This window comes from Citrobacter sp. RHBSTW-00887, from assembly GCF_013728095.1.
In the GTDB taxonomy this organism is placed as follows: Bacteria; Pseudomonadota; Gammaproteobacteria; order Enterobacterales; family Enterobacteriaceae; genus Citrobacter; species Citrobacter braakii.
Map to the genome: position 1 here is coordinate 230,003 of NZ_CP056267.1, position 57,671 is coordinate 287,673.

The 57,671-nt window shown below is 52.1% G+C and carries 47 protein-coding genes and 1 tRNA gene (2 of these 48 running past the window's edge); 29 read left to right on the forward strand and 19 right to left on the reverse strand.

Annotated features, from left to right (window positions below; translation table 11 throughout):
• From eptB to HV314_RS01095, 9 genes are all read left to right on the forward strand, one after another.
• A protein-coding gene (gene eptB / locus HV314_RS01055) for a kdo(2)-lipid A phosphoethanolamine 7''-transferase (RefSeq protein ID WP_016157716.1) crosses the window boundary here: on the forward strand, nucleotides 1–70 show its 3' portion. The gene continues 1,625 nt to the left of window position 1, outside the view; only the last 70 of its 1,695 coding nucleotides appear in the window; its start codon lies off the left edge, out of view; it ends in the stop codon at nucleotides 68–70.
• A 91-nt stretch (nucleotides 71–161) separates the two neighbouring features.
• Nucleotides 162–238: transfer RNA gene (locus HV314_RS01060), tRNA-Pro, on the forward strand.
• A 487-nt stretch (nucleotides 239–725) separates the two neighbouring features.
• Nucleotides 726–962 (forward strand): hypothetical protein, encoded by a 237-nt coding sequence (locus tag HV314_RS01065; RefSeq protein WP_137398959.1) that lies wholly within the window; start codon nucleotides 726–728, stop codon nucleotides 960–962.
• Nucleotides 877–2,484 (forward strand): dipeptide ABC transporter periplasmic-binding protein DppA, encoded by a 1,608-nt coding sequence (dppA, locus tag HV314_RS01070; RefSeq protein ID WP_016154904.1) that lies wholly within the window; start codon nucleotides 877–879, stop codon nucleotides 2,482–2,484. The genes HV314_RS01065 and dppA overlap by 86 nt, the downstream gene beginning before the upstream one ends.
• A 161-nt stretch (nucleotides 2,485–2,645) precedes the next feature.
• Nucleotides 2,646–3,665, forward strand: a complete 1,020-nt coding sequence (gene dppB / locus HV314_RS01075) for a dipeptide ABC transporter permease DppB (protein ID WP_016154903.1) — start codon at nucleotides 2,646–2,648, stop codon at nucleotides 3,663–3,665.
• A 9-nt stretch (nucleotides 3,666–3,674) separates the two neighbouring features.
• Complete coding sequence (dppC, locus tag HV314_RS01080; RefSeq protein ID WP_016154902.1) at nucleotides 3,675–4,577, forward strand: dipeptide ABC transporter permease DppC; 903 nt, start codon at nucleotides 3,675–3,677, stop codon at nucleotides 4,575–4,577.
• 10 nt (nucleotides 4,578–4,587) lie between these two features.
• Entirely contained in the window at nucleotides 4,588–5,571 is a 984-nt protein-coding gene (gene dppD, locus HV314_RS01085) for a dipeptide ABC transporter ATP-binding protein (protein ID WP_016154901.1), read from the forward strand.
• Nucleotides 5,568–6,572, forward strand: coding sequence for a dipeptide ABC transporter ATP-binding subunit DppF (gene dppF / locus HV314_RS01090; RefSeq protein WP_181547125.1), 1,005 nt, complete (start codon nucleotides 5,568–5,570; stop codon nucleotides 6,570–6,572). The genes dppD and dppF overlap by 4 nt, the downstream gene beginning before the upstream one ends.
• 176 nt (nucleotides 6,573–6,748) lie before the next feature.
• Complete coding sequence (locus HV314_RS01095; protein ID WP_181547127.1) at nucleotides 6,749–7,951, forward strand: sigma-54 interaction domain-containing protein; 1,203 nt, start codon at nucleotides 6,749–6,751, stop codon at nucleotides 7,949–7,951.
• Between the two features lie 33 nt (nucleotides 7,952–7,984).
• On the opposite strand, the gene HV314_RS01100 is transcribed toward HV314_RS01095, so the two are convergent.
• Together HV314_RS01100 and megL are read right to left on the reverse strand one after the other, a co-directional pair.
• Nucleotides 7,985–9,283, reverse strand: coding sequence for an amino acid permease (locus HV314_RS01100; RefSeq protein ID WP_181547129.1), 1,299 nt, complete (start codon nucleotides 9,281–9,283; stop codon nucleotides 7,985–7,987).
• Nucleotides 9,284–9,400: 117 nt separating this feature from the next.
• Nucleotides 9,401–10,597, reverse strand: a complete 1,197-nt coding sequence (megL, locus tag HV314_RS01105; RefSeq protein WP_003023295.1) for a methionine gamma-lyase — start codon at nucleotides 10,595–10,597, stop codon at nucleotides 9,401–9,403.
• Nucleotides 10,598–11,022: 425 nt separating this feature from the next.
• Between megL and HV314_RS01110 the strand changes: the two genes are divergently transcribed.
• The 4 genes from HV314_RS01110 to HV314_RS01125 all read left to right on the forward strand — a co-directional run bounded on the left by HV314_RS01110 (nucleotide 11,023) and on the right by HV314_RS01125 (nucleotide 16,525).
• Nucleotides 11,023–11,130: a type I toxin-antitoxin system toxin Ldr family protein gene (locus HV314_RS01110; protein ID WP_016154898.1), complete on the forward strand. Its 108-nt coding sequence runs from the start codon at nucleotides 11,023–11,025 to the stop codon at nucleotides 11,128–11,130.
• Between the two features lie 228 nt (nucleotides 11,131–11,358).
• Nucleotides 11,359–13,365 carry a biofilm formation regulator HmsP gene (hmsP, locus tag HV314_RS01115; protein ID WP_181547132.1) on the forward strand — a complete coding sequence of 669 codons (2,007 nt, stop codon included), beginning with the start codon at nucleotides 11,359–11,361 and terminating at the stop codon, nucleotides 13,363–13,365.
• A 157-nt stretch (nucleotides 13,366–13,522) separates the two neighbouring features.
• Nucleotides 13,523–14,809 (forward strand): C4-dicarboxylate transporter DctC, encoded by a 1,287-nt coding sequence (dctA, locus tag HV314_RS01120; RefSeq protein ID WP_003023301.1) that lies wholly within the window; start codon nucleotides 13,523–13,525, stop codon nucleotides 14,807–14,809.
• A gap of 222 nt (nucleotides 14,810–15,031) precedes the next feature.
• Complete coding sequence (locus tag HV314_RS01125; RefSeq protein ID WP_016157710.1) at nucleotides 15,032–16,525, forward strand: M16 family metallopeptidase; 1,494 nt, start codon at nucleotides 15,032–15,034, stop codon at nucleotides 16,523–16,525.
• Between the two features lie 64 nt (nucleotides 16,526–16,589).
• Here HV314_RS01125 and HV314_RS01130 read toward each other — a convergent pair whose 3' ends face one another.
• Nucleotides 16,590–17,519 (reverse strand): sugar kinase, encoded by a 930-nt coding sequence (locus HV314_RS01130; protein ID WP_181547134.1) that lies wholly within the window; start codon nucleotides 17,517–17,519, stop codon nucleotides 16,590–16,592.
• A gap of 230 nt (nucleotides 17,520–17,749) precedes the next feature.
• On the opposite strand from HV314_RS01130, the gene pdeH reads away from it, so the two are divergent.
• A complete protein-coding gene (gene pdeH, locus HV314_RS01135) occupies nucleotides 17,750–18,517 on the forward strand; it encodes a cyclic-guanylate-specific phosphodiesterase (RefSeq protein WP_016157708.1) in 768 nt (255 codons plus the stop codon).
• A gap of 77 nt (nucleotides 18,518–18,594) precedes the next feature.
• Complete coding sequence (locus tag HV314_RS01140) at nucleotides 18,595–20,655, forward strand: AsmA family protein (RefSeq protein ID WP_019078089.1); 2,061 nt, start codon at nucleotides 18,595–18,597, stop codon at nucleotides 20,653–20,655.
• 92 nt (nucleotides 20,656–20,747) lie between these two features.
• Here the strand turns inward: HV314_RS01140 and HV314_RS01145 are convergent, their stop codons facing one another.
• The 3 genes from HV314_RS01145 to HV314_RS01155 all read right to left on the reverse strand — a co-directional run bounded on the left by HV314_RS01145 (nucleotide 20,748) and on the right by HV314_RS01155 (nucleotide 24,340).
• Nucleotides 20,748–22,070, reverse strand: a complete 1,323-nt coding sequence (locus HV314_RS01145; protein ID WP_003023312.1) for an MFS transporter — start codon at nucleotides 22,068–22,070, stop codon at nucleotides 20,748–20,750.
• A gap of 294 nt (nucleotides 22,071–22,364) precedes the next feature.
• Complete coding sequence (gene yhjD, locus HV314_RS01150; RefSeq protein ID WP_019078090.1) at nucleotides 22,365–23,393, reverse strand: inner membrane protein YhjD; 1,029 nt, start codon at nucleotides 23,391–23,393, stop codon at nucleotides 22,365–22,367.
• Between the two features lie 47 nt (nucleotides 23,394–23,440).
• Nucleotides 23,441–24,340, reverse strand: a complete 900-nt coding sequence (locus tag HV314_RS01155; protein WP_016157706.1) for a LysR family transcriptional regulator — start codon at nucleotides 24,338–24,340, stop codon at nucleotides 23,441–23,443.
• A gap of 119 nt (nucleotides 24,341–24,459) precedes the next feature.
• On the opposite strand from HV314_RS01155, the gene HV314_RS01160 reads away from it, so the two are divergent.
• Nucleotides 24,460–25,218 (forward strand): SDR family NAD(P)-dependent oxidoreductase, encoded by a 759-nt coding sequence (locus tag HV314_RS01160; protein WP_016157705.1) that lies wholly within the window; start codon nucleotides 24,460–24,462, stop codon nucleotides 25,216–25,218.
• Nucleotides 25,219–25,754: 536 nt separating this feature from the next.
• Nucleotides 25,755–26,357, forward strand: coding sequence for a helix-turn-helix transcriptional regulator (locus HV314_RS01165; protein WP_181547136.1), 603 nt, complete (start codon nucleotides 25,755–25,757; stop codon nucleotides 26,355–26,357).
• An 18-nt stretch (nucleotides 26,358–26,375) separates the two neighbouring features.
• On the opposite strand, the gene HV314_RS01170 is transcribed toward HV314_RS01165, so the two are convergent.
• Together HV314_RS01170 and HV314_RS01175 are read right to left on the reverse strand one after the other, a co-directional pair.
• Nucleotides 26,376–26,726, reverse strand: a complete 351-nt coding sequence (locus HV314_RS01170; protein WP_181547138.1) for a glycoside hydrolase family protein — start codon at nucleotides 26,724–26,726, stop codon at nucleotides 26,376–26,378.
• 71 nt (nucleotides 26,727–26,797) lie between these two features.
• Nucleotides 26,798–27,352, reverse strand: coding sequence for a GNAT family N-acetyltransferase (locus HV314_RS01175; protein ID WP_181547140.1), 555 nt, complete (start codon nucleotides 27,350–27,352; stop codon nucleotides 26,798–26,800).
• Nucleotides 27,353–27,519: 167 nt separating this feature from the next.
• Here HV314_RS01175 and HV314_RS01180 point away from each other — a divergent pair, with 167 nt between their 5' ends.
• Nucleotides 27,520–29,109, forward strand: a complete 1,590-nt coding sequence (locus HV314_RS01180; protein ID WP_181547142.1) for an STY4199 family HEPN domain-containing protein — start codon at nucleotides 27,520–27,522, stop codon at nucleotides 29,107–29,109.
• Between the two features lie 27 nt (nucleotides 29,110–29,136).
• Here HV314_RS01180 and HV314_RS01185 read toward each other — a convergent pair whose 3' ends face one another.
• Nucleotides 29,137–30,786, reverse strand: a complete 1,650-nt coding sequence (locus HV314_RS01185) for an alpha,alpha-trehalase (protein WP_181547144.1) — start codon at nucleotides 30,784–30,786, stop codon at nucleotides 29,137–29,139.
• A gap of 425 nt (nucleotides 30,787–31,211) precedes the next feature.
• On the opposite strand from HV314_RS01185, the gene HV314_RS01190 reads away from it, so the two are divergent.
• Complete coding sequence (locus HV314_RS01190) at nucleotides 31,212–32,606, forward strand: cytochrome-c peroxidase (RefSeq protein WP_181547145.1); 1,395 nt, start codon at nucleotides 31,212–31,214, stop codon at nucleotides 32,604–32,606.
• Between the two features lie 41 nt (nucleotides 32,607–32,647).
• Here the strand turns inward: HV314_RS01190 and gorA are convergent, their stop codons facing one another.
• Nucleotides 32,648–34,000, reverse strand: coding sequence for a glutathione-disulfide reductase (gorA, locus tag HV314_RS01195; protein ID WP_047358193.1), 1,353 nt, complete (start codon nucleotides 33,998–34,000; stop codon nucleotides 32,648–32,650).
• A 104-nt stretch (nucleotides 34,001–34,104) separates the two neighbouring features.
• Nucleotides 34,105–34,947, reverse strand: a complete 843-nt coding sequence (locus HV314_RS01200) for a 23S rRNA (adenine(2030)-N(6))-methyltransferase RlmJ (RefSeq protein WP_016154881.1) — start codon at nucleotides 34,945–34,947, stop codon at nucleotides 34,105–34,107.
• A gap of 214 nt (nucleotides 34,948–35,161) precedes the next feature.
• Between HV314_RS01200 and prlC the strand changes: the two genes are divergently transcribed.
• Together prlC and rsmJ are read left to right on the forward strand one after the other, a co-directional pair.
• Entirely contained in the window at nucleotides 35,162–37,204 is a 2,043-nt protein-coding gene (prlC, locus tag HV314_RS01205) for an oligopeptidase A (protein ID WP_181547147.1), read from the forward strand.
• 8 nt (nucleotides 37,205–37,212) lie between these two features.
• Nucleotides 37,213–37,962: a 16S rRNA (guanine(1516)-N(2))-methyltransferase RsmJ gene (rsmJ, locus tag HV314_RS01210; protein ID WP_047358192.1), complete on the forward strand. Its 750-nt coding sequence runs from the start codon at nucleotides 37,213–37,215 to the stop codon at nucleotides 37,960–37,962.
• A 44-nt stretch (nucleotides 37,963–38,006) separates the two neighbouring features.
• Here the strand turns inward: rsmJ and HV314_RS01215 are convergent, their stop codons facing one another.
• Nucleotides 38,007–39,206 carry an NAD(P)/FAD-dependent oxidoreductase gene (locus HV314_RS01215; protein WP_181547149.1) on the reverse strand — a complete coding sequence of 400 codons (1,200 nt, stop codon included), beginning with the start codon at nucleotides 39,204–39,206 and terminating at the stop codon, nucleotides 38,007–38,009.
• Between the two features lie 231 nt (nucleotides 39,207–39,437).
• Between HV314_RS01215 and HV314_RS01220 the strand changes: the two genes are divergently transcribed.
• Entirely contained in the window at nucleotides 39,438–39,941 is a 504-nt protein-coding gene (locus HV314_RS01220; protein ID WP_016154877.1) for an RrF2 family transcriptional regulator, read from the forward strand.
• A gap of 199 nt (nucleotides 39,942–40,140) precedes the next feature.
• Here HV314_RS01220 and dtpB read toward each other — a convergent pair whose 3' ends face one another.
• Nucleotides 40,141–41,613, reverse strand: a complete 1,473-nt coding sequence (dtpB, locus tag HV314_RS01225; protein ID WP_019078104.1) for a dipeptide/tripeptide permease DtpB — start codon at nucleotides 41,611–41,613, stop codon at nucleotides 40,141–40,143.
• 281 nt (nucleotides 41,614–41,894) lie between these two features.
• Nucleotides 41,895–42,332, reverse strand: a complete 438-nt coding sequence (uspA, locus tag HV314_RS01230) for a universal stress protein UspA (RefSeq protein ID WP_003023368.1) — start codon at nucleotides 42,330–42,332, stop codon at nucleotides 41,895–41,897.
• A 393-nt stretch (nucleotides 42,333–42,725) separates the two neighbouring features.
• Here uspA and uspB point away from each other — a divergent pair, with 393 nt between their 5' ends.
• On the forward strand, nucleotides 42,726–43,061 hold the full coding sequence (gene uspB / locus HV314_RS01235) for a universal stress protein UspB (protein WP_003023371.1): 336 nt from the start codon (nucleotides 42,726–42,728) through the stop codon (nucleotides 43,059–43,061).
• 64 nt (nucleotides 43,062–43,125) lie between these two features.
• On the opposite strand, the gene pitA is transcribed toward uspB, so the two are convergent.
• A complete protein-coding gene (pitA, locus tag HV314_RS01240; protein ID WP_181547151.1) occupies nucleotides 43,126–44,625 on the reverse strand; it encodes an inorganic phosphate transporter PitA in 1,500 nt (499 codons plus the stop codon).
• Between the two features lie 229 nt (nucleotides 44,626–44,854).
• Between pitA and HV314_RS01245 the strand changes: the two genes are divergently transcribed.
• The gene (locus HV314_RS01245) at nucleotides 44,855–46,051 is read left to right on the forward strand and encodes an NAD(P)/FAD-dependent oxidoreductase (protein WP_115190079.1); all 1,197 of its coding nucleotides are present in this window, start codon (nucleotides 44,855–44,857) and stop codon (nucleotides 46,049–46,051) included.
• 102 nt (nucleotides 46,052–46,153) lie between these two features.
• Nucleotides 46,154–46,831 carry a FadR/GntR family transcriptional regulator gene (locus tag HV314_RS01250; RefSeq protein WP_371745387.1) on the forward strand — a complete coding sequence of 226 codons (678 nt, stop codon included), beginning with the start codon at nucleotides 46,154–46,156 and terminating at the stop codon, nucleotides 46,829–46,831.
• An 8-nt stretch (nucleotides 46,832–46,839) separates the two neighbouring features.
• Here the strand turns inward: HV314_RS01250 and HV314_RS01255 are convergent, their stop codons facing one another.
• The 4 genes from HV314_RS01255 to HV314_RS01270 all read right to left on the reverse strand — a co-directional run bounded on the left by HV314_RS01255 (nucleotide 46,840) and on the right by HV314_RS01270 (nucleotide 51,908).
• A complete protein-coding gene (locus HV314_RS01255; RefSeq protein WP_080859308.1) occupies nucleotides 46,840–48,312 on the reverse strand; it encodes a fructuronate reductase in 1,473 nt (490 codons plus the stop codon).
• A gap of 104 nt (nucleotides 48,313–48,416) precedes the next feature.
• On the reverse strand, nucleotides 48,417–49,601 hold the full coding sequence (gene uxuA / locus HV314_RS01260) for a mannonate dehydratase (RefSeq protein WP_151222240.1): 1,185 nt from the start codon (nucleotides 49,599–49,601) through the stop codon (nucleotides 48,417–48,419).
• A 20-nt stretch (nucleotides 49,602–49,621) separates the two neighbouring features.
• Entirely contained in the window at nucleotides 49,622–50,647 is a 1,026-nt protein-coding gene (locus HV314_RS01265; protein WP_103766969.1) for a zinc-binding dehydrogenase, read from the reverse strand.
• Nucleotides 50,619–51,908, reverse strand: a complete 1,290-nt coding sequence (locus tag HV314_RS01270; RefSeq protein WP_080859311.1) for an MFS transporter — start codon at nucleotides 51,906–51,908, stop codon at nucleotides 50,619–50,621. Before HV314_RS01270 ends, HV314_RS01265 begins: the two co-directional genes overlap by 29 nt.
• 739 nt (nucleotides 51,909–52,647) lie before the next feature.
• Here HV314_RS01270 and HV314_RS01275 point away from each other — a divergent pair.
• The 4 genes in view from HV314_RS01275 to HV314_RS01290 are tightly spaced (each overlapping or abutting the next) and all read left to right on the forward strand, a layout consistent with a single transcriptional unit that may run on beyond the window.
• A complete protein-coding gene (locus HV314_RS01275) occupies nucleotides 52,648–53,946 on the forward strand; it encodes an MFS transporter (protein ID WP_239006844.1) in 1,299 nt (432 codons plus the stop codon).
• The gene (locus HV314_RS01280; RefSeq protein ID WP_080859313.1) at nucleotides 53,943–55,487 is read left to right on the forward strand and encodes an FGGY family carbohydrate kinase; all 1,545 of its coding nucleotides are present in this window, start codon (nucleotides 53,943–53,945) and stop codon (nucleotides 55,485–55,487) included. Before HV314_RS01275 ends, HV314_RS01280 begins: the two co-directional genes overlap by 4 nt.
• Nucleotides 55,484–57,163 carry a glycerol-3-phosphate dehydrogenase/oxidase gene (locus HV314_RS01285; RefSeq protein WP_080859314.1) on the forward strand — a complete coding sequence of 560 codons (1,680 nt, stop codon included), beginning with the start codon at nucleotides 55,484–55,486 and terminating at the stop codon, nucleotides 57,161–57,163. Before HV314_RS01280 ends, HV314_RS01285 begins: the two co-directional genes overlap by 4 nt.
• On the forward strand, nucleotides 57,160–57,671 hold the beginning of the coding sequence (locus HV314_RS01290; protein WP_181547153.1) for an FAD-binding oxidoreductase. Its footprint extends 1,048 nt past the window's final position; 512 of the gene's 1,560 nt are visible here — the first part of the coding sequence; its start codon is at nucleotides 57,160–57,162; its stop codon lies beyond the right edge, outside the window. The genes HV314_RS01285 and HV314_RS01290 overlap by 4 nt, the downstream gene beginning before the upstream one ends.

Genomic DNA, 57,671 nt, shown 5'->3' on the forward strand with positions numbered 1-57,671 from the left:
AAATGGCGGTATTAACGAGAATAACAACTGGTGCCGTATCCCGGACGCGAAGAAGGTTACGGCTCAGTAATTGGGCTGCTGACTTTCTCGCCGATCAAATGGCATTTTGATACTAAGGGATTGACGGGGGCGCGGCTGAGCAGTAAGATGCGCCCCGCATTCGGTGATTGGCGCAGCCTGGTAGCGCACTTCGTTCGGGACGAAGGGGTCGGAGGTTCGAATCCTCTATCACCGACCAAATTCAAAACCCTGCTCAACGAGCAGGGTTTTTTGCATTAGTGGCGAGTAATCCTCTCTCTCCGACCAAAATTGACCTTCCTTTTATCTGCAAAAATTGTGCACCACTTCCCACTGACTGTTAACGATTCTGTGACATATTCCATTGCCTTTTTTTATATTTGCTTGAAACTTTTTTTGCGCTACTTATGGCTGAACCTGGCATTTTCCGCTGTGCGCTTTAGCGTTCATGGCATTAATCGCTCAGATATGCAGCATTAATTTAGAAAGTTTTAATAATTTGCATAAATGTTAATCACCAAATGTTGCGAAATATGAAGATGTTTATTCTGGCATAGTGCGCGTAGCACAAATTTCCCTGCTGAAAATGTCCTTCTGCACTTTTTTTAATCTTTGTTTGCGAATTCTCACCGTTGGTGTAAATCACGGTTACCTGTATTGACGTTTTCACATTCTGTTGACAGATTGTAGGGCATGAGGGGCATTTCATGGAGAATCCGCACTGCAACTCAGTCGCTTATGTGAACGGAATCCCTATCCTCTTAACGCCGACCCGGCCGGGTAAAAAACAAAAAAGGCCAGGCGGTGCAAACCCACTGCAAAGGGTAAAACAACAAACATCACATTTGGAGCAGAAGAATGAGTATTTCCTTGAAGAAGTCAGGGATGCTGAAGCTTGGTCTGAGCCTGGTGGCTATGACCTGCGCCGCAAGCGTACAGGCTAAAACTCTGGTTTATTGTTCAGAAGGATCTCCTGAAGGCTTTAACCCACAGCTTTTCACCTCTGGCACGACCTATGATGCCAGCTCCGTACCGATCTATAACCGCCTGGTCGAGTTCAAAACCGGTACAACTGAAGTGATCCCGGGCCTTGCTGAGAAGTGGGAAATCAGCGAAGACGGTAAAACCTATACCTTCCACCTGCGCCAGGGCGTGAAGTGGCAGGACAACAAAGATTTCAAACCGACGCGCGATTTAAACGCCGATGACGTGGTGTTCTCTTTCGATCGTCAGAAAAATGCCCAGAACCCGTACCACAAAGTCTCTGGCGGTAGCTATGAATACTTCGAAGGGATGGGTCTGCCAGATCTGATCTCCGAAGTGAAAAAAGTGGACGATAAAACCGTTCAGTTCGTGCTGACTCGCCCGGAGGCGCCTTTCCTGGCTGACCTGGCGATGGACTTCGCTTCTATTCTTTCCAAAGAATATGCAGACAACATGCTGAAAGCCGGTTCCCCGGAGAAAGTGGATCTGAACCCAATTGGGACCGGTCCGTTCCAGCTGCAGCAGTACCAGAAAGACTCCCGTATTCTGTATAAAGCATTCGAAGGTTACTGGGGCACCAAGCCACAGATTGACCGTCTGGTCTTCTCCATTACGCCTGACGCTTCCGTGCGTTACGCCAAACTGCAGAAGAACGAGTGCCAGGTGATGCCGTACCCGAACCCGGCAGATATCGCGCGCATGAAGCAGGATAAAAACATTAACCTGATGGAGCAGGCCGGTCTGAACGTTGGCTACCTCTCTTTCAACACCGAGAAGAAACCGTTTGATGACGTGAAAGTCCGTCAGGCGCTGACCTACGCGGTGAACAAAGAAGCCATCATTAAAGCGGTATATCAGGGCGCTGGCGTTGCCGCGAAAAACCTGATCCCACCGACCATGTGGGGCTATAACGACGACGTTAAAGACTACACCTACGATCCTGAAAAGGCTAAAGCGCTGCTGAAGGAAGCGGGTCAGGATAAAGGCTTTACCGTTGAGCTTTGGGCCATGCCGGTACAGCGTCCTTACAACCCGAACGCCCGCCGTATGGCGGAAATGGTTCAGGCTGACTGGGCGAAAATTGGCGTTCAGGCCAAGATTGTGACCTACGAGTGGGGCGAATATCTGAAACGCGCCAAAGCGGGTGAGCATCAGGCGGTGATGATGGGTTGGACCGGTGACAACGGGGATCCGGACAACTTCTTCGCCACCCTGTTCAGCTGTGCGGCAGCGAAAGACGGTTCCAACTACTCTCGCTGGTGCTACAAGCCGTTTGAAGATCTGATCCAGCCGGCGCGTGCGACCGACGATCACAACAAACGTATTGAACTGTACAAGCAAGCTCAGGTTGTTATGCACGATCAGGCCCCGGCTCTGATTGTTGCTCACTCCACCGTGTATGAACCAGTGCGTAAAGAAGTGAAAGGCTATGTGGTTGATCCATTAGGCAAACATCACTTCGAAAACGTCTCTGTCGAATAATTAAAAGCAAGCCAGGCAGCGCTACGGACCGTTAAGTCGGGTCACCGTAGCGCCACCTGACAGTAATGCTTTATCTCCCTCTCGCTGGAGGGGGAGATAAGATTTGTGAGCAATACAGATTCACGGTTCCAGGCCGTGCGTCATTAGAGAGAATCCGGGTTATGTTGCAGTTCATTCTCCGACGTTTGGGACTCGTCATCCCCACGTTTATCGGTATCACTCTTCTCACCTTTGCTTTCGTTCATATGATCCCCGGCGATCCGGTAATGATCATGGCGGGTGAGCGTGGAATTTCCCCTGAGCGTCATGCTCAACTGTTGGCTGAACTCGGTCTGGATAAACCGATGTGGCAGCAGTACCTCCATTACATCTGGGGGGTTATGCATGGTGATTTAGGTATCTCGCTGAAAAGCCGATTACCGGTGTGGGAAGAGTTCGTTCCTCGCTTTAAAGCAACGCTGGAACTTGGCGTCTGCGCGATGATTTTCGCCGTTGCGGTGGGTATTCCGGTAGGTGTACTTGCTGCCGTTAAGCGCGGCTCCATTTTCGATCACACTGCCGTTGGCCTGGCGCTGACGGGTTACTCCATGCCGATTTTCTGGTGGGGCATGATGCTGATCATGCTGGTTTCCGTGCAGTGGAACCTGACGCCGGTTTCCGGTCGGGTGAGCGACATGGTGTTCCTTGATGATTCCAATCCCCTGACCGGTTTTATGCTGATTGACACCGCCATTTGGGGTGAAGAGGGCAACTTTATCGATGCGCTGGCGCATATGATCCTGCCGGCAATGGTGCTTGGCACCATTCCTCTGGCGGTAATTGTGCGTATGACTCGTTCATCAATGCTGGAAGTACTGGGTGAAGATTACATTCGTACCGCACGCGCCAAAGGCCTGACCCGTATGCGCGTCATCATCATTCACGCTCTGCGTAACGCGATGCTGCCCGTTGTGACCGTTATCGGCCTGCAGGTCGGTACGTTATTGGCTGGGGCGATCCTGACCGAGACTATTTTCTCGTGGCCGGGACTGGGACGCTGGTTGATCGATGCGCTACAACGCCGTGATTATCCAGTGGTACAGGGCGGGGTACTGCTGGTCGCGACGATGATTATCCTCGTCAACCTGCTGGTAGACCTGCTGTACGGCGTGGTGAACCCGCGTATTCGGCATAGGAAGTAAGGGGCCATCATGTCACAGGTTACTGAAAATAAAGTTATTGCTGCACCGGTGCCCATGACCCCGCTGCAGGAGTTCTGGCACTATTTTAAACGCAACAAAGGTGCGGTTGTTGGGCTGGTGTACGTTGTCGTGATGATCCTGATTGCGGTCTTTGCCAACGTCCTCGCGCCGTACAACCCGGCAGAGCAGTTCCGCGATACGCTGCTGGCTCCTCCTGCGTGGCAGGAAGGCGGTACCATGGCGCATCTGTTTGGTACTGATGATGTGGGCCGCGATGTGCTGTCCCGCCTGATGTACGGTGCGCGTCTGTCTCTGTTGGTCGGCTGTCTGGTGGTGGTACTCTCCCTGCTGATGGGCGTGATTCTCGGGCTGATTGCCGGTTACTTTGGCGGGATTGTCGATAACGTCATCATGCGTGTGGTCGATATCATGCTGGCACTGCCGAGCCTGTTACTGGCGCTGGTGCTGGTGGCGGTATTTGGGCCCTCGATTGGCAACGCCGCGCTGGCGCTGACGTTCGTGGCATTGCCGCACTATGTGCGTCTGACGCGCGCCGCCGTCCTGGTGGAGGTTAACCGCGACTACGTTACCGCATCCCGCGTGGCCGGAGCCGGTGCAATGCGCCAGATGTTCGTCAATATTCTTCCTAACTGTCTTGCGCCGCTGATTGTTCAGGCGTCGCTTGGCTTCTCTAACGCCATTCTCGATATGGCTGCCCTCGGCTTCCTGGGGATGGGCGCACAGCCGCCTACGCCGGAATGGGGCACCATGCTCTCTGACGTGTTGCAATTTGCTCAAAGTGCCTGGTGGGTCGTGACCTTCCCGGGGCTGGCAATCCTGCTGACGGTGCTGGCATTTAACCTGATGGGTGACGGTCTGCGTGACGCGCTCGATCCCAAACTGAAGCAGTAAGAGGTTCGAGATGGCGTTATTAAATGTAGATAAATTATCGGTGCACTTCGGCGATGTGGGGTCCGAATTCCGTGCCGTAGACCGCATTAGTTACAGCGTGAACCAGGGTGAAGTGGTTGGCATTGTAGGGGAGTCCGGCTCTGGTAAGTCCGTCAGCTCGCTGGCGATCATGGGATTGATTGACTACCCAGGCCGCGTTATGGCCGAAAATCTGGAGTTTAATGGTCGTGACCTGAAGCGCATCTCTGAGAAAGAGCGTCGCCAGTTAGTGGGCGCGGAAGTGGCGATGATCTTCCAGGACCCGATGACCAGCCTTAACCCGTGCTACACCGTCGGCTACCAGATTATGGAAGCCATTAAGGTGCACCAGGGCGGCAACAAAAAAACGCGTATTCAGCGGGCGATTGACCTGCTGACGCTGGTGGGGATCCCCGATCCGGCCTCGCGTCTGGATGTCTATCCGCACCAGTTGTCTGGTGGGATGAGCCAGCGCGTGATGATCGCGATGGCGATTGCCTGTCGTCCAAAGCTGTTGATTGCCGACGAACCGACAACGGCGCTGGATGTGACCATTCAGGCGCAGATCATCGAGCTACTGCTGGAATTGCAGCAAAAAGAGAACATGGCGCTGGTCCTAATCACGCACGACCTGGCGCTGGTGGCCGAAGCGGCGCACAAGATCATTGTGATGTACGCCGGGCAGGTAGTGGAAGCCGGGGCCGCGCAGGATATTTTTCGCGCGCCGCGTCATCCGTATACCCAGGCGTTGCTGCGCGCGTTGCCGGAGTTCGCTCAGGATAAAGCGCGTCTGGCTTCGTTGCCGGGCGTGGTGCCAGGTAAATATGACCGCCCGACCGGTTGTTTACTGAACCCGCGCTGCCCCTATGCGACTGACAAATGCCGCGCTGAAGAACCTGAACTGAACCTGCTGGAAGGCGGTCGTCAGTCGAAATGCCACTACCCACTTGATGATGCCGGGAGGCCTGGGCTATGAGTACGCAAAAGGCCGCTTTGCCACAGCCGCTGTTGCAGGCAATTGACCTGAAAAAACACTACCCGGTGAAGAAGGGGATGTTCGCCCCGGAACGCCTGGTGAAAGCGCTGGACGGCGTCACCTTTACGCTGGAACGCGGCAAAACGCTGGCGGTGGTAGGCGAGTCGGGCTGTGGGAAATCCACCCTTGGTCGCCTGCTGACGATGATTGAAGTCCCGACCGGCGGCGAGCTGTATTACCAGGGGCAGGATCTGCTTAAGCACGACCCGCAGGCGCAGAAGCTGCGCCGGCAGAAAATCCAGATTGTGTTCCAGAACCCTTACGGTTCCCTGAACCCGCGCAAGAAAGTAGGGCAGATTCTGGAAGAGCCGCTACTGATCAACTCCACGCTAAGTAAAGAGGAGCGTCGTGAAAAAGCGCTGGCGATGATGGCGAAAGTGGGGCTGAAAACCGAGCACTACGACCGCTATCCGCACATGTTCTCCGGCGGTCAGCGTCAGCGTATTGCCATCGCTCGCGGGCTGATGCTTGATCCAGATGTGGTGATTGCCGACGAACCGGTCTCGGCGCTGGACGTTTCTGTTCGTGCGCAGGTGCTGAATCTGATGATGGACTTGCAGCAGGAACTGGGGCTGTCATACGTCTTTATCTCGCATGACCTGTCGGTGGTAGAGCACATTGCCGATGAGGTGATGGTGATGTATTTAGGCCGTTGCGTGGAAAAAGGAACGAAGGATCAGATCTTCAATAATCCGCGTCATCCGTATACGCAGGCGCTGCTCTCTGCGACGCCGCGCCTGAACCCGGACGATCGCCGCGAGCGTATCAAGCTGACCGGTGAGCTGCCAAGCCCGCTGAATCCACCGCCGGGCTGTGCGTTCAATGCCCGCTGCCGTCGGCGTTTTGGTCCGTGTACCCAGCTTCAGCCGCAGCTGAAGGATTACGGTGGACAACTCGTGGCCTGTTTCGCTGTTGACCAGGATGAAAATCCACAGCAATAAACGTGGGTTATGACCTGATAACCGGAGCCTTGTGCTCCGGTTTTTTTATATTTTGTTTTTACGTCCACAATGTGAGTCCTCTGGCAGAACATTATTCCACAGCGTCTAAAATGTAGTCAGATTTCCTCTCGTCACAGAAATATCTATTTCGCAGTTGCTAACTGTCAGGAGCAAATGTGGTCACGATACGCTGGGATATTAAAACAATTGATCGTCTGTCGATGGTTGAGGATGTCCTGAAGGAATTTTCCTGCTGCGATATCAATATCATCTCTATGAAAGTCACGCCTGGACGGATCCTGATTAAATCCTGGTGCCGCCAGTTACAGGATATTTCCTGCGTGCAATCCTGTTTAGGCCGGCGCGCCGATATTATTAACGTCGCTTACCTGTGTGAAGAGATAAGCGAACTGTCGACGCCTGAGCCGGAACGCCCGCGCTATTTCTCTGACATTATTTGTAGCAGCCAGAGCATGCACTCGCTTATCGAAAAGGCGATAAAAATTGCCGACAGCAAATATACCGTTTTGATCCGCGGCGATACGGGTACTGGCAAAGAACTTCTGGCCCGGGCTATCCATAATTCCGGGCAGCGACGTTTTTATCCGTTTATTCCGGTCAACTGCTCTGCGCTACCTGAGTCGTTGATGGAGAGTGAATTCTTTGGCTATGAGAAAGGGGCTTTTAGCGGTGCAGATTGTAAAGGCAAAAAAGGGCTGTTTGAAATGGCCGATAAAGGCACCCTTTTTCTCGATGAATTTGGTGAAATGTCGCTTAGCTTACAGGCTAAATTACTGCGCGTACTTCAGGATGGCGGGATCCGTCGCGTTGGCGGGGCGCAAATTATTCCGGTCAATGTGCGCATTATTGTGGCAACCAACGCCAATCTGGAAGAGATGGTGGAACAACGTCTGCTGCGCGCCGATCTCTATTACCGCATCAATGTACTTTCACTGACAATTCCGCCCCTGCGGGAGCGCCCGCAGGATATCAGCCTATTGATTCGCCACTTTGTGCAGAAATACGCGAAGGAATTCCAGCGACGGATCATTCTGGATAAGGCCTGCTTTGATGCCCTGCATCATCACACCTGGCCGGGAAACGTTCGCGAACTGGAAAATACCATCATTCGCCTGATGCTGATGGCGGAGTCCGATGTCATTACGCGGGAAGAATTAGGGATGGTGAATTTGCCTGCTGTTGAGCTGACGCCGACAGAGCGTCCTTTTAAAGAACAGGTTTTGTGTGCTGAACGCCAGCTAATTGAACAGATGGTGGAAGAGAATGTGTCGTCGCGGCATATCGCTAAAGCGCTGGGGGTGTCACATACCACGGTACTGAATAAAATTCGCAGCTATCAACTGGTGAGTGTGAGTTAAGCGCCGTCAGTGACTGACGGCGCTGTAAACGGATTATTCAATCAGCTTCAATAGTGGCGACAGGCACAGCAGGATCCCGTACAACAGGATTAGCCAGGTTTTCAGCCCGCGTAGTTTTTCCAGTTGCGTTACTTTATAGATCAGGAAAAACGGAATAATACACGACACAATCCCGTAAAGTGGGCTACCCAACTGGAAGAACACCAGTACCGATACACGAAATGACACCCAGATCACCAGGGTGATAACAATAAAGGTGCAAATACCCAGCGTAAGCACCAGGGGATTAATTTTCTCCACATCAATAATACGGCTCAGAACATTAAGGATAATACCCTTAATCGCCTCATGGAACCCCAGATAAATACCAAAGAATGCGGTTAATACGGCGAAGATATTTAACACCGTTGAGGTGATATGAATAATTTGCCCAGGAATGACTTGCGCTGCCAGCGCCAGTGCGGAAATATTTTGTTCGAAGGCTGAAACGGCCTCTTCATGACTAATAGAAAAGGTAAAAGAGAATGAGAAAAACAGAATGACCGCAATCAGCGTAATGTAACTGATGCGATGCGTGCGTATTGCCATGCGGGTGGCCAGAACCCGGTCCGCTACCCGCTTGCGGTAGGCGATGTTCATTGGGTTCAACACCTGAATAAACACCGCCGAGAAGAAGCAGAACGGGATGGTCAGCAGCACGTCGCGAAAGAAGACCGATGCTTCAGGGAATGCGCTGATATTAGAGAAGTTCCAGTGCGGAACCATCGCAAAACCAAACACGATGATGATCCCCACTTTGACTACCACCATCGGGCCGGAGATTTTAAACAGCAGCTTTTCTCCCCCGGAAGCAATGGCCACCAGCACGGCAAAAATGGCCACTTTATAGATTATCGATTGTGAAAGATCGGCATCGGTTAAACCGAAGGTTTTGATATATGAGGCACTGTCAAAAACCACGGATAAGGAATAGATAAATATGCCGTGAATAATCATCAAAAAATAGATGACGCCAAGAAATACACCCCAGTTTTTTCCCAGGTAATGACTGATAATATCGGTATAGTCATTACAAGTTTCACTTTCTGATAATGTTTTTAAATAAATATCCTGCACAATATAGGTTGCTGGATAGGCAATAATAAAGGCAACGATAAATACCCAAATGCCTGTTAAGCCTATTTGTACCGGCATCAGTACCGTTCCGGCACCAATTGCCATACCGATACACAGTAATACCCAGCCAAAGTCATATTTCGTAAACGGTATTTTCTTTGAGAATGGTACGGTGGTTGCTGTATTGTTGCTTAGTTGTAATGTATCGTCCTGCATAGAACCCCCTGCCCAAAATACGCGCGCTCCCCGAAACAGGATTGCGCGTATTACCAGACTGTTTTGCCTTGATTCTCAACAACCTGAACCGATCGGCGTCGGTTCAGGTCATAATGGTCAGAATGTTGCCTTTCTGATGGCGTGTTCAAGGTCGTTAATAATATCTTCTGGATCTTCAAGACCTACAGAAAGACGGATAAGCCCGTCGGTAATACCTGCTTTAAGCCGTTCCTCTGGCGCAACGGGCGAATGTGTCATAGACGCTGGGTGCTGAATGAGGGTTTCGGTATCACCGAGACTGACCGCGAGGAGGCACAATTCTACAGAATTGATCATCCGTCTGCCAGCCTCGAGGCCGCCGGCGATTTCGAAGCTGATAATTCCTCCAGGCAGGCTCATCTGTCGCTGGCCCAGCTCATACTGCGGGTGTGAAGACAAGCCAGGATAATAAACGCGGGTAATGGACGGATGCCCTTCGAGGAAGCGGGCGATTTTCAATGCGTTTTCACAGTGGCGTTCCATACGAATCCCCAGTGTTTTAACGCCGCGTAGCGTCAACCACGCGTTGAAAGGACTCATGCAGCCGCCGGTGATATCTTTCAGACCAACAAACCGCGCCTGGTCAATAAACTCCTGCTTACCAACAATGATGCCGCCAATCACGTCTCCGTGACCGTTGATATATTTAGTGACGCTGTGTACCACAATATCCGCGCCTAGCTGTAAAGGCTGCTGGCAGTACGGTGACATAAAGGTGTTATCCACCACCAGCAATGCGCCTTGTTGATGGGCGATACCGGCTACTGTTTCAATGTCGACCAGCGACAGCGTCGGGTTAGCGGGCGTTTCGATATACACTACTTTGGTTTCCGGGCGCATGGCGGCGCGGATTTCTTCAGGCTTTGCCGCATCGACGAAGCTGACGTTAATCCCAAACTTCGGCATGCTGTGCGACAAAAACGCGTGGGTGCAGCCGTAAATCGCGCTGGCGGAAACGATATGGTCGCCCTGCTGGCACAACGTCAGCAGCGTGGTGGTGATGGCAGAAATACCGGATGCGGTTGCCAGCCCGGCTTCACCTCTTTCCAGTACCGCCAGCTTTTTCTCCAGCGCATCGGTGGTGGGGTTACCCAAACGGGTGTAAATGTACCCGGACTCCTCGAGCGCAAAGCGGGCGGCACCTTGTTCGGCGCTGTCAAAAACAAACGTTGAAGTCTGGAAAATAGGCGTACTGAGCGCGCCTGTAGAAGGGTCGGGTTGTTGCCCCGCGTGAACGATCTGGGTGTTGAATCCGTAAGTACGACAGTCAGACATGATATCTCCTTTGATTCGGAACAGAACAGCTCACAGTCAAATAGCAATCGCTGTGCCAGAAAATGAAATTATAGATATCAATGAGATATGTCTTTTTCTGTATTGAAGAGCGGCAGGAATGTTGCCAACTGGCAAGAATCTTTCCAGCGTAATGGTGAGAAAACAGGTGAAATGCGAGGCGCTACGCAGAGCCGTGTATTGCGCAGTGATATGGCAAGTGGGCTACCGTAGAATCAGCGGCAAGCCGGGAATTCCCGGTGAGGCGCAATGTTGCGGGGGCTTGATCCCCGGCGGCATCGGTTGCTGGAAAGAGAAAACCCCCGCACGTTGTTCGGTATAAACCTGGCAACAAAACGGGGGCTAACTTGAACCTGAACAACTCAAGAATAGCCGTGAACAGTTGCCATTGCAACACAGGCGGCTATATGACGCTCGCACAGTTAGGCGTGGCCTTCTGGCACGATTTAGCGGCTCCGATCATCGCTGGCATTATTGCCAGCCTGATTGTGAGCTGGCTGCGTAACAGGAAGTAAGGCACCTTGCGGGCGTCTGTCTGCCGTGATGGCAACATGCGCCCGAACCAGGCCGCAGGGGGGGGAACCTTGCGGCCTTTTTCGGCTTAAATGCAGATAAATCTCGTCGCCAGGTGCCTATCCTGTCGGGATAATGCATGCTGGGAAGTTTTCAGATACCGCCTCTCTTAATACCGCTACGATCGGGTATACTCTGACGGCAGTTTCGTCTATCCGTGGAGAGTCAGTTTGCGTGTCAGTCGCTCGTTAACAATTAAGCAGATGGCAATGGTTGCGGCTGTTGTCATGGTGTTTGTGTTTATTTTTTGCACCGTTTTGTTGTTCCATCTGGTCCAGCAGAATCGCTACAACACGGCTACGCAACTGGAAAGTATCGCTCGCTCCGTCCGTGAGCCTCTGTCGGGCACGATCCTGAAAGGGGATATTCCCGAAGCAGAAGCTATTTTAAGAAGTATTCGACCAGCAGGCGTGGTCAGCCGCGCCGATGTGGTGCTTCCCAATCAGTTTCAGGCGCTGCGGATGAGCTTTATTCCTGAACGCCCGGTTCCGGTTACGGTGACTCGGCTGTTTGAACTTCCGGTACAAATTTCGCTGCCGGTCTATTCTCTTGAGCGTTCAGCGAATCCGCAACCGCTGGCGTATCTGGTGCTGCAGGCGGATTCGTACCGTATGTACAAGTTCGTGATGAGTACGCTCTCCACGTTAGTGACCATTTACTTACTTCTCTCGTTAATACTCACGGTAGCCATCTCATGGTGTATCAACAGATTGATTTTGCATCCATTACGTAAAATAGCGCGTGAGCTGAACGACATTCCCCAGCAGGATCTGATTGGCTATCAGCTGGCATTGCCGCGTCTGCATCAGGACGACGAGATTGGCCTGCTGGTGCGTAGCTATAACCTCAATCAGCAACTGATTCAGCGCCGCAGTGAAGAGCAAAGCGACCATTCAATGCGATTCCCGGTTTCTGAGCTGCCCAACAAGTCGTTTCTGATGGCGCTGCTGGAGCAGGTTGTGAACCGCCAGCAGACAACGGCTTTGATGATTGTCACCTGCGAAACCCTGCGTGACACCGCGGGTGTGTTATCCGAGACCCAGCGGGAAATCCTGCTGCTTACGCTGGTTGAAAAGCTGAAGTCAGTATTGGCCCCCAGAATGGTGCTTACCCAGGTGAGCGGCTATGACTTTGCCATCATCGCACATGGTGTGAAAGAACCCTGGCACGCTATTACGCTAGGTCAGCAAGTACTCACTATCGTTAACGAGCGATTACCGATTCAGGGCATTCAACTTCGTCCAACCTGCAACATTGGGGTGGCGATGTTTAATGGCGATTTGACCGCAGAACAGCTTTACCACCGCGCACTCTCAGCCGTGTTAACGTCGCGTCACAAGGGTAAAAACCGGATTCAGTTCTTTGACCCGTTGCAGATGGAAGAGGCGCAACAGCGTTTGACGGAAGAGAACAATATTCTTACCGCGCTGGATAACCATCAGTTTGCGCTCTGGATGCAGCCGCAGGTGGAGATGTCCAGCGGTAAGGTATTGAGCGCAGAAGCATTATTGCGAATGCAGCAGCCAGACGGAAGCTGGGAGTTGCCAGAAGGGTTAATCGACAGGATTGAGTCCTGTGGCCTGATGGTGACGGTCGGTTACTGGGTGCTGGAGGAGACATGCCGCCAGCTGTCAGCCTGGCAGGAACGCGGCCTGATGCTGCCGCTCTCGGTGAACCTGTCTGCGCTACAGCTGATGCATCCGAGTATGGTGTCGGATCTGCTGGAATTGCTAAACCGCTATCGCATCAAGCCTGGGACGTTGATTCTGGAAGTGACCGAAAGCCGGCACATTGATGATCCTAATGCCGCTGTGGCTATTTTACGCCCGCTGCGCAACGCGGGCGTGCGTATCGCGCTGGACGATTTTGGTATGGGGTATGCGGGTCTGCGACAACTGCAGCACATGAAGTCGCTCCCGGTGGATGTACTCAAAATCGATAAGATGTTTGTCGATGGCGTCCCTGAAGATTGCAGCATGATCTCCGCCATCATTCAGTTGGCGCATAGCCTCAATTTGCAGATGATCGCTGAGGGCGTCGAAACCGAAGCGCAACGCGAATGGTTATCACAAGCGGGGGTAGAAGTGGCACAAGGGTTCCTGTTTGCCCGGCCGGTTCCGGCGAATATCTTCGAAGAACGTTATCTGACGCCGAAAAACGCTGATTACAAAAGTTAAAAAAGGTCTCGCTTGTGCGAGCTAGCTCAAAATTTTTAACATTTCTGTATCAATTATGATCCAGGCGCATTTCTGTCATGTTGTGTGGGTGTTACTTTAAGGCCGCAGGTTAAACAAAACCTTACAAGACCTGTGGTTTTTACTTTAAGGACACCCTATGAAAACCTCTATATTCAAAAGCCTTTACTTTCAGGTCCTGACAGCAATTGCCATAGGTATCCTCCTTGGCCATTACTACCCTGAATTAGGCGCCCAAATGAAGCCACTTGGTGATGCTTTCGTGAAGCTCATCAAAATGGTCATCGCACCTGTCATCTTCTGTACTGTCGTGACCGGCATTGCAGGCATGGAAAGTATGAAAGCCGTAGGCCGCACCGGTGCGGTTGCACTGCTTTATTTTGAAATTGTCAGTACGATTGCGCTGATCATCGGCCTTATCATCGTCAACGTGGTGCAACCCGGTGCCGGTATGAACGTCGATCCGGCGACGCTGGATGCCAAAGCGGTTGCGATTTACGCCGAACAGGCAAAAGACCAGGGGATCGTAGGCTTCCTGATGGATATTATCCCGGGTAGCGTCATTGGCGCGTTCGCCAGTGGCAACATCCTGCAGGTATTGCTGTTTGCGGTTATGTTTGGTTTTGCGCTGCATCGTTTAGGTAGCAAAGGCCAGATGATTTTCAACGTGATTGAAAGCTTCTCGCAGGTTATTTTTGGCATCATCAACATGATCATGCGCCTGGCGCCGATCGGTGCTTTCGGTGCCATGGCCTTTACCATCGGTAAATATGGCGTCGGGACGCTGGTGCAGTTGGGTCAGTTGATCATCTGTTTCTACATTACCTGTATTCTGTTTGTGGTTGTGGTGTTGGGCTCGATTGCGCGCGCAACCGGCTTCAGCATTTTCAAATTCATCCGTTATATCCGTGAAGAACTGCTGATCGTGCTGGGTACCTCTTCTTCCGAGTCCGCGCTGCCGCGTATGCTCGATAAGATGGAAAAACTGGGCTGTCGCAAGTCGGTTGTCGGGTTGGTTATACCCACGGGCTACTCGTTTAACCTTGATGGGACATCAATCTATCTGACGATGGCGGCGGTATTTATCGCTCAGGCCACCAACAGCCATATGGATATCTTCCATCAGATAACCCTGCTGGTGGTGCTCCTGCTCTCTTCAAAAGGTGCTGCGGGTGTGACCGGGAGTGGCTTCATTGTTCTGGCCGCGACTATCTCCGCTGTGGGCCATTTACCGGTTGCTGGTCTGGCGCTGATTCTCGGTATTGACCGCTTTATGTCTGAAGCCCGTGCGCTGACTAACCTGGTCGGTAACGGTGTGGCAACTGTTGTAGTAGCGAAATGGGTGAAAGAACTGGACCATAAAAAGCTGGATGATGTGCTGAATAATCGTGCGCCGGATGGCAAAACGCACGAAATATCCTCTTAATCTCTCCACTTATGCCCGTAGTCCCTTCCAGGACTGCGGGCGTTTGCGCATAATTAACCCCTGTGCCTGAAACCGCCGATTCGGCGGCGTCGGGATTTTTTCACTTCCTCCGTGACATTTTTATGTTCTTGCGGTCTAACACGAAGTGTTTTTAACGTCATATTCAGAGAGTCCTCTCGCGGGCTGTCTTTTTATTTCCAGGATAGTTGATCAGGGGTTCACATGCAGGGCACAAAAATTCGACTTTTAGCGGGCGGCTTGCTGATGATGGCCACTGCCGGCTATGTGCAGGCAGATGCGCTCCAGCCTGACCCGGCGTGGCAACAGGGCACGCTGGCAAATGGGTTACAGTGGCAAGTTTTAGCCACTCCCCAGCGCCCCAGCGACCGTATTGAGGTTCGCCTGCTGGTCAATACCGGTTCACTCACCGAAAGTACACAACAGAGTGGTTTCAGCCATGCGATCCCGCGTATCGCGCTGACGCAAAGCGGTGGCCTCGATGCTACGCAAGCCCGTTCTCTGTGGCAGCAGGGGTTCGATCCCAGTCGTCCTATGCCGCCCGTTATCGTTTCCTATGATTCCACGCTATATAACCTCAGTCTGCCTAACAGCCGTAACGATCTGCTGAAAGAGTCACTTTCTTATCTGGCGAATATTTCCGGTAATCTGAGCATCACCCCTGAATCGGTCAATCATGCGCTGAGTAGCGAAGATATGGTTGCAACCTGGCCGTCAGATACCAAAGAGGGATGGTGGCGCTATCGTCTGAAGGGATCGACGCTGCTGGGTCACGATCCTGCCGATCCGCTGAAAACGCCTGTTGATGCGACGAAAATCCAGTCCTTCTACCAGAAATGGTATACCCCGGATGCGATGACGCTGATTATCGTCGGTAACGTAGATGCGCGCAGCGTGGCTGATCAAATCAATAAAACCTTCGGCGAATTAAAAGGTAAACGCGAAACCCCTGCGCCGGTACCCACGCTCTCTCCGCTGCGTGCAGAGGCCGTAAGCATAATGACCGATGCGGTACGTCAGGATCGCCTGTCTATTATGTGGGATACGCCGTGGCAGCCGATCCGTGAATCTGCCGCGCTGTTACGTTACTGGCGCGCTGATTTAGCCCGTGAAGCGTTGTTCTGGCACATTCAGCAGGAGCTCACCAAAAACAATGCCAAAGACATTGGCCTTGGCTTTGACTGTCGGGTGCTGTTCCTGCGCGCGCAATGTGCCATTAACGTTGAATCACCGAACGGTAAGCTGAACGCGAACCTCAGCACGGTTGCGCGTGAGCTGGCCAAAGTGCGCGATAAGGGGCTGCCGGAAGAAGAGTTTAATGCGCTGGTGGCGCAAAAGAATCTGGAACTGCAGAAGCTGTTTGCCACCTATGGCCGCACCGATACCGATATTTTGATCAGCCAGCGTTTGCGCTCGCTGCAAAACCAGGTCGTAGATATTGCGCCTGAACAGTATCAGCGTTTACGTCAGAGCTTCTTGAACAACCTGAGTGTTGAGATGCTGAATCAGGACCTGCGTCAGCAACTGTCGCAAGATATGGCGTTAATTCTGTTGCAGCCGAAGGGTGAACCTGAATTCAATATGAAGGATCTGCAGGCGACGTGGGATAGCATTATGGCGCCGGTTACCGCCGCGGCAACGTCGGTAGAAACGGATGAATCACATCCCGAAGTGACGGACATCCCGCCGGTGCAATAAGGGAATCGTGACCTGCAGGCCGGACGCGACGTTAACGTCTAATCAGGCCTGCCAGAACGCCAGATTACTGCGGCATGGCGTCGCGAGGAATAATCGCCCCGCGATGCTGAATAACGGTGCTTGCCGTCAGGTGCCCGCGTTTTGCGGCATCAGCGGCATCGCCACCGGTCAGACGTACCGCCAGATACCCGGCGCTGAAGGAGTCTCCCGCAGCGGTTGTATCGATAACCTTCTCTTTCGATAGTTTTATGGCCGGAACGTCGATGAGTTCTTCGCCTGCGATGGAAACCAGGCAAGAATCTGCACCGCGTTTCACAACCACTTCCTGTACGCCAGCCGCGTGAGTACGGGCAATCACCTCGGCAACCGGTTTTTCACCCCACAGCGCGTCTTCATCATCCAGCGTCAGGAACGCGATATCGGTGCATTCCAGCATCTGCTGATACACCTGCTGGGTCTCTTCTTTACTGCTCCACAGACGTGGGCGGTAGTTATTGTCAAAAATGACCTTTCCACCGTTGGCGCGGCATTCTTGCAGCAGCGACAGCAGCTTGTCACGACTTGCCGGGCTTAAAATAGCCAGGCTGATTCCGCTCAGATACAGATAGTCAAATGTCGCCAGTTCTTCGCAAATAGCGGCGGACTGTTCGCTCTCAAGCCAGAATTTAGCAGCGGCTTCATTACGCCAGTAATAGAAGGTGCGCTCGCCGGTGCTATCGGTTTCAATGTAATAGAGGCCCGGCAGACGGTTTTCCATGCGTTGGGTTAATGAGGTATCCACATTTTCGCTCTGCCAGGATTCCAGCATTTGTTGGCTAAAACTGTCGGTACCCAGCGCAGTCACATAGTGTACGGAAAGTGCCGCAGCATCGACCTGACGGGCAATATAAACGGATGTATTCAACGTGTCGCCACCGAATCCGCGCTGAACGTCAGCGCCTTTCTGTGACAGCTCAATCATGCATTCGCCAATCACGGCAATCTTTCTGGACATAGTCGTAACCTGCTCTGAAAAAAATTAGCGTTAGTGTGCGCTGTGGGTGTTAAGTGGTCAACTATATTAAAACATCGTTCCATTATTTTTTTGAGCCAGCACGTGTTCTGCGTCGTTTTTTGCCGCTTAGTTTCTATTTTGCGTAGGGCTGAACGTAAAGTTCTTCGCCTGAGCGCCGATAACCTTTGACGAGTCCGGTCAGTCACACTCTTATTTACAGGACATCTCAGATGATAAAGCAGGTTACCCAGCAGCTAATTACGCTCGATGCGAGTATTGAAAACTTGCAGGAGAGACGCTATTGGCTGCAGTGCGAGCGTGCTTACACCTACCAGCCGATTTATCAGACCAACGGACGGCTGATGGCCGTTGAGCTGCTGACCGTCGTGAGCCATCCTGAAAACCCCTCCCAACGTATCGCGCCGGACCGCTATTTCGCCGAAGTGGCCGTACGACATCGTGTAGATGTGGTGAAAGAGCAGCTTGTACAGCTTGAACAAAAAGGGGCGTTTTTCAAAGCCCACGATCTGCTGGCATCCGTGAATGTCGACGGGCCAACGCTGATTGCAATGCGCCAGGATCCCGAAATCCTGAAAATCATCGAATGTCTGCCGTGGCTGCGCTTTGAACTGGTGGAGCATATCCGCTTGCCGAAAGGTTCGTCGTTCGCCTCAATGTGCGAGTTTGGCCCGCTCTGGCTGGATGATTTTGGTACCGGAATGGCAAACTTCTCGGCTCTGAGCGAAGTGAGTTACGACTATATCAAAGTGGCGCGGGATCTGTTTGTCATGCTGCGCCAGACGCCGGAGGGCCGCAATCTCTTTACGCTGCTGTTACAACTGATGAACCGCTATTGCCGCGGTGTGATTGTCGAAGGCGTTGAAACGCTGGAAGAGTGGCGTGATGTGCAAAACTCGCCGGCTTTCGCTGCGCAAGGCTATTTTCTCTCTCGTCCAGTGCCTCTGGATACCCTTGAAGACGTAATTCTGTCGCTTTGATAAGGATGTAGAACGCCTCCTTTTCCTCTGCTGAACTATCTTTAGGACAGGCAAGGAAGAAAGTAAGGAGGTTAAACATGACGAGAACAGGCAAAATAACCACTTCAGTAATAGGGGTTTTCTTGTTGTTGATCGTCGTACTCATCATCGTGATTGCGACATTTGACTGGAACCGGCTCAAACCGACCATCAACCAGAAAGTCTCTACAGAACTCAACCGGCCCTTCGCCATACGGGGTGACCTGGGCGTGGTTTGGGAACGCCAAAAACAGGAAACTGGCTGGCGTAGCTGGGTTCCGTGGCCGCATGTTCATGCTGAGGATATCATCCTCGGCAACCCGCCGGACATTCCTGACGTAACCATGGTGCATCTCCCGCGCGTTGAAGCCACGCTCGCCCCACTGGCATTGCTGACAAAAACCGTCTGGCTCCCGTGGATCAAGCTGGTAAAACCCGATGCACGGCTTATCCGCCTGTCGGAGAAAAACAATAACTGGACCTTTAACCTGGCAGGGGATGAAAACCGCGATCCCAATGCGCCGCCATCAGCCTGGTCTTTCCGGCTGGATAACATTCTGTTCGACCAAGGGCGCATCGCCATTAACGATAAGGTGACGAAGTCAGAGATTGAGATCCTGGTCGATCCGCTGGGTAAGCCGTTGCCCTTTAGCGAAGTGACTGGCGCAAAAAGTAAAGAGAGCAACGCCCACATTGAGGACTACGTGTTTGGTCTGAAAGCGCAAGGCCGATATAACGGCGAACCGCTAAGCGGTAGCGGGAAAATAGGCGGAATGCTGGCGCTGCGCGGTGAAGGAACCCCTTTCCCGATTCAGGCTGATTTCCGTTCGGGTAATACGCGTGTGGCGTTTATGGGTACGATAAACGACCCGATGAATATGGGCGGAGCGGATCTGCGGCTTAAATTCTCGGGAGATTCGCTAGGGGATTTGTACGATTTGACCGGCGTGCTGCTCCCGGATACGCCGCCGTTTGAAACCGACGGACATCTGGTCGCGAAAATTGACCCGGAAAAATCCTCTGTTTTTGATTACCGCGATTTTAATGGCCGAATTGGCGATAGCGATATTCACGGAACACTGGCCTATACCACCGGCAAGCCGCGCCCAATGCTGAAAGGGGATGTTGAGTCACGCCAACTGAGGCTGGCTGATTTGGGGCCGCTGATCGGTGTGGATTCAGGCAAAGGGGCCGAGCGGGCCAAACAATCTGAACAGCGCAAAGGTGAGAAGAGCGTCCAGCCCGCGGACAAGGTCTTGCCGTATGACCGTTTTGAAACCGACAAATGGAACGTGATGGACGCTGACGTACGTTTCAAAGGACGGCGTATTGAGCACGGCAGTAGCCTGCCAATCAGCGATCTCTCCACCCATATCATCCTGAAAAATGCCGACCTGCGCCTGCAGCCGCTGAAATTTGGCCTCGCGGGAGGCAGCATTGTCTCCAGCATCCATCTGGAAGGGGATAAAAAGCCGATGCGGGGGCAGGCGGACATCCAGGCTCGCCGCCTGAAGTTAAAAGCGCTGATGCCGGATGTGGAGCTGATGCAGAAAACGCTCGGTGAAATGAACGGTGACGCCAGGTTTAGCGGGAGCGGAAACTCGGTAGCAGCGCTGCTTGGTAACAGCAATGGCAACCTGAAGCTGCTGATGAACGACGGTTTGATCAGCCGGAATCTGATGGAAATTGTTGGCTTGAATCTGGGCAACTATCTTGTTGGACAGATATTTGGTGATGACGAGGTGCGGGTGAATTGCGCGGCGGCGAATCTGGATATTGTTAACGGCGTAGCCCGCCCGCAGATTTTTGCCTTCGACACGGAAAACGCGGTCATTAATGTCACTGGTACGGCGAGTTTTGCGTCGGAGCAACTGGATTTAACCATCGATCCGGAGAGCAAAGGCATTCGTATTATTACCCTGCGTTCGCCGCTGTATGTTCGCGGCACCTTTAAGAATCCGCAGGCCGGCGTGAAGGCCGGGCCGCTGATTGCGCGCGGTGCGGTTGCTGCCGCGCTGGCAACGTTAGTGACGCCCGCGGCGGCCTTGCTGGCGCTGATTTCACCTTCTGAAGGGGACGCTAATCAATGCCGGACCATTTTGTCGCAAATGAAGAAGTGATTTTTGCCGTTGTCGGATGGTGCTAACGCGTCTCCGGCCTACATACATTTCATGCTCAACGTAGGCCGGAGACGGTGCTTACAACCAAAGAATCACAATGATTGATGGCGGGTTTCGTGGGTTAACAGCAGCGCAATCAGCGTTAACGCCGCCATTGATGCCAGATACGTACCGACCGCCGCCAGGCCGTAATTCGCCTGCAGCCATGCGGCAATGTAAGGGGCAACGGAAGCACCAAGAATCGATGAAACGTTGTACGAGAACGACGCCCCCGTGTAGCGCACTTCGGTCGGGAACAGCTCCGGCAGTAGCGCGCCCATCGGACCAAATGTCAAACCCATCAGGCTCAAACCAAGCAACAGGAAGGCGAACACCAGCACCGGATTGCCAGAGCCGAGCAGCGGTTTAAAGGCAAACAGCGCAAACAGAATAATAAGCGTGGTGATGATGAGCATGCTCTTGCGACGACCAAACGCATCGGCCAGCAGGCCCGCCACCGGCACCATGACGCCAAAGCCAATAACCGCCATCATCAGCATCCACAACACTTCATTACGCGGCAGGCCAAGCCCTACAGGCGCCGCGGCGGTGCTGAACGTCATGGAATAGACGGTCATGATATAGAACAGCGTATAGGTCGCCAGCATAATGAACGTGCCGAGGATCGTCACGCGGACATGTTTTGTCAGCAGGGTACCCAGCGGGATTTTCACCTGTTTTTTCGCCGCAGCCACTTTGGCAAAGACCGGGGATTCATGCAGCGAAACGCGAACGTACAGACCGATAATCACCAGCACCGCAGAGAAGATGAACGGTACGCGCCAGCCCCAGCTCATAAACTGCTCGTCGGTCAGCAGCCAGGAGAGCAGCAGGAAAGTGCCGTTGGCGAAGAAGAAGCCGATAGGTGCGCCCAACTGCGGGAATGATCCGTACAGCGCGCGTTTACGCGGCGGTGCGTTTTCCGTCGCCAGTAACGCCGCGCCGCCCCATTCACCGCCCAGTCCTAAACCCTGACCAAAACGCGCCAGCGCCAGCAGCAGCGGGGCGAAAATACCGATAGTTTCATAGCCCGGCAGCAGGCCAATGACAACCGTCGAGATCCCCATGGTGAGCAGTGAGGCAACCAGCGTGACTTTACGCCCTACGCGATCGCCAAAATGCCCGAACACAGCAGAACCGATAGGCCGTGCCACAAAGGCGATAGCAAAGGTGGCAAGGGACTGCAGCGTTGCCGCGGTCGGATCCCCCTGCGGGAAGAAGATATGGGGGAACACGATCACCGCGGCGGTGGCATAGATATAGAAGTCGAAGAACTCAATGGCAGTGCCAATGAGTGAGGCGACGACAACTTTATTGCGCGAGTTGACCGGGGTGTGTTCCTGTTCGTTGTCGAGCGTTGTGGCTGTTGCTTGCATAATATTTTCTTATTTTTGGTCGAACGAAAGGTCATATTACGCACAGCAAAAGAGACATTTCAATCTGTAACAAACCTTGCGATCGGTCAAAAATAGAGCAAAAAGGGGATAATTTTTAGGCTGGAGATTTCACTTCCATGAAATGCTTCACATAATTTAAAACTTGGATGATAAAACTGGTTTTTGGTTAAACAAAAGTTACGGGCTGGATTTTAATTCTGATAATGCGCAGGATTTCGACGTAAGCATTGGGTTGGCCGGATAAGCGCAGCGTTATCCGGCAGTTAACAAAGATTAGCGGTGGGTTTTCCCCGGCATACGCGGGTCGTCTTTGTATTCTGCTGTGGCAATCCAGGCAGCGCAAAACAGAGTCAGACGGGCGAAGAAGTAGAAGAACGCCATCAAGCCAAGTACGGAACCAAACGCCGCGCCTGACGGCGATTGCACCAGTGATGGCAGCGTGTACGTCATGATCATTTTGATGACTTCAAACCCCAGTGCCGCGATAAACGTGCCGCGAATGAGCGCTTTTTTGCGCGGTCGGTGACGCGGTAGCCGCCAGAAAATCCAGAAGAACAGCAAGTAGTTGGCGAAAATAGAGATGGTCAGGCCGATCAGCCGCCAGGCGGGCTTCAGCCATTCGATGCCGTCGAGATACAGCGCAGAGATAATCATCTGCTGGGCGGAACCGGCGATGGAGGTAATGGACAGCGTAACAATCAGCGCAATCAGTAAGCCAATCAATGAGACAAAATCACGCAGATATTTGACCCAAATTTTTTCCTGATCCTGTGGGGTCCGCTCCCAGACATCCCGCGACTGGGCACGAATAGCTTCGCGCAAGTTTCCCATCCAGTTAATTCCGGAATAGAGCGCGATGGCAAGACCCACCAGACCGACGGTGGTTCGTTGCTGAACGGCGGTATTGATGGTGTTTTTCAGCGTGGAGGCGAGCGTCGGATCGCTGACGTTGAGCAGGATTTTGCTGAAGATATCCTGCAACAGCGTAGGGTGCGAAGCGAGAATAAAACCCGCGGCGGCAAACGACACCATCAGGATAGGGATCATCGACAGAAACGAGAAGTAGGTAATGGCGGCGCCAAACTGATTTCCCATACGATCGTTAAATCTCTCCGCGGCGCGAATCAGATGGGCAATCATGGGCTGGCGTTGAATTTTATCGGCGAAGGTCAGGGCGGTTTTCAGCGCCTGGTTGGTCTTACCGTTGGTTTCTGTATTTTTACGCTCCAGGGGCTCAATTTTTGGGATTGGTGCGTGCTCAAGTTCCTGAATGGGGCGTTTAATCTCTTTTTCCTGCGTCATCAGGGCAGTAATCCTTGTTCTGTTCATTCTCAGGACAGTATAGCTTGTCAGTCCACATAGTCTTTCATCACGCCGGTCAGCCATTCCATAAACAGATGTACGCGGCGGGAGAGGTTACGGCGATGCGGATAGAGCAATGAAACCGGTAATGGTTCGGCGCGATATTGCGGTAATACTTCAATCAGCGTACCGGCGCGCAGGGCATCACGCACGCCCACGCGCGGTACCTGAATAATGCCCAGACCGGCAAGACATGCCGCATGATACGTTTCGGTACTGTTCACCGTCAGCATGCCGCCGGTTTTAACCCATTTAGCACCGTTGTCTGTCGCTACTTCAAAGCCTTGCGCACGTGTTCCCAAATTGACTGAATAGTGCACCACCGCATGCGAGGCTAAATCCTCCAGGCTTTCCGGATAACCAAATCGGGCGAGGTATTGCGGGCTGGCGCAGTTAATCTGCGTGAGTTTTCCCAGCGGGCGCGCAATCAGCCCTGAATCTTTCAGCGTCCCCACGCGTACCACACAGTCGAAGCCTTCGCGGATCAAGTCTACCAGGCGGTCGCTGCTGCTAAGTTCGAGCTCAAGCCCCGGATACTGATGCAAGAAGGCCGGTAAGCGGGGCATCACCAGATTTCTCGCCACACCAACCGGCATATCGACGCGCAGCTTGCCGCTGATGCTGGCCGGGTCGTGATGGAATAGCCCATCCAGTTCATCGAGATTGCTCAACAAATCTTTCGCTCGTTCGTAATAGATCATGCCGTCTTGCGTGAGCTGAACGCGGCGGGTTGTGCGGTGCAACAACTGTGTGCCCAGATGATTTTCCAGGGCCTGGATTTGACGCGATACGCTACCTTTAGGAAGTCCGAGGGTGTCTGCCGCGCGCGAAAAGCTCTCCAGTTCTGCGACGCGGATGAACAACTGCATTGCGTGAATTTTATCCATTCTCATGCCCTATTGTTGTTCTAAATGAAACAGTAATGCGCAGTAAGCGGTATTTATTGTTTTTCTACCACCTAATAAGCTTTGTCTCAATCTTCACAACACCTGAAATGAGGTTTCTTATGACGCAACGTATCGCATTGGTGACCGGCGGCGGCCGTGGACTCGGTAAAAACGCGGCGCTAAAGCTGGCGAGTAAAGGCATTGGTGTCATCCTGACGTGGAACAGCAATGAAAAAGAAGCGCAGCAGGTTGTAGATGAAATTCGCCAATCTGGCGGTAAAGCTGCAGCATTACCGTTGAACGTCGGAAATATTTCCACTTTCCCTCAGTTTGTCAAACAGGTGCAGGAAACCCTACAAACGCACTGGCAAAGCGACACCTTTGATTATTTATTGAACAATGCCGGAGTTGGCATTAACGCACCGTATCCGGCGTTCACTGAAGCGCAATTTGACCAGCTTTTGGACATCCATTTTAAAGGACCTTTTTTCCTGACACAGAACTTGCTGGCGTTGATCAACAACGGCGGACGCATTCTTAATGTCTCGACCGGATTGTCGCGCTTTGCGCTACCGGGTTACAGCGCTTACGCTGCCATGAAAGGGGCGATGGAGGTGTTAACCCGTTATCAGGCGAAAGAGCTGGGAGAGCGCGGCATTACGGCGAATATTATTGCGCCTGGGGCAATCGAGACGGATTTTAGCGGCGGAAACGTACGGGATAATGCGCAATTGAATGCCTACATTGCATCGCAGACGGCGCTGGGGCGTGTTGGGTTACCGGACGATATTGGCGACGCCATTGCTGCGTTGCTCAGCGATGAGCTGGCCTGGATGACGGCACAGCGTATCGAAGTCTCTGGCGGGATGTTCCTGTAATCGACCGCCTCTTACTTAGCCTTTTGAGCAATCGAAAACCGGCGCGCCATCAGAAGTCAAAATATAACTGGTGGCGTTAGCCGGTATTATTTGGAATCTGATACCGCGGAAAGAGATCGGGGATAAACGTTCTGAAGAGTTCATTCTTCTTCGGGAGTGTATTTGTTGTATCAGAAACCATGATCACCTCCCCATTCTCATGCCCGAATGATCATTTAATGCGATATTTTGTTTTGTAACATATTTGTCTGTTATCGTGAGTTCCTTATTTTTAGCTAAGAATATAAACTCCGGATTATTAATATTAGTAATCCAGGGTTGAACATCAAATATTAAGGATTTTCTGAACATTTGACCCCGATTTTGATCCTTTGTGTGATTCTTTGGTTTCAGCTGTAACTATTTATAACGTCTGCTTCTTTCTTCTCCGTCTATCGGTAAAATGGCCTCCGCCAAATGGTGACTTCATATTTTGCCCCTCGGATAATACCCTTCCGCGTGTTAAGGCTAATATCTTATTCAGACGGAGATAAATAATGCAGTTAATAATGTTTGACAGGCAGTCAATATTTATTCATGGAATGAATGTAATTTTGCAAGAGCGTATTCCAGGAGTGAATGTTCAGAGTGTCAGTCAGGCAGATGATCTTTGGCGGACGCTGGAAGACAATCCTGATGCACTGGTTATGCTGGATGGAGATTTTGACGCTGAGTTCTGCCGTAGCTTGCTGCAACAGATAGCAGAGCGCTTTGCGAAGGTAAAAGTGCTGGTAACCGCAACGGACTGCCGTAAAAAATGGCTACAGGAAGTCACGCAATTAAACGTGCTGGCCATTATTCCGCGCGATTCTGATGCGGAAACCTTCACGCTGGCACTCAATAGCGTCGCGATAGGTATGATGTTTATCCCCAGAGATTGCATCACAGCGACCGAATGTGGCGGGCAAAATATCAGATTGCTCAGCGCGCGTCAGCGGGAGATTCTGACGATGCTGGCCGCCGGAGAATCTAATAAACAAATTGGTCGATTATTAAATATCAGCACTGGAACGGTAAAAGCCCATCTTGAATCGCTGTATCAGCGCCTGGAGGTAAAAAACCGTACGCAGGCGGCAATGATGCTAAACGACACCCTATAATGGGAAAATATTTCACAGTCAGACTGTTTCTGGCTGTGAAATAGCCCACGGCCAAAATTCAGCACTGCAAAACCGGCTAATCCCCACGCTGAGCATCCATGCAATTAACGCTTCCTGTTGAAACCGATCTTGTATTTGCGGCATTTCCTTATGGATGAATGCCTCGCAGATATTTATATCCGCGAGCAGCAATGTTTCGGCCTGCATCAGCATAATTGGGGCATCAAAGGATTCATCTGCGGTGATTTCGTGCCCGTAGCCAATGACCCAGATCCCCTTTTTGTCCTGATACTTTTCCAGCGACAGGCCCTGCCATTGCTTAATAAATGCGATACAGGCGGGCGTGAACTGCGTCGAATGCAGCGGCATAATAATCTCTGTACAAAGAGACCTATTTTAGGAAACACACCCCGTTACGCCAGCTGCCATCCAGCCATTTTTTACAGCAAAACGCCTGATGGCGCGGGCGGCTGATATTCCTGTTTTAACAGGCCTAAAATCCAGTCATCATGCCAGGTTTGATGTAGCCAGTAGCTTTCTCGCAGCGTGCCTTCGAGAATGAATCCGACCTTTTCCAGTAGACGCCGTGAGGCATCGTTTCCTGCGGTGACGCAGGCCGTCAGTCGGCGTAGTCCTCCGGCGGTAAACGCATAATCGCAAACGGCATGCAGGGACTCAGCGCCATAACCTTTGCCCTGCGCCTCGGGAGTGAGCAGAAAGCCGACCTCGGCACATTCATTTTTATCCTGAATATATCCGGTTACCCCAAGCGGTACGCCCGATGCCTTATCGCACAGGATCAGACACAGCCAGTGTGGACTGCCGGGAGACCATTCAGGCAAGCGGGAGTCAAAGACTGTCCGTATCTCCTCTTCGGTACGCGAGTCAGAGACAAAGCGCATCACATCTGCGTTCTGCTGTAACGTTAAGAAAAACGCCCAGTCGTCATGTGTGAGTGGGCGGCAGATCAAACGCGAGGTTTTCAGTACAGGCACAGGCTTATCTCCAGAATAATTTTCAATGATTGTGTGGAAGTCACTGTAAAACATATTTATTTGCTATATGAATGTGTTTTAGTCTATGGCGGCACAGCGCTGCATTTAAAAAAGATAACTACACACCATTGTGAGGCCGCACTTTTTGGGTCCTTTTAGGGAAGATAATGACCAATAGCGCGTTACAGGCGACATGTACACCATTCGAACATTGTTTGGGGATAATCCGGCAGGCCTCGGTAGAAATTTTACTGATGCTTGGCGTGCGCGTCGCAGAAGGTAAAGATCCACGCTGGTTTCTCGAGCAGCTTGACCAGGCGCGATTGAATCTGGGAGGTTGGGGCGTTGTCGCCAGGCGGTTGCAGATGAATGACGCGCAATTGAGTCAGTTCACGTTGCGGCTACGCCATCTTCAGCAGAGCGTGCCGCAATATGAAAATGGCCAGGACGTCAGTGAAAACCAGCTGATTTCTGCGCTGCGCTTTGTCGCTTCTCTGGAACAGTTGCGCCAGCAACAGCCCCTCCTGAAGTATCCAACCGAGATTGAACGTGCAGAGCCGGATGCGCAGATGCGGGCGCAGCGTCAGCTTCGCGCAATAGAATTAACCCTCAAATCCCTGATTGCGCGGGTATGGCCGGATCAACATCCGCTCAACAGCTTCCTGAAACAGCACTTTGGCGGTGAACGTCTGCGTCGCTGGTTAAAGCTGGGGGAAAGTCGGGATGCGCTGGACGGCATGATGTTTAGTGAACTGGCGCTGATGGTTGTCGATAAGAAGTTATTCGTTCGGCATTTTAGCGAGATTTTTAACGATACCTCGGTGCTCATGTCGTTTGTTGAGCCACGTATCACGCTGAGGATGTTCCTGGATGACTGCCGCCTGGCCCGTAACTGCGTTATCGCGCAGCAACCGCTAACCTCAGTACAACTGCTGTTGCTGGATTGCCAGTACCGACAGATTACTCACCCTGTGCAGCGGGCATTTGAAGAACGGCGTACGCGCATTAATCCTGCGTCGTATATGGAGTCCGATGAGGCGACGGTTCGCCAGTTTTGGGAAAACGCAAAGCAAAAAGACGAGCAGGCAGGGGGCGATAAACAGGAAATCGCAGACAGTATCGATCCGCCGGAGAAACGGGCCAGGCGCACGGCGGAAGAACGTGAACAGCTGATTTCCGGCATGTTGTGGGTAGCGGTCGGCGTGATGGTGCTGGTGATTTCGCTGGGCGCGTTCTGGTTATTCACTTCGCCAGCGCCACAAGCGTCTTCCGGGCAATCCGTTGAAATCGTGCAGGAGGAGCCACGGCGTGATGCCCCTGGTGCGCGGGAGTCGGTGACCCGAATGGGCATCACCTGGGATGCCTTTAACATGCGCGCGGCTATCGAGCGCAACGACACCCGTGTGACGTCACTTTTCCTGCAGGGCGGGATGGACTGGAAGCTGGCGTGGACGGAGCAGGCATTCTCGGCAGGCAATACCGAGGTGTTGAGGCTGCTGCTGCGTTACCCTTCGCAGATGAGTGAGAGTAAGCCATGTCGGCAGTTTATGACCACGGTCAGCCATGCGATGGCGAATGGGGCGTCACTCACATCGCTGCATAAAAGCTATCTGCAAAGTTTTTGCTCGGTGCCGGCGGTTGTCGCGCGTCAGCAGTATGACCTTGAACAGGCCGAGCTACGCGTTCGCGCGCAGCCAAGCCCAGAGAACAAGAAATGGCAGAAAATTCACGCCGAACTGTACGATGCGATTAACTGACGGTCTGATAATTCAGACTGTCAGCTGCTAGGGTTCGCCATACAGACCGATGAGTCGGCGCACCACGCCATTGGTCCAGCCAAAGCCGTCCTGCAACGGATATTCCCCGCCGCCGCCTTCGCGCGGCGCGGCGTCGGCGATGTGGTATTTTTCGATAAGCTTGTGGTGTTCCTGATAAAAGAGATTCACCGTTTTCAACCAGTTACGGGCGATTTCATCCCCGAGATGGTCGTCGCCGTAAAGTTTGAAACCTTGGATCGCCATCCACTGCAGCGGCGCCCAGCCGTTGGGTTTATCCCATTGCTCACCCGTTTCATGCTCCGTGGCTAAAATCCCTCCGGGGGTTAGCAGGCGACTGCGGACCGCATTGGCAAGTCGGTCGGCTTGTTCATGTGTTGCCATGCCGACATACAGCGGCACAATACTGGCGGCAGAGAACAGGGCCATTTGTTCGCGCCGCCAGTCGTAATCGCGATAGCAGCCGTTTTTATCGTCCCAAAGATAGCGATTCACCGCATCGCGGCGGTCATTGGCTTTCTGGCGAAACTGCGCTTCAGTGTCTTTGTCGCCTTTCAGTGCGGAAATATTGGCGATAGTGCTCTCCAGCTTGTAGAGGAACGCGTTCAGGTCAATAGGGATGAACTGAGTGGTGCGTATGCTGGCAAGACGGCCTGCATCGCGTAGCCAGCGCGAGGAGTAATCCCAGCCGGAGGCCGCGCCCGCGCGCAAATCCCGATACACTTCATTGGGTGGGCGACCCGAATGCTTGGCGGTTTCGACGTCTTCAAGCCACGACTCATCGCGCGGCGTATCACGATCGTCCCAATAGCGGTTGAGCAGGGAGCCGTCCGACATTCTGATCACGTGACGGTAGGCCTGGTTGAGTACCAGGGAATCTGCGCCATCCATCCAGAACGCGTACTCCATTTTTAGATGATCAAGGTAACGACGCGCGCCGCGTACGCCATCCTCTTCAAACAGTTCGACCATCAGCGCAAAGACCGGCGGCTGCGAGCGACTCAGGTAGTAAGTACGGTTACCGTTCGGGATGTGACCATAGTTTTCAATCATCCAAGCAAAGTTATCCGCCATACATTTCAGCAGATCTTCGCGACCGCTCTCCGCCAGACCCAGCATGGTGAAGTAGGAATCCCAGTAGTAGGTTTCACTAAAACGCCCGCCGGGCACAATATATGACTGCGGTAACGCCAGCAGCGAGGACCAGGGAATGTGGTCCTGTGGTTCGCGCGTCAGCACCGGCCACAGTTGATCGATATGCTCTTTCAGCGAATTTTCCGGGTCAGAAACATATTCACTGGAGGGCGTTTCCGGGAGCCAGAAGTGGTTCTCGACGAAGCGTCGCAGATCAAAGTCGCGGTGGCGTTTAACCTTGCGATAGCGGATCAAAATATCCAGCGGATCCATTTTCGGCGCACAGTCGGGGAAGGTTTTGCTATCGGCAAACAGTTTCGACGACTGAACGTGTTCGAACAGCTCGAGGTAACGATCGGCGGGAGTTAACGCATCTGAGGCGGGTAACCCTTCAATCATCTCTGGTTCAGGCTCCGCCTCAATCATTTCATCCAGCTTTAACTCGCACGGATCCATTTCATAAAGCAGATCGATGTCGATCGTCATTTCTTCAGAAGGGGCGTGGGGTAGTTTCTGGTTGAGCATAATGCGAAAGACCTCCGATGGACGTTGAAAGATTAAGGCTATTGCCCGCTCGTCAATTAAGCGTAGACATTCGCTTCGGTATCTGGTGAGTAAAGCGTGCGGTCGATCACATTTTAGTGCTGCGCAATATCCAAAAAATAAATCTATCCCAATGAAAATAATGCAGAATTCCGAATTCTGCACAACCTGAGGATATTCCATTTTCAGAACATTCGATTGCAACGAGGTGTGAACACAACTTGGTAACGTTTAACTCTATAATAGGCACAGGCTATTCTATCGATAGTTCTCCTCCATGTAATTGCTTGATACTTATCAAAATAGTAATCCCCTCATTTCCTATGATGGTCAGGTCTGACAAAGACTGTCTATTAATTATTCTAATTTTCTGGGTCACAATAACTCACAACGGTGAGGGTAAAATAATGAAAATCATTACCCGTCTTACCGTGATTGCCATAGCTGGCGTCGCGATTTGTTATTTTGGATTATCCGGTTATGTGTGGTATCACGATAATCAACGGAGTAAACAGGCTGATGTTCAGGCCTCTACGCTGGAAGAAAATAATAAAGTACTAGGGTTCTTACGTGAAAAAGGATGCGATTATTGTCACACTCCTTCGGCTGAATTACCTTTCTATTCTTCTTTTCCCGTCGCTAAGCAGTTGATGAATTACGATATTCAACTGGGATACAAATCATTCAATCTGGAGGCCGTTCGTGCGGCGCTGGTCGCGGATAAACCCGTTTCGCAAAGCGATCTGAATAAAATTGAGTGGGTGATGCAGTACGAGACCATGCCGCCGACGCGTTATACCGCATTGCACTGGGCTGGCAAGGTAAGCGATACGGAGCGAGCAGAGATCCAGGGCTGGATTGCGAAACAGCGTGAGCAGTACTACGCCAGTAACGATACTGCCACGCAGCATCGTAATGAACCTGTACAGCCGATACCGGAAAGCATCCCGACCGATGCCCGCAAAGTAGCGCTTGGTTTTACGCTTTACCATGACCCGCGTATTTCCGGCGATAGCACGATTTCTTGCGCGCACTGTCACGCCCTGAATGCGGGCGGCGTGGATGGCCGGAAAACGTCAATCGGTGTAGGCGGCGCGGTTGGCCCTATCAATGCGCCAACGGTATTTAACTCGGTCTTTAACGTTGAGCAATTCTGGGATGGCCGTGCGCCAACACTGCAGGCGCAGGCCGGTGGCCCACCGTTGAACCCTATCGAAATGGCGTCTAAATCCTGGGATGAAATTATCCAGAAACTGGATAAGGATCCGCAACTTAAGCAAGAGTTCATTGCCGTTTATCCGCAGGGATTCAGTGGGGATAATATTACCGATGCGATTGCTGAGTTTGAGAAAACGCTGATTACGCCAAATTCGCCGTTTGATAAATGGCTGCGTGGTGATGAAGCGGCCTTAACCGCTCAGCAAAAACATGGCTATCAGTTGTTTAAAGATAATAAGTGCGCGACCTGTCATGGCGGTATTATTTTAGGCGGACGTTCATTTGAACCATTGGGTCTGAAAAAGGACTTTAATTTCGGCGAGGTCACTGCTGCAGATATTGGCCGCATGAACGTCACCAATGAATTACGTGACAAGCTGCGTCAGAAAGTCCCTGGATTGCGTAACGTTGCGCTGACTGCGCCTTATTTCCATCGCGGTGATGTGCCTACGCTCGACGGTGCGGTAAAACTGATGCTGCGTTATCAGGTGGGTAAAGAACTACCGCAGGAAGATATCGACGATATCGTGGCATTCCTCGAAAGCCTTAATGGGGTATATACACCGTATATGCAGGGTAAATAAGAGAAAACCGGATGGCAAAGTGCCATCCGGTTTTTTATTGATTAACGCATGGTCACGAACTCTTCAGATGCCGTTGGGTGAATGGCAACGGTGTTATCAAAGTCTTTCTTGGTTGCACCCATTTTCAGAGCGACCGCGAAGCCTTGCAGCATTTCATCCATCCCAAAACCAATGCCGTGAATACCGACAATCTTCTCTTCCGGACCGACGCAAACCAGCTTCATGCGGCACGGCTGACGGTGGGTGGTGACAGCGGTATACATCGCGGTAAACGATGATTTATACACTTTCACCTGATCATCGCCGTGCTGTTCGCGAGCCTGCTGCTCGGTCAGGCCCACGGTACCAATAGGCGGATGGCTGAAGACCACGGTCGGGATGTTGCTGTAGTCCAGATGTTCGTCCGGCTTATTGTTAAACAGACGCTCGGAAAGACGACGGCCCGCGGCAACGGCAACCGGCGTCAGCTCAACGGCCCCGGTGTTATCGCCGACGGCATAAATACCCGGCACGCTGGTGTTCTGGAATTTATCAACGACGATGTAGCCTTTTTCGTTGGTTTTCACGCCAGTAACCGCCAGGTTGAAGTTGTCGGTGGCAGGTTCACGACCGATCGCCCAAATCAGGCAATCTACCGTTTCGCTACGACCATCTTCCAGTTGCAGGGTCAGGCTACCATCAGCGTTTTTAACGACCGCTTTTGGTATCGCGTGAGTATGCAGAGCCGGGCCTTCGGCGTTCATCACCTCAACGAGCGTGTCGACGATCATCGGGTCGAAGCTGCGCAGCGGCGCGTGTTTACGCACGAACAGATGCGTTTCTGCGCCCAGACCGTTAATTACGCCCGCCAGTTCAACGGCGATGTAGCCTGCGCCAACAACGGCCACGCGTTTTGGCAGCGCGGGCAGCTCAAAGAAACCGTCGGAGTCGATACCGTATTCCACACCCGGAATGCTCGGATGGCTCGGGCGACCACCGGTAGCAATCAAAATATGATCGGCAGTAATGGTTTCACCGTTCACTTCAATGGTTTTGGCATCCACAAAGCGGGCAAAGCCTTTAATCACATCGACATTATTTTTGCCCAGCACGTTGTCGTACGAGGTATGAATGCGATCAATATAAGCGGTACGCGTGGCGATCAGTTTATCCCAATCGAACTTATTGATGGTGGTGTCGAAACCGTAATCCGGCCCGTACATGTGGATTGCTTCGCGGACCTGTGCGGCATGCCACATCACTTTTTTCGGTACGCAGCCAACGTTAACGCAGGTGCCGCCTAGCTCTTTGGCTTCAATCAGCGCGCATTTCTGGCCGTACATTGCTGCACGGTTAATGGAGGCAATACCGCCGCTGCCGCCGCCAATAGCGATGTAATCATAGTGCTTGGTCATGACCGCTCCTTCATGTTCATTGTAGGGCGGAGAAGCGTTACGCCATCCGCCAAAATATTCGCGATTGTATACCTGAAATTAAAAGGTTCCACCGATGACTGCGATTACTCCGGCACGATCCAGCTTACCGACGTATGACCGGTTCCTGCCGGAACCAGTTTGCTGTGCAACCACGGCAGGACACTGTTCATCTGCTGCTCCAGCTTCCACGGCGGGTTTATTACAATCATACCGGACGCCGTCATGCCGCGCTGATCGCTGTCCGGGCGCACCGCCAGCTCAATCTGCAGAATTTTGCGGATACCGGTGTCTTCCAGGTCGTGGATCATGCGTTTGATTTGCTGGCGCAGAACTACCGGATACCACAGCGCATAGGTGCCGGTTGCGAAACGCTTATAGCCTTCGTTAATACCGGTCACCACCGCCTGATAGTCGCTTTTGATTTCGTAGGGGGGATCGATAAGGATCAGCCCGCGACGGGAAACCGGCGGTAATTTTGCTTTTAGCTGCTGATAACCATCGGCTTTGGCCACGCGTGCGCGCTCATCTTTCTGGAATTCGCCGCGCAGCAAAGGAAAGTCGCTCGGGTGCAGTTCCGTTAATTGCAGGCTGTCCTGTTCTCGCAGCAGCTGGCGAGCAATTAACGGAGAGCCGGGGTAGTAGCGCAGTTGGCCGCTACGGTTGAAGTGCTTCACCACGCCAATGTAGGGTTCCAGTTCGGCAGGCAAATCGTCCTGCTGCCAGATACGGGCGATCCCTTCCAGATATTCACCGGTACGTTCGGCATGCTCACTGCTCAGCTGATAACGGCCTGCGCCAGCATGGGTATCCAAATAGAGAAACGGTTTTTCTTTCTCTTTAAGCGATTCGATGATCAGGCTCTGGACGGTGTGTTTAAGGACGTCGGCGTGGTTGCCAGCGTGATAACTGTGGCGATAACTCAGCATGGGTAAACGTGTTCCAGGTTATAAACGTAGGCCCGAAAACAGCGCAATATCGGGCGAAAATAAAGCGTATCGCCACAGTATACAGAAAAGTCGTCACTGCCGCGAAAGCGCAACGCCTGGCATTGAAATCCTCTACACTTAACCCCATTGTACAAATTAATATGCACAGCGCCGGATACGCGCTTCATTCACTCTTTTCAACAGGACCGCGCTAATGACCAATCCATTGCTGACCCCCTTCGAACTGCCGCCGTTTTCTAAAATTCAGCCTGAGCACGTCGTGCCTGCCGTGACTAAGGCGCTGAACGATTGCCGCGAAAACGTTGAGCGAGTGGTTGCGCAGGGCGCGCCGTACACCTGGGAAAATCTTTGCCAGCCGTTGGCGGAAGTTGACGATGTGCTGGGGCGTATTTTCTCTCCGGTTAGCCACCTGAACTCGGTGAAAAACAGCCCGGAATTGCGCGAAGCCTACGAACAAACGCTGCCGCTGCTGTCTGAATACAGCACCTGGGTTGGACAACATGAAGGTCTGTACAAAGCGTACCGCGACCTGCGTGACGGCGATCATTACGCCACCCTGAACACCGCACAGAAAAAAGCGGTCGATAACGCGCTGCGCGATTTCGAGCTTTCTGGTATTGGTCTGCCGAAGGAAAAACAGCTGCGCTATGGTGAGATTGCCACCCGCCTGTCTGAGCTGGGCAATCTCTACAGCAATAACGTCCTCGATGCCACGATGGGCTGGACTAAGCTGGTGACTGATGAAGCGGAACTCTCCGGCATGCCGGAAAGCGCGCTGGCGGCTGCAAAAGCCCAGGCTGATGCTAAACAGCAGGAAGGCTACCTGTTAACGCTGGATATCCCAAGCTACCTGCCGGTGATGACCTACTGTGATAACCAGGGGCTGCGTGAGGAGATGTATCGCGCTTACTCCACTCGCGCGTCTGACCAGGGGCCAAACGCTGGTAAATGGGACAACAGCCCGATAATGGAAGAGATCCTCGCGCTGCGCCACGAGCTGGCACAGCTGCTGGGCTTTGAAAGCTACGCTTTTAAATCTCTGTCCACCAAAATGGCGGAAAACCCGCAGCAGGTACTCGACTTCCTTACCGACCTGGCGAAACGTGCCCGTCCTCAGGGTGAGAAAGAGCTGGCTCAACTGCGCGCCTTCGCGAAAGCAGAATTTGGTGTCGATAAACTGCAGCCGTGGGATATCGCTTACTACAGCGAGAAACAAAAACAGCACCTCTATAGCATCAGCGACGAGCAGCTGCGTCCATACTTCCCGGAAAACAAAGCCGTTAACGGCCTGTTTGAAGTGGTTAAACGTATTTACGGCATTACCGCTAAAGAGCGCACCGATGTTGACGTCTGGCACCCGGAAGTACGTTTCTTCGAACTGTATGACGAAAACAACGAACTGCGCGGCAGTTTCTATCTTGACCTGTATGCCCGTGAACATAAACGTGGCGGGGCGTGGATGGACGACTGCGTCGGCCAGATGCGTAAAGCCGACGGTACGCTGCAAAAGCCTGTTGCCTACCTGACCTGTAACTTTAACCGCCCGGTGAACGGCAAACCCGCGCTGTTTACCCACGATGAAGTGATCACCCTGTTCCACGAGTTCGGCCACGGTCTGCACCATATGCTGACCCGTATCGAAACCGCCGGTGTTTCAGGTATCAACGGCGTGCCGTGGGATGCGGTCGAACTGCCGAGCCAGTTTATGGAAAACTGGTGCTGGGAGCCCGAAGCGCTGGCATTTATCTCTGGTCACTTTGAGACCGGTGAGCCGCTGCCCAAGGAGTTGCTGGATAAAATGCTGGCGGCGAAAAATTACCAGGCGGCGCTGTTTATTCTGCGTCAACTGGAGTTTGGCCTGTTTGATTTCCGTCTGCATGCGGAGTTTAACCCACAGCAAGGGGCGAAAATCCTCGAAACGCTGGCGGAAATTAAAAAGCAGGTCGCCGTGGTGCCGGGCCCAACGTGGGGCCGCTTCCCGCATGCCTTCAGCCACATTTTTGCTGGTGGCTATGCGGCGGGTTACTACAGCTACCTGTGGGCCGACGTGCTGGCGGCGGATGCATTCTCTCGCTTTGAAGATGAAGGGATTTTCAACCGTCAAACCGGACAATCGTTCCTCGATAACATTCTCACCCGTGGTGGTTCTGAAGAGCCGATGGAACTGTTCAAGCGCTTCCGTGGCCGTGAGCCGCAACTGGATGCAATGCTGGAGCATTACGGGATTAAAGGCTGATTATTCACGTGAAAATCTGCTTAGTAGATGAAACAGGCGCCGGAGACGGCGCCTTATCTGTTCTTGCCGCCCGCTGGAATCTTACGCACGATGAAGATAACCTGATGGCGCTGGTGATGACACCGGAACATCTGGAACTGCGCAAACGTGATGAGCCCAAACTCGGCGGTATCTTCGTGGATTTCGTTGGCGGTGCGATGGCCCATCGGCGCAAATTTGGCGGTGGTCGCGGCGAAGCGGTGGCGAAGGCGGTTGGCATTAAAGGCGATTACCTGCCGGATGTGGTTGATGCGACTGCAGGGCTGGGGCGCGATGCGTTTGTGCTGGCCTCAGTAGGCTGCCGCGTGCGAATGCTGGAACGTAACCCGGTCGTGGCGGCGCTGTTGGATGATGGCCTGGCGCGAGGGTATGCTGACCCGGAAATCGGTCCGTGGCTGCAGGAACGTTTACAACTGATCCACGCCTCAAGCCTGACGGCGTTAACCGATATCACCCCGCGTCCGCAGGTGGTGTACCTCGACCCGATGTTCCCGCATAAGCAGAAAAGTGCGCTGGTGAAAAAAGAGATGCGGGTGTTTCAGTCGTTGGTGGGGCCGGACCTGGATGCGGATGGGCTGCTGGAGCCTGCGCGTCAGCTAGCTACTAAACGTGTGGTAGTGAAGCGCCCGGATTACGCACCGCCGCTGGCGGATGTCGCCACGCCGAACGCGGTAGTCACGAAAGGGCATCGGTTTGATATTTACGCGGGGACCGCGTAGTTTGTAGGCCGGATAAGGCGTTAGCCGCTATCCGGCATTACTGCTTAAACAAATGGTGCGTATGGGTCAGCCATCTCAAATGCGACGGCTCTTTCCGCTTTCGGCGGATAAATCAGTTCACTGACAATCGATACTTTCAGTTTCTTCGCTTCTGCGCGAGTGAGTTTGACCTGCTGATCCCATCCTTCGGTATACACCGCGCCCCACGCGCCGAGATCCAGACAGGTGACGTACATCTCCTGACGGTACGGTGAAGGTTCTACACCCAGCAGGCTTGCAGCGGCGTTATTACCGGCAAATTTACCCAACAAAATAGCGTGCTGGCAGGTCATTAACGCATGGTTGCCTTTGTCATCGGTGGCGGCGTAGGCCACATCGCCAGTGGCGTAGATATTATCATGACCCACGACCTGAAGATTGGCATTCACATGCAGGCGGCCCTGTCGATCGCGCGGGGCGTTAATCTGTGCTGTCAGGCTATTGGCCTGCACGCCGACGGTCCAGATAACTGTTTGAGAGGCAATAACCTGCCCATCTTTCAGCGTTACGCCGCCAGCATCCACGCTTTCTACTTCTGCATTTACCAACCATTCGATGCCCAGTTCAGTGGAGGCTTCGATTATTACGTCGCGTAATTCCTGGCTCCAGCGCCCGGCAGGCTGAGCACCGCGTTCAACTACGACCACTCTGGTCTTAGCATCGGCACCCAGAATCTCACGCAGACGACCAGGCAATTCCAGTGCCATCTCAATCCCGGTAAAGCCGCCGCCACAGACCACCACCGTATTGCGAGCCTCACTTTCCGGCTGTAATGCCAGGTCTGTTATGTGCTGCTCCAGTGCGGCGGCGCTCTCGAGCTGGTCGAGGTCAAACGCATGCTCGGCTGCACCGACAACGGCGTCGCGGTTAACGTGACTCCCGCTGGCGAGTACCAAGCGGTCGTAGCGGCGCAGATGAATTTCTCCGTTGGCATCTTTCCAGCTCACCTCTTTAGAGTCCTGGTTGATCTGCTCGACGTGACCTTGCAGGAAGTTGACGCCGGTAACGTCAAACAAGGGTTGCAGCGGGGCGACCAGGGTTTGTACGGCGCGTTCATAAAAGCGTGGGCGGACACGCAGCTCTGGCTGTGGTGCAATTACTGTAATATCAATGGCCTGCTGATGTTTATCCGCCAGTCGTGCGGCGCTTAATGCTGCCCACATACCGGCAAAGCCGGCGCCCACGATCAGAATTCGTTTACGCATTGGGGGTTCTCTCTGGTGACTACGAATAATTTACTCGGATTTTATTTGTCGGAGTTAGGAATTGCAATGCGATCAGGATCCTTTTTGTCCTGATGTCGTAGGGTTTTTGATTATCTATTTGATAAATATAAGATTAAAGTTTTTATATAAATATGGGTTGTGCTGCTGTCTGGAATGAATGAGACGAAAAAGCTACAATTAACTCAGATTCATTTTGGCTGAGATAAGAGAATGGCATTTTACAGTTCCGGGGTTGAGTACGGCATTCATAGCCTGATGTGTATGGTCGACAGCAAGGGCGACGCGCGGGATATGAGCGTGCGGGAAATTGCCGAGCTGCAAAGCGTGCCGTATGACTACCTGGCGAAAATTTTCACCCGTTTGTCGAAAGCGGGCCTGGTGCGCAGCATTGAGGGAAAGGGCGGCGGTTTCCAGTTGGCTAAACCTGCTGAACACATTACGGTGCTGGACGTGGTGAATGCCATTGATGGCGATAAGCGCATCTTTGAGTGTCGTGAGATTCGCCAACGGCTGGCGGTATTTGAGGAGCATCCGCCGGAGTGGGCCTGTGAAGGCATTTGTGGTGTGCGCTCGGTAATGGATATGGCTCAGCAGCGAATGGAAGAAGCGCTCGGTCAGCATACGATTCTGGATTTGGCGCGCAAAATGTACCGCAAAGCGCCGGACACTTTTGTGGTCGAAGTTCAGGAGTGGATTAACGCTCGCAAAGGGTAGCGATTGAAAATGCCCGGTGCTCATCCTCGGTTAGAAGCGTTTTCCACTGGCGTGATAAAACTGAAGTCTTAATCAACGCAATATCGTTCATGGTCATGTCCATGCATGATGACCTGTTTGTATAAACTACGCTCTTACAATGCAGGACTTAAAAGGCAAAAAAACCGCGATGTGACTCGCGGTTAATGTTAAAAAAAGCTTATTTACTGCTATCTGGCGTATTAATCATTCGGTTCAGCCAGGGCACCATAATCGCCATCACCACCGTGACAGCCAGGGTGACCAGGCCTATCTTGCTGAAGACGTTGGTGTAGATAGGCAGCGTTTGCAGCGGGTCGGTGATGTTCTCCGGTACGGCAGTAAACGTGGCGACATACCCGCCCATCAGGAAGGCGGCGGCTTGCGTCAGGAACCACATCCCGAGAATAAAGCCCATCAGGTGCTGCGGCACGAGAGCGGCGACCATCGCCAGTCCCAGGGCACTAATCAGCAGTTCACCCAGGCTCTGGAACAGATATACCAGCACGATAAACCACGGCGACGTCAGCCCCTGCGCATCCGCAAACCACATCCCGGCAGCGGCTGCCGTCAGGAAGCCCAACGAGCACAGGAACATACCGAGCGTAAATTTCATCGGCATAGTCAGGTCTTTGCCTTTGTTTCCCAGACGGGTATAGATCGCGGCCAGTACCGGACTTGCCAGCACCACCCAGAACGGGTTCAGCGCCTGGAAGCTCACTGGGTTAATGGCGAAACCGAGAATTTCATGGTGCACGTTATTGATAGCAAAGAAGTTCAGCGATGTCGGCATCTGCGCGTACAGCACGTAGAACACAACTGCTTCCAGCATCAGGATGAAGGCCACGAACATCTTGTTGCGCCCGGTTTTATCCAGTTTGAATGCCTGACGGAAGAAGATGATAGTCACGGCAATCGACAGGACGATCAGCACCAGGTTGGCAATCTGCACGTTGTGCATCAGCCAGGCGCAGATAAATACCATCACTACCGTACCGGCCAGCACGTACAGCAGATTACGGAAATTCAGCGGTTTATGGTCTGGCTCAGAACCGATATTTTTTACCATCCCACGGCAGGCAAAGTAGACCAGCAGCGCGACGATAAGCCCGGCCCCGCACAGGTTGTAGGTCACCGCGTAGCCAAACTTATCGGCAATCACCGGCGCCAGCGACAGCGACAGCAACGAACCGATGTTAATCGACATATAAAACAGGGTGAAAGCACCGTCCAGACGGGCGTCTTTTGGTGGATAGCATTTTGACAACAGGCTTGCCGGGTTGGCTTTAAACAGCCCATTACCGACGGCAATGGTACCCAAAGCAATAAAGATCAGATCGGGCTTGAGCAGCGACATCCCGGTCATGAAGTAGCCGATTGCCAGCACAATGGCACCGAGAACCAGCGTGCGCTTAGTGCCTAACAGGTGGTCGCCGACGTAGCCGCCGATCGAGATCAGGCCGTAGACCAGCGCAGCAAAGGCACCAAAGGTGACAAATGCCTGTTCCTGTGAAAATCCTAGCTGCTTAACAAAGAATACCGCCAGGATGCCCTGAACGCCGTAATAGCCAAATCGTTCCCATAATTCTACAAAGAAGATCATGAAGAACGGACGAGGTTGCTGCAGCAAGCCCGTAGGTGCAGTTTTATTCATATTCCATCGCCTTTCAAAGCCATCCCGAAAAGTATGAACGCGTATGCTTAAACGCGCCGAAAAAGTCTTATTTTGTTATAGACTGCGGCTATTGGCCGCGAGAGTAGAGTATTATAGAGATGGTTTTCGATCCAATTAGTTGATCACACTAATTATGATTTGTTTGTTGGATTGATGTACTAATTGTGTCCGAATGATAAAAACAAAAACGCCCGCACAGGCGGGCGTTTACAGGCTTAACTACTTGCAGCAGGCCGGGCTATTTCCCGGCGGCAAGCATTTTATGCTTCTTCGTCGTCACGCAGCGGAACAATCAACATGTCGACGTGGACGGTGTTGATCAGTTGGCGCGCGGAGGACATCAGTTTGCTCCAGAAATCCTGGTGGTGACCACAAACGACCAGGTCCATGTCGTATTTTTTGATGGCATCAACCAGAACCTGACCCAGGTCGCCGCTACCGCTCAGGGTTTCGGTGATAGGGTAGCCTGCGTTGGTGGACAGCTCGGTTAACGCGTGGTGGGTTTCTTCAGAAATGCGTTTCTGCATGTCGCCCAGATTCACGTCGATAAGGCCGGTGTACAGGTCGGAATAGTTTACGTCAACGTGGATAAGGGAAACTTTAGCATTGTAAGGCCGCGCCATAGAGACCGCTTTTTCAACCAGAACTTTGCTTTCCGGAGAAAGATCAACCGCGATAAGAATGTGTTTATAAGCCATAGTGTTACTCCTTCCATAAGTTGTCGATGACTAGCCTGCTGGCGTTTCTCTGCCGCCGCGTCATCCGCGTCCTGCGAACCTTGTGCGCGGGGCTAGCCCAGTCGTAAAAACGTACCATATAAGGACTATCCTTACATTATAGCGACCAGAATAATCCGTCAATCCGCCTTGCTTGCCAAGCAGTTAAACAAATTTTTTAGTTAATTGCATTGATAGCGATTAACCTTCTGGCAAAAAAATTAACTAATCTCCTACACTATCTAGAGGGGCGTTCGAATGCGTGATACTAATACGAACGGTTTCTTCAGTACTCTTCACTGAATGGTTTGGCAGGGTATCGGGGAGCGGTAGTCCCGGAAAGGAGTTCCGTGGGCGGGTCGCCGGGGAGGGGGTATGATAAGCACCATTGCATTGTTCTGGGCTTTATGTGTCGTTTGCATTGTTAATATGGCGCGCTATTTTTCTTCGCTACGCGCACTGCTAGTAGTACTTCGTGGTTGCGATCCATTGCTTTACCAGTATGTAGATGGAGGGGGCTTTTTTACCTCGCATGGGCAACCGAACAAGCAGATGCGTCTGGTGTGGTATATCTACGCTCAGCGTTACCGCGATCATCATGATGATGAATTTATTCGCCGCTGTGAGCGGGTTCGCGGTCAGTTCATTCTCACCAGCGCGCTATGCGGCCTGGTGCTAATCAGCATGGTTGCGCTGATTATCTGGCACTGATTCCAACGACAGATACAAAAAAAGCGGGCCAGTTTCCTGACCCGCTTTTTTACCGCGCATTCGCTTAGATAAGCTTCAGGGAGAGCCAGTACAGCCCGCCGGAAAGAAGAATTGCTGCTGGCAGGGTGAAGACCCAGGCCATCAGAATGCTGGTCACCGTTTTACGCTGCAAACCGCCGCCATCAACAACCATCGTTCCCGCAACGGAAGAGGAGAGAACGTGTGTGGTGGAAACGGGCATACCGGTGTAGCTGGCAAGACCGATAGAGACTGCGGCGGTCATCTGCGCCGACATCCCCTGGGCATAGGTCATGCCTTTCTTACCGATTTTCTCACCGATAGTGGTTGCCACGCGACGCCAGCCAATCATCGTACCAATACCCAGCGCCAGTGCGACGGCCATAATGATCCAGATAGGCGCGTACTCAATGGTGCTCAGCATGTCAGATTTCAGTTTCTTCAGCAGACGCTGATCGTCAGCGCTTACGCCAGGCAGCTTAACCACTTTATCGGTGGTATCAGAGATGCACAGCATAATACGGCGCAACTGACCACGCTGTTCGACGCTTAACTTGTCGTAGGTTTCCAGATTCGCCAGCATACCTTTCGCACGTTCCAGCGCGTTGATGGTATTCGCCGGGTGGCAATGGAACTCGGTCGGCGTCGCTGGTGTCGCGTCCGTCGGGGACGGAATCAGCTGGTCTACGCCTGTGGCCTGTTTAAGCAGGTCAGGGCGCTGCTGGAAGAAGACTTCGACGTTATTGATTGCATCGCGGGTACGGGTAATTTCGTAACCGGAAGCATTCATATTCACCACGAAACCTGCTGGCGCTACGCCAATCAGCACTAGCATTACCAGACCAATGCCTTTCTGACCATCGTTCGCGCCGTGAGAGAACGCCACGCCGATAGCAGAGAGGATCAGTGCAATACGCGTCCAGAACGGCGGCTTTTTCTTTCCGTCTTTCTTTTCACGTTCTGCCGGCGTCAGGTGGATACGGGCACGTTTTTTCGTACCGCTCCAATAGCGACGCAGAATGAAAATAAGACCACCTGCAACCACCAGACCGACAATCGGTGAGATGATAAGCGAGGCAAAAATACCGATAACTTTCGGGATGTTAAGTGCATCCACCACCGAGGTGCCGTTCATCAGTGCATTGGTTAAACCAATACCGATAATGGCGCCAATCAGCGTGTGGGAGCTGGATGCAGGCAGACCAAAGTACCAGGTACCCAGGTTCCAGATAATTGCCGCCAGCAACATGGAGAACACCATGGCGAGGCCATGTGACGATCCCATATTAAGCAGCAGATCCGTTGGTAACATATGCACGATGGCATACGCCACGCTGAGACCGCCCAGCAAAACACCAAAGAAGTTGAACACCGCAGCCATGACCACCGCCAATTGCGAACGCATTGCACGGGTATAGATCACAGTTGCGACAGCATTGGCTGTATCATGGAAGCCATTAATTGCTTCGTAGAACAGCACGAAAGCCAGAGCAAGCAATAGTAAAAGCCCGGTATGTAAATCCAGGCCAGCAAACAAATGTAGCATAGGACGTTACGCCATTTTGAGGACATGAACGCGGCGCATTATCAGTGACTTTGGCGGCGCGGGCAAAGTGAAATATAGAGTTTTTTTGATTTGTCTCCTGCTTTGTTTTACACCACTAAAGAATTATCCTATATATTTCAGATAAATACCCTTTATCGGTAGTTTGGTGCTGGTGCGACCACTGAGGAATCTTTACAATTCACTCCCGCTTTTTAGAGAGGATCGCAACGTGGAAAGGTTTGATACCGTTATTATAGGCGCTGGCGCAGCGGGTATGTTTTGTGCCGCGCAGGCAGGACAGGCAGGTAGTCGCGTACTGCTGATTGATAATGGTAAAAAGCCCGGGCGCAAGATTCTCATGTCTGGCGGGGGCCGCTGCAACTTTACCAACCTTTATGTCGAGCCGGCTGCGTATTTGAGCCAAAACCCGCATTTTTGCAAATCGGCACTGGCGCGTTATACACAGTGGGATTTTATCGATCTGGTGGGTAAGCACGGTATTGCCTGGCATGAAAAAACGCTAGGTCAGCTTTTCTGCGATGATTCCGCCCAGCAAATTGTCGATATGCTGGTGGATGAGTGTGAAAAAGGTAACGTAACTATGCGGTTACGTAGCGAAATCCTGAGCGTTGAGCGAGATGGTGACGATTTTATCCTGGAATTGAATGGGATGAGTGTCGGCACGAAAAAGCTGGTTATTGCCTCCGGTGGTCTCTCTATGCCGGGGCTGGGCGCGACGCCGTTTGGTTATAAAATTGCGGAACAGTTCGGCCTGAACGTTTTGCCTACGCGCGCAGGGCTGGTACCTTTCACCTTACATAAGCCGCTACTGGAGCAGCTTCAGGTGCTCTCTGGCGTATCCGTCTCTTCCGTTATCACCGCCGAGGACGGCACCGTATTTCGTGAAAACCTGCTCTTTACGCACCGCGGGCTTTCTGGTCCGGCCGTGCTGCAGATTTCCAGTTTTTGGCAGCCAGGTGAATTTGTCAGCATTAATTTGTTGCCGGATGTTGACCTCGCGAGCTTCCTCGATGACCAACGTAGCGCACACCCTAATCAAAGCTTAAAGAACACCCTGGCAATGCAGTTGCCAAAGCGTCTGGTGGAATGTTTACAGCAGTTAGGGCAAATCCCGGATGTCTCGCTGAAGCAGCTTAATGTGCGCGATCAGCAAACGCTGGTTGAGACGCTGACTGAGTGGCGGGTGCAGCCGAACGGTACGGAAGGGTATCGTACCGCTGAAGTCACGTTGGGCGGCGTCGATACCAACGAGCTGTCATCGCGCACGATGGAAGCGCGCAAAGTGCCGGGACTCTACTTTATCGGCGAAGTCATGGACGTCACCGGCTGGCTGGGCGGCTATAACTTCCAGTGGGCGTGGTCGAGCGCCTGGGCATGCGCGCAGGATTTGGTCTCTGGTGATTAAAATTGTTTACCTCTGATACAAGGAACTGACTCAGGCATGCGTTTCTTAACTCCGGGAATGATATGATAAATCAGTTAAAAATCGTACACAGAAGGGAACGGAATGCACATGGTTATTCCTGAGGTAAAACAGGAGCGGCTCTATCAAAAGATAGCCAATCTCATCATTAAGCTCATCAACGATAGTATTTTTCCACCGGGAAGCTTCTTGCCTCCTGAACGTGAACTGGCGAAGCAACTTGGCGTGAGTCGGGCATCGCTCAGAGAAGCATTGATTGTGCTTGAGATCTCAGGATGGATCACCATCCAATCCGGTAATGGCGTAATTGTTGCTGATAAAAAGCATTCTGCCAGCGATTATACAGTTGAAGAAATACTCTACTCGCGTGAGTTGGTTGACAGCCATTGCGCGCGTCTCGCTGCAGAAGCAGGCAAAGATGAGCTTATTAGCCAGCTTGAACTACTGCACCTCAGCATGGAAAAAGCCATTAGTGAAAATAATGTTCATGGCTTTTACTCTCTCGATAAGCAATTCCATTTAACGGTATCTGAAGCCAGTCAGAACCGCGTCTTGCTCGATATGTCGCGTATGTTGTGGGAGCAACGTGTCAACATCCCGTATGCCGGACTGGATGAACGCTCCGGCAATCGGGATGTGTTAACCAGCATGAATAAGCAACATAAAGCAATTGTGGATGCAATTCGCCAGGCTGATGCTGACGGTGCTTATCAAAAATCGCTGGAACATCTGGCTTATGTCAGGCAGATCGTGGGTCTTTAAAAAAAGCGTTAATGACTCAGACCAGCTACCGCTGCACGTGCGCCTATGCTGTGCAATTGCTGACAGGCAGCGGTTACATGCTCAATAAAGTCGGTGTTATCGCGTAGATCCTGCCCAAAAATGGTGTCGATTGCCAGTAGTGCCCGGACACGCTCCCCTGATGATTTATATTTTTGATAAATAGCCCGAAACTGTGCCGCCATAGGGTCGACCACTTCGAATGAATCGCCTTTTTCATCTATACCACTGACGTAGCGCATCCAGCCTGCAACTCCCAAAGCCAGGTGACGGTAATTGTCTCCTTGTGCAAGATGTAGCCGAATGGGATCCAGCAAACGCTGAGGTAATTTCTGGCTGCCGTCCATTGCGATTTGCCAGGTTCGGTGCTTCAGTGATGGATTAGTAAAGCGTGCGATCAGCAATTCCGCATAACCCGCAAGGTCTGTACCTTCAGGCATTGACAGCGTCGGGCTTTGTTCATCAAGCATCAACGCCAGCGCAGCATCGCGATATGCCGGGTTAGTCATTGTATCGGCAATGGTTTCATAACCGCCAAGATAGCCAAGATATGCGAGGAAAGAGTGACTGCCGTTAAGCATGCGCAGCTTCATCATTTCAAACGGCACCACATCTTGCACAAACTGTGCGCCAACCCGATCCCAGTCCGGACGACCATTAACAAAGTCATCTTCGATAACCCACTGGCGGAACGGCTCGCAGGCAATGGCACAGGGATCGTAAACGCCAAGCTGCCCGGCGATGTGCGCTAAGGTCTCATCCGTTGCTGCCGGAACAATGCGATCCACCATCGTACAAGGAAACGTTACATGTGCCGCTATCCATTCGGCCAGTCGCGGGTCGCGTGTTGTTGCCAGCCCCAGGACAGCGGCTTTCGCGACATGACCGTTTTCTCGTACGTTGTCGCAAGACAATACGGTAAAGGCCTTTAATCCCTGTTCGCGACGCAATGCCAGAGCTTCGACAATATAGCCAATCGCCGATTTTGGTGACTGTGGATTTGCAACGTCATGCTGGATAAACGGGTGATTCAGATCCAGCACGCCGCTGGCGGGGTCAGTACAATAACCTTTCTCGGTAATTGTCAGTGAAACAATGGCAGTTTCTGGGCGCGCCATTGCGCGGATAATTGCATTACTGCCGTCAAATTCTGGATGCAGCGCTTCGTTCATCGAGCCAATGATTTTAAGTTCTGTACTTTGTGCTCCACGCTCGGCAACAGTGTAAAGCAGATCCTGCGCCCGCAGGTTTTGAATCAGTGTTGCATCGTTTCCGGGCATCAGGTTGACCTCACAGATACCCCAGTCGCTGTCGCTGCTTTCCAGCAGATGATGGGTATAAAGCGCCTGATGGGCGCGGTGAAAGGCCCCGCAGCCAAGATGTACTATGCGTGAAACCAGGCGTGAGCGATCCCAACGCGGGCGTGGGGTGGAAATCTGAGCGCTGGCGAGATTTTGTTCCATGACAACCTCCTGTCATTGATGATCTTCTTTGATGATGCGCTATCAAAGACCGGTCCTGACTGAATGTAAAAACCGCATGGTGGGGACACCATGCGGTAACAATATTACTGACTGAAGAAGGCACGTCGGATAGCCAGCTCAACACCACGTACTTCAGCCAGACCTTTCAGACGGCCAATAGCGGAATAACCTGGGTTGGTTTTCTTTTTCAGATCATCAAGCATCTGATGGCCATGGTCTGGTCGCATGGGGATCAATACGGCGTTACCTTCATCTTTACGCCGCTGTTCTTCTTCGACTATCGCTTTCACCACGTTGTACATATCGACATCGCCGGAAAGATGCGCCGCTTCATGGAAAGTCTTGGGATTATCTTCTCGTTGCGTAGAACGTAGATGCGTAAAGTAAATCCTCGGACCGAACTGTTTAATCATATCAACCAGATCGTTGTCTGCACGCACGCCATAAGAGCCAGTACACATTGTGAAGCCATTCGCCATATTGTTGACGGTTTCCACCATCCACCGCATATCTTCAACGGTGGAGACAATACGCGGCAGACCAAGAATTGGGCGTGGTGGATCGTCCGGGTGAACGGCCATACGTACGCCAACCTCTTCTGCAACCGGGATGATAGCCCGCAGGAAAAAGGCAAAGTGCTCGCGCAGGGCCGCTTTGTCTATATTTTTATAAGTCGCCAGGTGGTTACGGAATTGGTCCAGCGTATAACCTTCTTCAGCACCAGGCAGACCTGCAATAATATTTCGTGTCAGTCGCGCTTTGTCCTCTTCGCTCATGGTGGCGAAGCGCTTACTCGCCTGAGCTACCTCTTCCGTGGTGTAATCCGCCTCAGCCCCTGGACGTTTGAGAATATGCAACTCAAAGGCGGCAAACTCAATTTGGTCAAAGCGCAGGGCTTTTGAGCCATCGGGCAACTCATATTCCAGGTCTGTTCGGGTCCAGTCCAGAACCGGCATGAAGTTGTAGCACACGGTATAGATGCCGCACTGGGCAAGATTACGCAGCGTCTGCTGATAATTTCTAATCCATAAATCGTACTGCCCTGTGTGGGTCTTGATGTCTTCATGAATCGGCACGCTTTCCACAACCGACCAGACCAGACCAGCTTTCTCTACGATCTCTTTGCGCTTAAGAATTTCTTCTACGGACCAGACTTCGCCGTTAGGAATATGATGAAGCGCTGTCACTATGCCGGTGGCTCCGGCTTGACGAACATCGGACAACGACACGGGATCGTTCGGGCCATACCAACGCCAGGTTTGTTCCATTGTTTTATCTCCTGCGAAAATTAATGAAAGGTCGCATTGATCTTCAGATAGCGTTCCGGATATTGATCGAGTTCTTTCACGGCGGCAGGAACCTCATCAATACTCACCACTTTGCTAACAACATCTGCAGGATTGATGTTTAGCGTTGCCAGCATCTGTAGTGCTTCTTCAAACTCACCTGCGCTGGTGCGGGATCCGCGAAGATCCAGTTCCTTAAACGTGATCAGGTTGGTGGGTAATGATGTTTCCTGTTTTGGCCAGCCAGTGAAAGCAATACGACCAGCAAAAGAGGCCATATCCAGCGTTTCGCGAATCGCGCTGTTGGCGCCAGAGGCTTCTACCACGACTTGGGCCATCGTTCCCTGCGTAATGTCTTTGATCGCGTCAACAACCTGTGTATTTGACGGATTGATAACGTACGGGACGCCCAGTGATTTGGCATACTGGAGTCTCTCTTCCACGATATCGATCAGAATAGGCGTCGCGCCATAGCGTAATGCGCTCAGTGCCGCCATCAGACCTATCGCACCCGCGCCTATGATGGCGATGTGCTCCCCTGCGGTGAGTTTGGCCCGATGTAGCGCATGCAGCGCAATGGTCAGCGGTTCCGCCAGCGGTGCCATCTCGGAGGCAACGTCATCAGGGATTTTGTGAATCAAATGCGCGGGGTGAGCAACTACCTCCTGCATTGCGCCATCAATATGCACGCCAATTACTTTTAGATTTTCACAACAATTTGTTCTGCCTACCGAGCAGGGGTAACAGTGACCACAATAGATATAAGGGTCGACAATTACACGATCTCCTTCTTTAATATTGGCCGGCATACCATTGCCTTCTTTAATTACAATACCAGTAATTTCGTGTCCAATAATACGTGGGTAGGTTACTAACGGGTTAGTCCCACGAAATGCACCAATATCAGAACCACAGATTCCGGCTGCATCGACTTTTATTAGAACTTCGTTATCTTTCTTTTCAGGGTAATCAACCCAGCGGGTTTCAATTTCACCAGGTTTATTGATGTAAACAGCTTTGATTTTCATTTTCTTTTAATCCTTTATTTTTGACAAATACGAATACCAGGCAGCTGGAAACAATCGCAATAGCACCAGCCAGATAGAATGCGTAATCATATTTACCGCTGAACTGAACGATGAATCCGGTGACCAGTGGGCCAATAATCCCGGAGATATTCGCCAGCCCATGCATGGCCCCACCAACGCTACCAACTTTATCTTTATGCACCACATCCTGAATAACCGCCCAATAAATTGGCCCGGTCAGATAAAGCAGGAACAGCGAGACTGACATAAGACCAACGGCGCTGCCGATGGTGGTTACCGTGCCTGAAACGCCAACGCAAATCGCCGCCCCAGCCAGACACACGCCGAGAATAAGGCGTCGAGAAAGCAGGGCATTTCCTGTAACGCGATAGATAAAGTCAGAGCATACGCCACCCAACACCATGCCGATTGCGCCAATCACCCATGGGATCACGGTTGCAATACTAATTTCTTTAATATCAAGATGTAATGAGTGATTCAGGTAGCTTGGAAACCAGGTCAGGAAGAAAAAGAGTATGTAGTTATAGCTAAAGAAGGCCAGCGTCGTTGCCCACACCATTGGCTGTTTCATGTAGTAGCCAAGAGAAGGCATAGCTTTACCGTCATCCGCTAAAATAATGTCGTCATGGTTTTCAAAATCGACACGCTCTTCCGGGGCAAGTTGTTTACTTTTGGAGGGTTTATCACTGGCAATGAAGTACCAGAGAATAACCCAGGCTAAACCAAACAGAAAAATAATCCCGAAAGCCGGACGCCAGCCTAATGAAAGTGCCAGCAGGCCAACTACTGGACCAGAAATTGCACCACCTAATGGCGAACCTGCGCTAAAAATACCAATCGCAGTGGCAGATTCTTTGCGAGAAATCCAGTTATTGATGATTTTATTTCCAGCCGCACTGACCGGTCCTTCGGCCATGCCGAATAATACTCGCACGGCCAGCATGGTCCATAAGCCGGTAACTAAACTGGTCATCCCACAAAATACTGACCAAAGTAATGCGGCGACCAGAAATACAGTTTTGGGGCCAAACTTGTCGCTGGCCCAGCCACCGATAAAGTTAAACAGTGCGTAGCCAACAAAAAATGCGCTGAAAATCATACCCATCTCAGCAGCATTGAATCCTAATTCCTTTTCAATGAGTGGAGCGGTGATCGACAATGCTGAACGATCCATATAGTTAAGCATGTAAACTATAAATAGAAGAAAAACGATAAGCCATCCCATTGTTTTTCTTTTCATGATATATCCTCTTATTGTGGTCTAGCGGCCTGACCACAATATTTAAAACCTATTTTAAGATCACTACCATTTTGATGTGAATGTGATCAACATAACGAAAAATTAACTTGGTAAATAATGACAAGAGAAGATTTTTAATCGTAATTAAATGAATTTAAATGATTTTATTTGTATTCTGCTAATTTGAGATAAAACTAATCGTACCTTCAGCGTCTATTAATTGCGGGCTTTGCATTAATGATGGGTCGAGAAATCTACGTATGTTCAACCTACGTCTGGCGTTCGCGCAGATAGAACGTCCTGCCACAGTAAAGAGACATGCTGGCATGAGCGGCAAATGCCGCCGTGAAGCTTTTTCTATGTAATGTGTTGTTAACAATTGTGCTACATATCACAAAATTAAAGCCAGTCTAAAAAGTCGCTTTGACACGCTTTCCGTTACCTTCTAGAGTGGAAAAATACAGATTTTAGATAAGAGACTATCTGTGAAATTAAGATGGTCTCTTATTGCATTTTTTTAGCTAATGGCGACCTTCTTCCGAATATTATGAAGGGGAAAGCCATGTCCGCATGCTCATTCTCAAATCCGATAAAAATCCGTGGCGTTGATGATGTTATTAATTGCATCGACTCTCACAGAAAAATAAATGGCAGAGCCGGTGTTATTTGGTGGTTAGCGCTAGGTGGCCTATTTCTTGACGCTTTTTCAAATTCAGCTCTCAGCGCTGGATTAAATCCAATGACCCGTAATTTAAATTTGAGCGCGACCGAAGTTGCGTTGCTGACCTCATTTTCATCGTGGGTTGCCATATTATTTAACCCCATTGGCGGCTGGATCGCCGATCGCTGGGGTCGAGTTCCGCCGCTGATTATTGCCAAAATAATGGCGGTGATTGGTGCGTTGCTGGTGATGTCGTCCTCCAGTTTCAGCACCATTATCATAGGTCGCTTCTTTGTTGGCGTCTCTTACGGGATGGATTTTGCCGTGGCCATGGCGATGCTGGCGGAGTTCACCCCAGTGAAACTAAAAAGCCGTTTAAACACCTGGCAAGGGGTCTGGTATGTCGCAGTTTGTTTAAATCTGGTATTGGCGTTGATGTTTTATTCCTGGGATGTTGGGGATGCTATCTGGCGTTATTCTATTGCTGTGACGGCGTTATGCGGACTGATTGTCCTCTTTTTCCAGTTTCGTTATTTAGTTGAAAGTCCGGTATGGCTGGCGAGAAAGTCACGTCTTCCTGAAGCCGTGGCTGCTATGAATAAAATATACGGTGATGATTTTATTCTGGCACCAAAAGCAGAGCAAAAACCTGTCATTGGGCAAGCGGAAAAAGGTGTGAAAAATGTACTTTTAATATTTCGTGGCGTTTATTTACCGCGCACGATTCTGGCTTCTACGGTTCAGATTTGCCAGTCAATACAATATTTTGGTGTCGGCTGGTATTTGCCGGTTATTAGCGCCGCGATGTTCGGTAAAAACTTTGTATATGCAACCATTTGTTCATTATTTTTTAACATTTTTGGTATCGTAGGGGGCTTCCTGTCGCCCGTAATAGGTCGCAGCCTGGGCCTGCGCCGTTCGTCGGCGATCGGTTTCGCCGTGGCTTTTCTCGTACTGCTCACGTTGGGATTGTTCAGCGACAGTATGCCGCTGTGGGCCTCTTTGCTGGTCCCCGCGCTGTTTATTCTTTGCCACTCTGGCGGGCCTGGCGCAAACGGGAAAAGCCTTTCATCACTCTCTTTTCGCAGTGAACTGCGGGCGGGTGCCAACGGTGTGGTGGGGGCGCTTGGCGCAATCGGTGCAGCGCTTGGGTTGTTTATTTTTCCCGTTTTCCGCGATTTGTACGGCCTGCAAACGACTTTTCTGATCATGTCCGCCGTTCCGCTATTTGCGAGCATCGTCTGTTTTGCGATCCCGTGGGATCCCACTCGCACTACCATCCAGCCGGATAACGAGCCTGGCGCCCCTCAGTTCGCACCATCACATTCGCCTTATCCAGAGTCGATGGCCCCGGAGTCAAACAGGAGCACTAAATGATTGAGTATGAAGATGTCATTCTGGCGATAGACGAAGGGACATCTGGTACGCGCGCAGCAGTGGTGGCGCGAAATAGCCAAGTCTACTGCCTTGAATACCAGCCGCTTCAGGTCAGCAGCCAGCGTCATGGCGTCGTCGAACAAGATGCTGATGAAATATTACAAGCCACCATTGCGGTATGTCGCACAGCGATTGCCAACGCGCAGCGTAGCAAGATGCGCATTGTGGCGCTGGCAATTGCTACGCAACGTTCAACGGCGGTGCTCTGGGATGTAGGCACTGGCAAGGCGCTGGTACCAGCGATGGTTTGGCAGGATGCACGTTTTACGGATGAACTGGCGCAACTTGCCCCTGAATGGGATGAAAAGCTGCTACCGCTTATTGGTCGGCCGGTTGGGATACGCTCTCCTTACCTTTGGGCGTCATACCATATCGCCAATACACCGGCAGTGAACAAAGCGTACCGGGCTGGAACGCTGGTGTTTGGCACCGTTGACAGCTGGTTGCTCTGGCATCTGGCGCAAGAAAAAAAATGTGTCACAACCCCCACTAATGCCACCTCTGCCGGGGCGTATTGCCTCAACGAGCATCAGTATCATCTGCCTTGGCTGCAGACTTTGAATTTCCCGACGTCATTGCTGCCTGAATTACATGATGATGCCGATGACTTTGGCACCACGCGTGAAGATATCCTCGGTATTAGCGTCCCGATCCGGGCCTGTGCCGGAGATCAGTTTGCGGGGGCTATCGGGCTTGGCTGCACTGAACGCGGGCAGGCTTTTTGTATGCATGGGACCGGCAGCTTCGTCGATTTAATGATGGGGCCGACGGTGCCGACACTGAAAAAGAGCTGTGAAAGCACGCTCACGATGACGGCGCGCCGCCAAAAAGGACGTTCACACTTCTCTGTAGAAACATTCGTTCCGACTACTGGTTCGGCCCTGAACTGGGTGTGCGAAAAGCTGCGCTGGTTTGACTCACCCGAACAAATTAGCGAACTGGCCGCGCAGGCCACTGATTCTGGCGGCGTGAGTTTTATTCCTGCATTGACGGGACTGCGTGTACCTCATTTGCAACCACAGGCCCGCGCTTCCCTTAACGGTATTTCAATCTCGACCACGCGCCCGCAGGTGGCTTACGCCATTCTGGAAGGTATTGCGCATTCAGTCGCAGCCTGTATTCGCGCGAATGAAGCGGCAACCGGTATTCCCACACAAGAACTGATGGTCGGGGGCGGGTTGTCCAATAGCGATACGTTATTGCAAATTCAGGCTGATATTAGCGGGATCCCCGTTCGGCGGATGACAGAAACAGCACGGGCTAGCTTACGCGGTGCGGCGTTTCTGGCAGGAGCCGATGGGCTGCTGTGGAACTCGTTGCCCGAGGCCTGCGCCACGCTGAAAACAGCGCGTCTGTTTGAACCCAAAATCAATCATGTCCTTCGCGAACAAAAAATAAACCGCTGGGAGATGCGTATTGCGCTCGAAATGGATACCGCCAGCAGCCTCACTTCAGCCAATCAGGAGCATACCCACTCATGAAGTTTTTCCCTTCGCGAAAGCCCAACAAAACACGCAGTGAAATGTACGGCGCAGAGCCGCTGCGTCTGCAGCGACCTGAGCAACTGGACCGACTGGAAAGCGAAACCTACGACATTCTGATTGTAGGCGGCGGCGTGACGGGGGCTTATGCGGCGCTGGATGCCAGCCTGCGTGGCTATCGGGTCGCGCTGATTGAGAAAAGTGATTTCGCCTCGGGGACATCATCCAAGTCATCAAAAATGGTGCACGGCGGTCTGCGTTATATCGAGCAGGGGAACCTGGGGCTGGTGCGCCACTCTTTGCTAGAGCGCCAGCGCATGCGCCGGAATGCTCGTCATCTGGTGCAGCGGCTTCCCTTTTTATTTCCTGTTCTCGATAAGAATGGCGTGTTCGATAAGCGCATGTCTTCGGCATTTGAAAGTCTGCTCTGGACCTACGATCTCGCAGGTGGATGGCGGGAAGGAATCCTTCACCAAAAATTGACTCCAGCGGAAGTACTGTCGCACTGCCCAACGCTGAAAGAAGAGCAACTCTCCGGCGGTTTTATGTATTTCGATGCCCGCGTTGATGATGCCAGATTGACGCTGGCCCTGGTGCGCACGGCAGCGTTTCATGGGGCGACGGTGACGAACCATGCCGAAGTCATTGAAATCACACGTGACCTGCACGGCAAAGTCAATGGGGCCATTGTGTATGCCGATACCCGAGAAATTCGGGTCAAAGCGCGGGTTGTCATTATGGCGACGGGCGTCTGGCTGCGTGACTGGAATGGACTGAAAAAAGGGGAAGCGTCCCCACTGAATATTCGTCCGGCGAAGGGGGTTCACGTCGCGATCCCATGGATGAAAATTCGCAATGATTGCACGGTGACCATCCCGGTTGCCGGACGCAGTCGGCGCGCGACCATTACGCGCTGGGGCAACGTTTCCTATCTGGGCACTACGGATGAAGACTATCAGGGCGATCTGAATGATGTTCACTGTAATCGCTCTGAGCTGGACTTTCTGCTGGAAGGGGCAAACTCGGCGCTGAAAACGGATCTGCGCCCGGAAGATGTAGTGGGAAGTATCGCCGGTTGCCGTCCTCTGGTGGGGATGGCGGGTGGAAAGACCGTTGAGATGAAGCGTAACCATGAGATTCGGGTTTCAGCGGACGGGCTGATAACCATCGTCGGCGGTAAGCTAACGACATCACGTCATATGGCGGAAGAAACCATCGACGCAGCCAGCAAAATACTGGGCCGTAAAAAGGCCTGCTCAACGAAAACTGCATATTTGCTGGGCGCAGCTGGCTATGACCCGCAGGCCATTCTGGCCTCTGGTGGTCTATCTGCGCATCTGGGCGAACGCTATGGCACCGAAGCCCATTTTGTCAGTGACATTATTCAGACCGCACCTTCGCTGATGAAACCTATTGTCGCAGGGCTTCCCTATACCGAAGCGGAAGTAGTGTATGCCGTGCGCCATGAGCTCGCCAGCACCGTTGACGATGTGCTGTCGCGCCGAATTCGTGCACGGCTGATGGCACGCGACGCCTCAGCCGCTGCCGCTGAACGCGTTGGGGAGATTCTACAACAAGAACTCCAATTACATCCTGACCACGTGGCTAAACAGGTCGCCAGCTATCAGGTCGCAATTAAACATGAAAAATCAATGCTTATGGGGACATCCGAATGATCAGTAAAGAAGCGATTAAACGTGGTTACAACCGTGGAAATTATACTGTTGGCGCACATACTCGCCCCGCATGGGCAACGGATATCACCAGCAGCGGTGGCGCGAAAGGAATGCAGGTTGATCCCGTTGCGATAAGCGAAGCGACGTTTGACCGGCTGCGGGTCATTGCCGATGAAGTGCTGATGTCGGAGTCCGATGTGATTACCTGGACTCGCGACTGGTGGGCCGGTTCGATGATTGCGGAAACCCAGGGCGTACCCGCCACCTCAAAAGGGGTGATTGTGCGAGTTTCCACCGTAGAACAAATTCAGGACGTGATGCGTCTTGCCAGTGAATCCGCTATTCCAGTCACGGTTTCTGCCGGGCGCAGTAACGTTACCGGAGCCGCATTGCCGCTACGTGGCGGGATCGTGCTCGACGTTTGCGAACTCAACAAATTCATTGACTTTGATCCACAAAGCCAGATTGTTGAGGTAGAAGCCGGCATGTTTGGCGATGTTTTCGAACA

What these genes read in the sequence shown, in the direction of transcription:
- pdeH (WP_016157708.1), top strand. Translation starts at nt 17,750, where the DNA reads ATGATAAAGCAGGTTACCCAGCAGCTAATTACGCTCGATGCGAGTATT.
- dctA (WP_003023301.1), top strand. Translation starts at nt 13,523, where the DNA reads ATGAAAACCTCTATATTCAAAAGCCTTTACTTTCAGGTCCTGACAGCA.
- HV314_RS01130 (WP_181547134.1), bottom strand. Translation starts at nt 17,519, where the DNA reads ATGTCCAGAAAGATTGCCGTGATTGGCGAATGCATGATTGAGCTGTCA.
- HV314_RS01270 (WP_080859311.1), bottom strand. Translation starts at nt 51,908, where the DNA reads ATGAAAAGAAAAACAATGGGATGGCTTATCGTTTTTCTTCTATTTATA.
- dppA (WP_016154904.1), top strand. Translation starts at nt 877, where the DNA reads ATGAGTATTTCCTTGAAGAAGTCAGGGATGCTGAAGCTTGGTCTGAGC.
- dtpB (WP_019078104.1), bottom strand. Translation starts at nt 41,613, where the DNA reads ATGAATAAAACTGCACCTACGGGCTTGCTGCAGCAACCTCGTCCGTTC.
- HV314_RS01275 (WP_239006844.1), top strand. Translation starts at nt 52,648, where the DNA reads ATGACCCGTAATTTAAATTTGAGCGCGACCGAAGTTGCGTTGCTGACC.
- HV314_RS01280 (WP_080859313.1), top strand. Translation starts at nt 53,943, where the DNA reads ATGATTGAGTATGAAGATGTCATTCTGGCGATAGACGAAGGGACATCT.
- HV314_RS01285 (WP_080859314.1), top strand. Translation starts at nt 55,484, where the DNA reads ATGAAGTTTTTCCCTTCGCGAAAGCCCAACAAAACACGCAGTGAAATG.
- HV314_RS01160 (WP_016157705.1), top strand. Translation starts at nt 24,460, where the DNA reads ATGACGCAACGTATCGCATTGGTGACCGGCGGCGGCCGTGGACTCGGT.
- HV314_RS01065 (WP_137398959.1), top strand. Translation starts at nt 726, where the DNA reads ATGGAGAATCCGCACTGCAACTCAGTCGCTTATGTGAACGGAATCCCT.
- HV314_RS01165 (WP_181547136.1), top strand. Translation starts at nt 25,755, where the DNA reads ATGCAGTTAATAATGTTTGACAGGCAGTCAATATTTATTCATGGAATG.
- HV314_RS01190 (WP_181547145.1), top strand. Translation starts at nt 31,212, where the DNA reads ATGAAAATCATTACCCGTCTTACCGTGATTGCCATAGCTGGCGTCGCG.
- dppC (WP_016154902.1), top strand. Translation starts at nt 3,675, where the DNA reads ATGTCACAGGTTACTGAAAATAAAGTTATTGCTGCACCGGTGCCCATG.
- HV314_RS01100 (WP_181547129.1), bottom strand. Translation starts at nt 9,283, where the DNA reads ATGCAGGACGATACATTACAACTAAGCAACAATACAGCAACCACCGTA.
- HV314_RS01250 (WP_371745387.1), top strand. Translation starts at nt 46,154, where the DNA reads ATGCACATGGTTATTCCTGAGGTAAAACAGGAGCGGCTCTATCAAAAG.
- HV314_RS01185 (WP_181547144.1), bottom strand. Translation starts at nt 30,786, where the DNA reads ATGCTCAACCAGAAACTACCCCACGCCCCTTCTGAAGAAATGACGATC.
- HV314_RS01255 (WP_080859308.1), bottom strand. Translation starts at nt 48,312, where the DNA reads ATGGAACAAAATCTCGCCAGCGCTCAGATTTCCACCCCACGCCCGCGT.
- dppB (WP_016154903.1), top strand. Translation starts at nt 2,646, where the DNA reads ATGTTGCAGTTCATTCTCCGACGTTTGGGACTCGTCATCCCCACGTTT.
- megL (WP_003023295.1), bottom strand. Translation starts at nt 10,597, where the DNA reads ATGTCTGACTGTCGTACTTACGGATTCAACACCCAGATCGTTCACGCG.
- HV314_RS01200 (WP_016154881.1), bottom strand. Translation starts at nt 34,947, where the DNA reads ATGCTGAGTTATCGCCACAGTTATCACGCTGGCAACCACGCCGACGTC.
- gorA (WP_047358193.1), bottom strand. Translation starts at nt 34,000, where the DNA reads ATGACCAAGCACTATGATTACATCGCTATTGGCGGCGGCAGCGGCGGT.
- pitA (WP_181547151.1), bottom strand. Translation starts at nt 44,625, where the DNA reads ATGCTACATTTGTTTGCTGGCCTGGATTTACATACCGGGCTTTTACTA.
- HV314_RS01155 (WP_016157706.1), bottom strand. Translation starts at nt 24,340, where the DNA reads ATGGATAAAATTCACGCAATGCAGTTGTTCATCCGCGTCGCAGAACTG.
- HV314_RS01140 (WP_019078089.1), top strand. Translation starts at nt 18,595, where the DNA reads ATGACGAGAACAGGCAAAATAACCACTTCAGTAATAGGGGTTTTCTTG.
- HV314_RS01265 (WP_103766969.1), bottom strand. Translation starts at nt 50,647, where the DNA reads ATGAAAATCAAAGCTGTTTACATCAATAAACCTGGTGAAATTGAAACC.
- uxuA (WP_151222240.1), bottom strand. Translation starts at nt 49,601, where the DNA reads ATGGAACAAACCTGGCGTTGGTATGGCCCGAACGATCCCGTGTCGTTG.
- prlC (WP_181547147.1), top strand. Translation starts at nt 35,162, where the DNA reads ATGACCAATCCATTGCTGACCCCCTTCGAACTGCCGCCGTTTTCTAAA.
- HV314_RS01220 (WP_016154877.1), top strand. Translation starts at nt 39,438, where the DNA reads ATGGCATTTTACAGTTCCGGGGTTGAGTACGGCATTCATAGCCTGATG.
- HV314_RS01180 (WP_181547142.1), top strand. Translation starts at nt 27,520, where the DNA reads ATGACCAATAGCGCGTTACAGGCGACATGTACACCATTCGAACATTGT.
- HV314_RS01170 (WP_181547138.1), bottom strand. Translation starts at nt 26,726, where the DNA reads ATGCCGCTGCATTCGACGCAGTTCACGCCCGCCTGTATCGCATTTATT.
- HV314_RS01215 (WP_181547149.1), bottom strand. Translation starts at nt 39,206, where the DNA reads ATGCGTAAACGAATTCTGATCGTGGGCGCCGGCTTTGCCGGTATGTGG.
- HV314_RS01145 (WP_003023312.1), bottom strand. Translation starts at nt 22,070, where the DNA reads ATGCAAGCAACAGCCACAACGCTCGACAACGAACAGGAACACACCCCG.
- uspA (WP_003023368.1), bottom strand. Translation starts at nt 42,332, where the DNA reads ATGGCTTATAAACACATTCTTATCGCGGTTGATCTTTCTCCGGAAAGC.
- HV314_RS01125 (WP_016157710.1), top strand. Translation starts at nt 15,032, where the DNA reads ATGCAGGGCACAAAAATTCGACTTTTAGCGGGCGGCTTGCTGATGATG.
- uspB (WP_003023371.1), top strand. Translation starts at nt 42,726, where the DNA reads ATGATAAGCACCATTGCATTGTTCTGGGCTTTATGTGTCGTTTGCATT.
- dppD (WP_016154901.1), top strand. Translation starts at nt 4,588, where the DNA reads ATGGCGTTATTAAATGTAGATAAATTATCGGTGCACTTCGGCGATGTG.
- HV314_RS01110 (WP_016154898.1), top strand. Translation starts at nt 11,023, where the DNA reads ATGACGCTCGCACAGTTAGGCGTGGCCTTCTGGCACGATTTAGCGGCT.
- dppF (WP_181547125.1), top strand. Translation starts at nt 5,568, where the DNA reads ATGAGTACGCAAAAGGCCGCTTTGCCACAGCCGCTGTTGCAGGCAATT.
- yhjD (WP_019078090.1), bottom strand. Translation starts at nt 23,393, where the DNA reads ATGACGCAGGAAAAAGAGATTAAACGCCCCATTCAGGAACTTGAGCAC.